The following is a 56,007-nucleotide window of genomic DNA, read 5'->3' as shown; positions in this document are numbered from 1 at the left end:
TTCCTCAGCCGGGTCGTCGAACCCGGCGACGAGACCGGCGGGCGGTGGCTGCGGGAGTACGGCGTGGCTGAGGTGGTCCGGCGGCTGCGGGACGGCGGGCAGCCGTTGCCCGGGGTGAGCGGTGCCCGGTGGGAGGGGCTGCGGGCACGGGCCGGGCGGGCCGACCCCGGGCGGGACCTGGCCCTCGCCCGGGCCGCCGGGGTGCGGTTCCTGTGCCCGGGCGGCCCGGAGTGGCCCGCCCAGCTCGACGACCTGGGGGACGCCCGCCCGCTGGGGCTGTGGGTGCGGGGCCGGGCGAGCCTGCGGATGTGGGCGCTTCGATCGGTCGCGGTCGTCGGCGCCCGGGCCTGCACGGAGTACGGCGCCCACATGGCCGCCACACTCGGCTCCGGGCTCGCCGAACACGGGTGGGTGGTGGCCTCCGGCGGCGCCTACGGCGTCGACGGCGCCGCCCACCGCGGGGCCCTCGCCGCGGGCGGCGCCACCATCGCCGTCCTGGCCTGCGGCGTCGACCGCCCCTACCCGCGCGGACACGTCCAGTTGATCGACCGGATCGCCGAACAGGGGCTCGTCATCGGTGAACTTCCTCCCGGCGATCATCCGACACCGAGCAGATTCATCCTCCGTAACCGGGTGATCGCGGCCCTGACCAGGGGAACCGTCGTCGTGGAGGCCGCCTGCCGCAGCGGCTCCCTGGTCACCGCGCGGGCCGCACAGCGCCTCGGGCGGTTCACGATGGGCGTGCCGGGCCCCGCCACCAGCGCACTGTCCGCCGGCGTGCACGACCTGCTGCGCGGCGAGGCCGTGCTGGTCACCGACGCGGCGGAGGTCGTCGAACTCGTGGGTGACATCGGCCAGCTGGCCCCGGCCCGGCGCGGCCCGGTCCTCCCGCGCGACCTGCTGGAGCCCGCCGCCCGGCAGGTCCTGGCCGCCCTGCCCGGACACCGCGCGGCACCGCCCGGGGAGATCGCGCGCGGCGCGCAGACCACCCAGGACGAGGCGATCGCGAGGCTGTACGAACTCCGAGCACTTGGTTACGTCGAAAGACACGGCGACGGCTGGAAGTTGACACGCCAGGCGATGATCTCGGTCCGAGGCGGTCGCAGTCCGTGCTGACCGAGCGTGTTCGGCCGTCCGGGGGAACCCCCGAAGCCCTTTGGGTTTCCCGGAGTTGATGCTTCCGTCCGATCACACAGAGCGACCCAGGTCGTGCGCCGGCGTGCGCCCCGGAACGGGTCCGCGCAGGGGTGGAGCCTCATTGTTCGCACACCGCGACTCCTCAGTCACGCTACGCTCACGAAGACCCGACGCAGACCGCGCCAACTCCCTACCAGACCGACGACTCACCCAACCGGCCCCACTCCATCCCACCACGACCCACGACATCTCACTTCCAGCACTTCACGGCACTTCACGGCAGAACGGCACAAGGCGACGAATGCCCCAGCACACCTCCGGGTCCGACCGGGCGGCGATCCCCCCAGCCGCCCGCGACGGTGGCAGCGTGCGGCCGCCCGCTCCCTCGACGCTCGACGAGCTGTGGCGGTCGTACAAGGCGACGGGGGACGAGCGGCTGCGGGAGCAGCTGATCCTGCACTACTCACCCCTGGTGAAATACGTGGCGGGACGGGTGAGTGTCGGCCTGCCGCCCAATGTTGAGCAGGCCGACTTCGTGTCCTCCGGGGTGTTCGGGCTGATCGACGCGATCGAGAAGTTCGACATCGAGCGGGAGATCAAGTTCGAGACCTACGCGATCACCCGGATCCGCGGGGCCATGATCGACGAGCTGCGGGCGCTGGACTGGATCCCCCGTTCGGTACGGCAGAAGGCGCGCAACGTCGAGCGGGCCTACGCCACCCTGGAGGCACGGCTGCGGCGCACGCCCTCGGAGGTGGAGGTGGCCGCCGAGCTGGGCATCGAGGTGGAAGAACTGCACGCCGTTTTCAGCCAGTTGTCCCTGGCCAACGTGGTCGCCCTGGAGGAGCTGCTGCACGTCGGCGGCGAGGGCGGCGACCGGCTGAGCCTGATGGACACGCTGGAGGACACCGCCGCGGACAACCCCGTGGAGGTGGCCGAGGACCGGGAGCTGAGACGGTTTCTCGCCCGGGCCATCAACACGCTGCCGGAGCGGGAGAAGACCGTGGTCACGCTGTACTACTACGAAGGGCTCACGCTCGCCGAGATCGGCAATGTGCTCGGCGTCACCGAGAGCCGGGTCAGCCAGATCCACACCAAGTCGGTGCTGCAACTGCGGGCGAAGCTGGCGAGCTTCGGGCGTTGTCCCGGTGAGTGACACTCCCGTCCCGGGTGCTCCGTCCGTAAAGTGGTTGACGTGCCAAGGATTCGAGCGGCCTCCGTGGCCGAGCACCGGTCGATGCAGCGAGCCGCCCTGCTGGACGCGGCCCGGTCTTTGCTGTCCGAGGGCGGGACGGAGGCGCTGACCTTCCCGGCCCTCGCCGAGCGGACGGGGCTGGCGCGGTCGTCCGTCTACGAGTACTTCCGGTCACGGGCGGCCGTGGTCGAGGAGCTGTGCGAGGTCGACTTCCCGGTGTGGGCGGCCGAGGTCTCGGCGGCCATGGAGCGGGCGGGGTCGGCCGAGGGCAAGATCGAGGCCTATGTGCGCCGGCAGCTGGCGCTGGTCGGGGACCGGCGGCACCGGGCCGTCGTGGCGATCTCGGCGAGCGAGCTGGACGTGGGCGCCCGGGAGAAGATCCGGGCCGCGCACGGCGGGCTCGTCGCGATGATCGTCGAGGCGCTGGAGGAGATGGGGCACCGCCGGCCCCGGCTGGCGGCGATGCTGCTGCAGGGAGTCGTGGACGCGGCGGTACGGCGGATCGAGCTGGGCGCGGCGGAGGATCCCGCCGAGATCACCGACGCCGCGGTCGGCATGGCGCTGCGGGGCGTGCGGGGCTGAGACCGGCCGGTGCCGGCCCGGTGGTCAGTTCACCGGGCGCGGGAGCGGTACGCCGAGGACCGGCAGCAGCCTCGACGGGCCGGCGTGCAGCAGCCACGGCGGCAGCAGGGACAGCGGGTCCAGGTAGGTGTCACCGCGGAGCAGGCCCCAGTGAACGCAGCCGGGCCCGCAGTGGCCGCCGGCCGGCTCGACCGTGCCCACCACCTCCCCGGCCACCACTTCGTCCCCCTCGCCGACCGACGCCCGGACCGGTTCGTAGGTGGTTCGCAGATCTGTTCCCCTCAACTCGAGGGACACCACGCCCCTGCCCGCGACCCGTCCGGCGAAGGACACCCGTCCGGCCGCCACCGCCCGCACCGCCGTGCCGGGTGGAGCCGCCAGGTCCACGCCACGGTGGCCGGGGCCGTACACCGTGGCGGGCGGCTGCCAGCCGCGCAGCACCCGGGGGCGGGTGCCCACCGGCCAGACGCGGGCGATGGCGGGGACCGGCGCCCGGGGAGTGGCCGGAGCCGGCGGGTCCGCCCACGCCAGGGATGTCAGGACAGACGTCAGGACAGCCACGGTCGGCGTCACCAGCAGGCCCAGCCACACCGCCGTACATCGATTCGCTCGCATGGCAGAACCGTCCCGCACCACGTCCGATCATGGCCGGGATCTGTGGACCACCCACCGGTTGTGGACAGCGGCGTCACCCGGTGCCTCCTCGGTCCCGTACACTTCTGGTGGCGATCCGGGTCACCGGGTCGACTTCGCACGCCCCGACATGGCGGCCGGCAACGGTCCCTGTCAGCGCCCCTCGGTCCTTCGTGGCACGGCGCGTCGCGGGCGTCAGGCGCGGGAGCCGTCCGGCATCCGCGGCACAACCGAGAAATTCGAGGAGATACGGCCATGGCCGTCGTCACGATGCGGGAGCTGCTGGAAAGCGGCGTCCACTTCGGTCACCAGACCCGTCGCTGGAACCCGAAGATGAAGCGCTTCATCTTCACCGAGCGCAACGGCATCTACATCATCGACCTGCTCCAGTCGCTGTCGTACATCGACCGCGCCTACGAGTTCGTCAAGGAGACCGTCGCCCACGGCGGCACGGTCATGTTCGTCGGCACGAAGAAGCAGGCGCAGGAGGCCATCGCCGAGCAGGCCACCCGCGTCGGCATGCCCTACGTCAACCAGCGCTGGCTGGGCGGCATGCTCACCAACTTCTCGACCGTCTACAAGCGTCTGCAGCGTCTCAAGGAGCTCGAGCAGATCGACTTCGAGGACGTCGCGGCCTCGGGTCTGACCAAGAAGGAGCTTCTCGTGCTCTCGCGCGAGAAGGCCAAGCTGGAGAAGACCCTCGGCGGTATCCGCGAGATGCAGAAGGTGCCCAGCGCCGTCTGGATCGTGGACACCAAGAAGGAGCACATCGCGGTCGGTGAGGCCCGGAAGCTCAACATCCCGGTCGTCGCCATCCTCGACACCAACTGCGACCCCGACGAGGTCGACTACAAGATCCCGGGCAACGACGACGCGATCCGCTCCGTCACCCTGCTCACCCGCGTGATCGCCGACGCGGTCGCCGAGGGTCTCATCTCCCGCTCCCGGGTCGCCACCGAGGGCAAGGGCGAGAAGGCCGCCGCCGAGCCGCTGGCCGAGTGGGAGCGCGACCTGCTCGAGGGTGAGAAGAAGGCCGACGAGGCCCCGGCCGCCGCCGAGGCCCCCGCCGCCACGGAGGCTCCCACCGCCGAGGCCACCGAGGCTCCCGCCGCCGAGGCCACCGAGGCGCCCGCCGCCGAGACGGCCGAGGCCCCGGCCGCCGAGGGCGAGCAGGCCTGATCGTTCGTGTGTACGGCGGGGGCGGCGACATGAAGTCCGCCCCCGCTGTTCACCCGTAGGTCAGCACCGCGTCCGCGGGCCACGGCTTCATGTGGACCGCGGACCGTGCGGAATCTCCGATCTCCGAAGACTTCGAGAAAGACTCACAGACTCATGGCGAACTACACCGCCGCCGACGTCAAGAAGCTCCGTGAGCTGACCGGCGCCGGCATGATGGACTGCAAGAAGGCGCTGGACGAGGCCGAGGGCAACGTCGACAAGGCCGTCGAGGCGCTCCGTATCAAGGGCCAGAAGGGCGTCGCCAAGCGCGAGGGCCGCTCCGCCGAGAACGGCGCCGTGGTCTCCATCATCGCCGACGACAACTCCTCCGGTGTCCTGGTCGAGCTGAAGTGCGAGACGGACTTCGTCGCCAAGGGTGACAAGTTCCAGGCCGCCGCCAACGCGATCGCCGAGCACGTCGCCAAGACCTCCCCGGCCGACCTGGAGGCGCTCCTCGCCTCCGAGATCGAGGCCGGCAAGACCGTCCAGGCGTTCGTGGACGAGGCCAACGCCAACCTCGGCGAGAAGATCGTCCTGGACCGCTTCGCGCAGTTCTCGGACGGTTACGTCACCGCCTACATGCACCGCACGATGCCCGACCTGCCCCCGCAGATCGGTGTCCTCGTCGAGCTCGACAAGCCCAACGCCGAGGTCGCCAAGGGTGTCGCCCAGCACATCGCCGCCTTCGCGCCGAAGTACCTCTCCCAGGAGGACGTCCCGGCCGAGGTCGTCGAGTCCGAGCGCCGCATCGCCGAGGAGACCACCCGCGCCGAGGGCAAGCCCGAGGCCGCGATCGCCAAGATCGTCGAGGGTCGCGTCAACGGCTTCTTCAAGGACGCCACGCTGCTCGGCCAGCCGTACGCGCTGGACAACAAGAAGTCGGTGCAGAAGGTCCTGGACGAGGCCGGTGTCACCCTGAAGCGCTTCACGCGCATCAAGGTCGGCATCTGAGTCCGTACCGCGATCGACGCGCGACCCACGGGGAAATCCCGATAAGGTCGACAGCAGTCGTCCGCGTACACCGCCACCCACAGGCACGTGGCGGACGGCAGCAGATCTGACGAGGAGGCCATTGCCGCGCATGGGAGCGAAAAGCGACCCCAACCGGCAGTGGCCTTCTTCGTATGTGCATCACGTAACAGAGGCGGGATCCCCATGACCACCAAGGCCCAGAAGAGCGACGACGGCAAAGTACGCGGCCGGTTTCTGCTGAAGCTGTCCGGAGAGGCATTCTCCGGCGGTGGCGGTCTGGGCGTGGACCCGGACGTGGTGCACAAGATCGCCCGCGAGATCGCCTCCGTCGTCCGCGACGGCGCCGAGATCGCGGTCGTCATCGGCGGCGGGAACTTCTTCCGCGGCGCCGAACTCCAGCAGCGCGGCATGGACCGCGCCCGCTCGGACTACATGGGCATGCTCGGCACCGTGATGAACTGCCTCGCCCTCCAGGACTTCCTGGAGAAGGAGGGCATCGACAGCCGGGTGCAGACCGCCATCACCATGGGGCAGGTCGCCGAGCCGTACATCCCGCTGCGCGCCGTGCGCCACCTGGAGAAGGGCCGCGTGGTCATCTTCGGCGCCGGTATGGGCATGCCGTACTTCTCCACCGACACCACCGCCGCCCAGCGCGCCCTGGAGATCGACGCCGAGGCGCTGCTCATGGGCAAGAACGGCGTGGACGGGGTCTACGACTCCGACCCCAAGCGCAACCCGGACGCCGTCAAGTTCGACTCCCTCGGCTACGGCGAGGTCATCACCCGCGACCTCAAGGTCGCCGACGCCACGGCCATCACCCTGTGCCGCGACAACAAGCTGCCGATCCTCGTGTTCGAGCTGCTCGCGGAGGGCAATATCGCCCGGGCCGTCAAGGGTGAGAAGATCGGCACGCTCGTGGGGGAGCAGGGCAGCCGGGACTGACCGGGCCGCCCCCGGGCCCCGGCCGGGGGATGGACAATGTCCTGCCGGTCGGGAACCGTGCAGGAAGAAGACGCGACGCAGCCGGCCGCCGCCCCGAAGAGGAACCGCAGCCGGGCCTTACTCAAGACACGCAGGAGCAAGTGGTGATCGAAGAGACCCTCCTCGAGGCCGAGGAGAAGATGGAGAAGGCCGTCGTGGTCGCCAAGGAGGACTTCGCCGCGATCCGCACCGGCCGTGCGCACCCGGCGATGTTCAACAAGATCGTGGCCGACTACTACGGTGCGCCGACGCCGATCAACCAGCTGGCCTCGTTCTCCGTGCCGGAACCGCGCATGGCGGTCGTGACCCCCTTCGACAAGAGCGCGCTGCGCAACATCGAGCAGGCGATCCGCGACTCCGACCTGGGCGTCAACCCCAGCAACGACGGCAACATCATCCGGGTGGTGTTCCCCGAGCTGACCGAGGAGCGCCGCCGCGACTACATCAAGGTCGCCAAGGGCAAGGGCGAGGACGCCAAGGTGTCCATCCGCTCCGTGCGCCGCAAGGCCAAGGACGCCATCGACAAGCTGATCAAGGACGGCGAGGTCGGCGAGGACGAGGGCCGCCGTGCGGAGAAGGAACTCGACGACACCACGGCGAAGTACGTCGCCCAGGTGGACGAGCTTCTCAAGCACAAGGAAGCGGAGCTGCTAGAGGTCTGATGAACGACTCCTCCTGGGGGGCGCCGCCACCGGCCGGCTACTGGGCGCCGTCCGACCAGGGATCTGACCAGGGGTATGTCCATGGGCATACCCCGGCGGGTCCCGCATACGATGCGCCTGAGGCGCAGCACACTCGCCCCATGCCCATCGTGCCCGACGTACCCGCCGCCTACGGCGGAGACCAGGATGACGACCGGGGGGCCGCTCGGCTGAGCGGCCCCTTGTTCGGCGACGACATGCAGCAGGCGCGGCCCTACGGGGCGGCGCCGCAGAACCCGAATCCGGAGCCCATGCCCGACGCCTCCCAGCCGGCGCCCGCCCCGCAGAAGAAGAGCGCGGGCCGGGACCTGAGCGCGGCCATAGGGGTCGGGGTCGGGCTCGGTGTGGTGATCGTCGCGTCCCTGTTCATCGTCAAGGCCGTGTTCGTCGGCGTCGTCGCGGTGGCCGTGGTCGTGGGCCTGTGGGAGCTGACCAGCCGGCTGCAGGAACGCAAGAGCATCAAGGCGCCCCTCGTCCCGCTGGCGGTCGGCGGGGCCGCGATGGTCGTCGCGGGGTATGTCCGGGGTGCCGAGGGCGCGTGGGTCGCCATGGCGCTCACGGCGCTGGCGGTGCTGGTCTGGCGCATGACCGAGCCGCCCGAGGGCTACCTCAGGGATGTCACGGCGGGCGTCTTCGCGGCCTTCTACGTGCCCTTCCTGGCGACGTTCGTCGCGATGATGCTGACGGCCGACGACGGCCCGTGGCGCGTCCTGACCTTCCTGCTGCTCACGGTGGTCAGCGACACCGGCGCGTACGCCGTCGGCTGGCGCTTCGGCAGTCACAAGCTCGCCCCCCGCATCAGCCCCGGCAAGACCCGTGAGGGCCTGCTCGGCGCGGTGCTGTTCGCCATGGTGGCGGGCGCGCTGTGCATGCAGTTCCTGATCGACGGCGGCGCCTGGTGGCAGGGCCTGCTGCTGGGCCTCGCGGTCGCGGTCAGCGCCACGCTGGGCGACCTCGGCGAGTCCATGATCAAGCGTGACCTGGGCATCAAGGACATGGGCACCCTGCTCCCCGGCCACGGCGGCATCATGGACCGCCTGGACTCACTGCTGCCGACGGCTCCGGTGGTGTGGCTGCTGATGGTGGTGTTCGTCGGCTCGGCCTGACCCTCCCGGGCACGGCACACGGCCCCCGTCCCGGGCAGGACGGGGGCCCTCGCACGCGAGGACCGGGCCGCGGAGTGGATCTGCGACACTGGTACGGCTATGCCTAAGCCCGGAGAACTCACTTTCGTCGCCCCCCGCGGAGCCAAGAAGCCGCCGCGGCATCTCGCCGATCTCACGCCCGCGGAGCGCAAGGACGCCGTGGCGGAGGCCGGGGAGAAGCCGTTTCGCGCCAAGCAGCTCTCGCAGCACTACTTCGCGCGGTACGCGCACGACCCGGAGCAGTGGACCGACATCCCCGCCGGGTCGCGGGACAAGCTCCGCGAGGCGCTGTTTCCCGAGCTGATGACCGTCGTACGGCATCTGTCGACCGACCAGGGCACCACCCGCAAGACGCTGTGGCGGCTGTTCGACGGGACGCTCGTGGAGTCGGTGCTGATGCGCTACCCGGACCGGGTGACGATGTGCATCAGCTCGCAGGCGGGGTGCGGGATGAACTGCCCGTTCTGCGCGACCGGGCAGGCGGGGCTCGACCGGAATCTGTCCACCGCCGAGATCGTCCACCAGATCGTGGACGGCATGCGGGCGCTCAGGGACGGGGAGGTGCCCGGCGGGCCCGCCCGGCTCTCCAACATCGTCTTCATGGGGATGGGCGAGCCGCTGGCCAACTACAAGCGGGTCGTCGGTGCCGTCCGCGCGCTGACCGACCCCGCGCCGGACGGGCTCGGGCTCTCGCAGCGCGGGATCACGGTGTCGACGGTCGGCCTCGTGCCGGCCATCCACCGGTTCGCCGACGAGGGCTTCAAGTGCCGGCTCGCCATCTCCCTGCACGCTCCCGACGACGAACTGCGCGACACCCTCGTCCCCGTGAACACGCGGTGGAAGGTGCGCGAGGTGCTCGACGCCGGATTCGAGTACGTCGAGAAGAGCGGGCGCCGGCTGTCCATCGAGTACGCGCTGATCCGGGACATCAACGACCAGGCCTGGCGCGGTGACCGGCTGGGGCGGCTGCTCAGGGGCAAGCCCGTGCACGTGAACCTGATTCCGCTCAACCCGACGCCGGGGTCCAAGTGGACCGCCTCCCGGCCCGAGGACGAGAAGGCCTTCGTCGAGGCGATCGGGGCCCACGGTGTGCCGGTGACGGTCCGGGACACCCGGGGGCAGGAGATCGACGGGGCCTGCGGTCAGCTCGCGGCCACCGAGCGGTAATCTGAGCCGGTACGTACATCTTCATATTCCGACAGGGGAGCGCCACAGCGCTGAGAGTGCGGCAACCGGGCCGCAGACCCTCTGAACCTTGCCCAGGTCATTCTGGGTAGGAAGTTCGGTCATCACTCAAGCTGTTGCGCCCTGCCCGGGAGCCGGCGGATCCCTCCGACGGTCCCGGACAGGGCCGCGTCTCTTCCTGGTCTGCCAGGAGGAATCTCAGTGAGCAACAACAAGTTCGTGGTCGCGGCCGTCGGCCTCGGTCTCGTCGCGCTGTCCGCGTGCGGGTCGGCCGGCGGCAAGGGGGCGGCCGACTCCAAGACCGTCACCCTGGTCAGCCACGACTCGTGGGCCGTCTCCAAGAACGTGCTCAAGGACTTCGAGAAGCGGTCCGGCTACCAGGTCAGGGTCCTGAAGGACGGAGACGCCGGACAGGCCGTCAACAAGGCGATCCTGACCAAGGACGACCCGCAGGGCGACGTCTTCTTCGGCGTCGACAACACCCTGCTCTCCCGCGCCCTCGACAACGGCCTCTTCCAGTCCTACCGGGCCAAGGACGCCGACCAGGTCCTGCCGCAGTACCGCGTCGACCAGGCCAGGCACCGGGTCACCCCCATCGACACCGGCGACATCTGCGTCAACTACGACAAGGCCTACTTCGACAAGCACCGGCTGACCCCGCCGCAGTCCTTCGACGACCTGGTCAAGCCGCAGTACAAGAACCTCCTCGTCACCGAGAACGCCGCCACCTCCTCGCCCGGCCTCGGCTTCCTGCTCGGCAGCGCCGCCCGGTACGGCGACGGGGGCTGGCAGGACTACTGGAAGAAGCTGAAGGCCAACGGCGTCAAGGTCGTCGACGGCTGGGAGCAGGCCTACGACCAGGAGTTCTCCGGCTCGGCCGGCGGCCGCAAGGCCAAGGGCGACCGGCCGCTCGTCGTGTCGTACGCCTCCTCGCCGCCCGCCGAGGTGATCTACGCCGACCCGAAGCCGACGACCGCGCCCACCGGGGTGTCGTACGGCACCTGCTTCCGGCAGACCGAGTACGCCGGGCTGCTCGCCGGCGCGCACAACACCAAGGGCGGCAAGGCGTTCATCGACTTCCTGCTGACCAGGGAGTTCCAGGACGACATGCCGCTGAACATGTACGTCTACCCGGTGCGGAAGGACGCCGAGGTGCCCGCGGAGTTCGTGAAGTACGGCCCGCAGGCCAAGGATCCCGAGACCATGGCCCCCGACCGGATCGCCGCCGGCCGTGACCAGTGGGTCAAGTCGTGGACCTCGCTCGTACTCAAGTGACGGCCCCTCGCGGGCGGACGGCGGGGAGGGCGGCGCGGCTCGCCCTGATGGCCGGACCCTTCGCGTTCTTCGCCGTCTTCTTCGCCTGGCCGGTCGCCGCGATCGTCGCCCGCGGGCTGAGGACCGACGGCGTGTGGCGGCTCGGACGGGTCGCCGACGTGCTCGGGCAGTCCGACATCCGGCACGTGCTGTGGTTCACCACCTGGCAGGCGCTCGCCTCCACCGCCCTCACCCTGCTCCTCGCGCTGCCCGCCGCCTACGTCTTCGCCCGTCTCGACTTCCCGGGCCGGCAGGTGCTGCGGGCCGTCGTCACGGTGCCGTTCGTGCTGCCGACGGTCGTCGTCGGTACGGCCTTCCTCGCCCTCGTCGGGCGCGGCGGACTCCTCGACGAACTGTGGGGGGTGCGGCTGGACACCACCGTGTGGGCGATCCTGCTGGCGCACGTCTTCTTCAACTACGCGGTCGTCGTACGGACGGTGGGCGGGCTGTGGGCGCAGCTGGATCCGCGTCAGGAGGACGCCGCCCGGATGCTCGGCGCCTCGCCCCTCGGGGCCTGGCGCCGGGTGACCCTGCCGGCGCTGGCGCCCGCCGTGGCCGCCGCAGCGCTGATGGTGTTCCTGTTCACCTTCACCTCCTTCGGGGTGGTGCAGATCCTGGGCGGCCCCACCTTCTCCACCCTCGAAGTGGAGATCTACCGGCAGACCTCGGAGATCTTCGACCTGTCCACGGCCGCCGTCCTCACCCTCGTGCAGTTCGTCGCGGTCGGCGCCGTCCTCGTCGTCCACGCCTGGACGGTACGGCGGCGGGAGTCCGCGCTGCGCCTGGTGGACGCCTCGGTGACCGCGCGCCGGCCGCGCGGGGCCGGACAGTGGGCGCTGCTCGCCGGCGTCCTCGCCACCGTCGCCCTCCTCCTCGTCCTGCCGCTCGCCGTGCTGGTGGGCCGCTCCCTCGACGCACCCGGCCTCCGCTACTACCGGGCGCTGACGAACGCCGACGGCGGCACCTTCCTGGTGGCACCCGTCACCGCCGTGTGGACCTCGCTGCAGTACGCGGTGGCCGCCACCGCCATCGCGGTGCTCGTCGGGGGGCTCGCCGCCGCCGCGCTGGCCCGCCGGGACGCGGGACGGCTGGTGCGGGGCTTCGACGCGCTGCTGATGCTGCCGCTGGGCGTGTCCGCGGTGACCGTCGGCTTCGGGTTCCTGATCGCCCTCGACAAGCCGCCGCTCGACCTGCGCCAGTCCTGGATCCTGGTGCCGCTCGCCCAGGCGCTGGTCGGCGCCCCCTTCGTCGTACGGACCATGCTGCCCGTGCTGCGGGCCGTCGACGGACGGCTCCGGGAGGCGGCGGCCGTGCTCGGGGCGTCGCCGTGGCGGGTGTGGCGGGAGGTGGACCTGCCGATGGTGCGGCGGGCGCTGCTGATCGCGGCCGGGTTCGCGTTCGCCGTCTCGCTCGGGGAGTTCGGGGCGACCGTGTTCATCGCGCGGCCCGACAACCCGACGCTGCCGGTGGCGGTGGCCCGTCTGCTGGCCCGGCCAGGCGACCTCAACTACGGCCAGGCGATGGCCCTTTCGACGATTCTGATGGTGGTGTGCGCGGTGGCCCTGCTGGTGCTGGAGCGGCTGCGCACCGACCGGACGGGGGAGTTCTGATGCTGCTGGGCCTGGAGCGGGCGACCGTACGGTTCGGTGGGCGTGCGGTGCTGGACGCCGTGGACCTGGAGGTCGCCGAGCACGAGGTGGTGTGCGTGCTCGGGCCCAGCGGCAGCGGCAAGTCGACGCTGCTGCGCGCGGTGGCGGGTCTGCAACCCCTCGACGGCGGGCGGGTGTTGCTCGACGGGTGCGACCAGGGGGGTGTCCCCGCGCACCGGCGCGGGGTCGGGCTGATGTTCCAGGACCATCAGCTCTTCCCGCAGCGGGACGTGGGCGCCAACGTGGCCTTCGGGCCGCGGGTGCGCGGGGTGCCGAAGGGGCAACGGGACGCCGAGGTCGGGGAGTTGCTGGAGCTGGTCGGGCTGCCGGGGGCCGCCCGGCGGGCCGTCGCCGGGCTGAGCGGCGGTGAACAGCAGCGGGTGGCCCTCGCCCGGGCGCTGGCGCCCCGGCCCCGGCTGCTGATGCTCGACGAGCCGCTCGGTCAGCTCGACCGCTCGCTCCGGGAGCGGCTGGTGGTCGAACTGAGGGAACTGTTCGGTAGGTTGGGCACGACCGTGCTCGCGGTGACGCACGACCAGGGCGAGGCGTTCGCGCTGGCCGACCGGGTGGTGGTGATGCGGGACGGGCGGATCGCGCAGTCCGGGACGCCCCTCGAGGTGTGGCAGCGGCCCGCCGACGAGTTCGTGGCCCGCTTCCTCGGCTTCGACAACGTGGTCCCGGCGACGGTCTCCGCGGAGGCGGCCGACACGGTGTGGGGGAAGCTACCGGTGCCCGAGGACGCGCCCCAGGGCAGCCGCACGCTCCTGGTCCGGCCGGCCGGCGTACGGCTGGTGCCGGCCGAGGAGGGCCTGGCGTGCACGGTGACCGCCCGTACCTTCAAGGGCACCCATGTGACGGTGTGCCTCCAGCCGCGGGAGGGTCCCCCGCTGGAGGCGGCCTGCGCACTGCGCGCGGCTCCGGAGGTCGGTGCCGAGGTCGGCGTGCGGTTCGACGCGGCCGAGATCGCGGTACTGGGCTGACCCGACCGCCCCGGCCCCACGTCTCACGCGCACACCTCGGCCGCCCTCCGCAGCACCGGGGGCCGCTCGTCGCGGACAGGCCGCGGCCCACCCCCGGAGCAGGGGCGGGCCGCGGTGAGCTGGTGGACCGGAAGGTCAGCGGCTGCCGTTCGAGCCTCGGCGGCGCATGCCGAAGAACACCGCGCCGCCGCCGACGACGACGAGGGCGCCCGCGATGCCGGCGATCAGGGGCGTGTTGGAGTTGGCACCGGTCTCGGCGAGGTTCGAGTCACCGGCCGCCGGGGAGGGCGCGTTGCTCGCCGTCCCGGCCGGGGCCGTGCTGCTGCTCTCCGAGGCCGAGGGAGTGGGGCTCGCCGACTGGGCGGGGGTGGAGGCGGACGCCGACGGCGACGGGGTGGCCGACGGGGTCGGGGAGGCGCTGTCCGCGGCCGTGCAGGCGGTGGACGGCGTCGTCAGGTTCTGCTTGATGTCCGCGTCGACGAGATTGCCGGCCTTGACGTGGATGCGGTAGGTCGCGCTGGGCTTCCAGTCCTCGGCGAAGTCGATGGTGACGCCCGTGACGGAGCCCTTGACCTCCGTCGGCTTGCCGACCCGCTGGACGTCGGCGCCGTTGTTCTCCAGGAACACGGTGACGACGGCCGGGGTACCGGAGGCGTCGACGTCGGTGACGGAGATGACTCCCTTGGTGCCGACGCACTTGGCTTCGGCGGAGAACTCGGAGATGTCGCACGCGAGCGCGGTGCTGGACAGACCGAGCGCCAGCGCGGCGGAAGCGGAGGCGACACCCAGGACGCGCACGGAGCGGCGTGCGCTGCGACGGGTTATGGACACGTTTGTCCTTTACAGAGTGCAACTGCGGGGGGCTGAGAGGGAGGTGAGGCGACGACGGTGTGCGGCCCCACCAACCCCAGGAGGCTTCACAGGTCTATAAGCGCTTCGTAAGAAGTGTCAACGCATATGCGGTCCACGGGTGTTGACTTTGCTCGCTTATTAACAGGCGAGACGTTTCAGCAATGTCCCGGTCCGCTCAATCCGGCCCAGCACGGCCATTCCGTCATACGAAGGGAGTTGAGAAGGGGTCAGCCGCTCAGGGGCAGCGCGGCCAGGCCGGCGACCACCAGGGTGAGGGGACCGAACAGGGCCAGCAGGGCGCCCACGCGCAGGGCCGTGGCAGCACGGAGCATCGTGGTGGGGGCGCCCAGCCGGAGCAGGACGGCGTTCGTCTCGGCGCGGCACTGCCGGGTCTCCACGGCCGCCGTGAACAGGGTCGCCACGGCGCAGCCGGTGACCTGGAGCGCGCCGAGGGTGGTGAGCGGGCCGAAGGCCGGGGCGCCGCCGCGGTACAGCGCGGACATGGCGTACCCGCCGGAGGCGACCGCGCAGACCACGCCCAACGGGCGGCCGAGGCGGGTGGCTTCCGCCATCAGCACCCGGCCGGCCAGGAGCCGTAGCACGCCGGGACGGACGGACTGGAGCAGCCGGCCGCACAGGTGGGTGAGTCCGGGCGCGGCGAGGATCAGGCCGAGCGCGGTGACCGCCCAGCCGATCAGTACGGCGGCGGCCCCGACGGGGAGAGGGGTGTGCGTGGGGCGGGCGATGAGGTGGGACGCGGAACGGCTGGCGTAGGCCTCCACGGCCAGGCCCGCGGTGAGTACGGCGACGCCCCAGGGGAGGCCGAGTGCCACGCGGCTCGGCAGGGGGTCGGGGAGGGCCTCGGACCAGCCCGCGTCCGGTGTCCCGGTTCCCGTCTCGTGGGCGGTGTCGCCGTCCGGTGCCGTTGCCGTGCCGTCCCGGCGGGGGACGGTCGGCGACTCGGCGCTGTCACTGCCCGAGGCTCGGGTGCGCAGCAGACGCGCGCCGAACCTGCCGTACGCCCCGAAGGTCTCCCTCGTGGCCGTGCGGCCGTACGCCCCGAAGCGGCCGGGGGCGCGGCCCGGGTCAGGCGGGGTGCGGCGGGGCTGGCGGGGGCGCAGGGTCACGGCGACCGCGAGGGCCGCGGCCGCCGGGACCACCGCGAGCAGCGTCAGCGTGGCCGGCAGGGGGAGCGGCAGGCCGGCCGCCAGGAACGGGGCGGCGGCGCCGTGGAAGGGCGTGCCGGTGATGTCGCCGCGCAGGTGGAGGAAGGCGAGCAGGGCCAGCGCCGAGCCCAGGGCGCAGGACAGGGCCGTGGTCCCCGCCGAGACCGCCATCAGGCGGGCCGGTCCCAGGCCCACGGCGGACAGGCCGGGGCGCGGCCGGGTGCCGGGATCCGTGCGGGCGACCGCGACCGCGAAGTACACCGTGGCGGCCAGCGGGATCGCGCACCAGCCCAGGCGGAGTACGGCGCCGCCGGGGGTCTCGGGGTGGCCGAGCGCGTAGCCGAGGGCGCCGAGCAGGAGGAAGGCGGTGGCGGCCGACGCCGACGCCACCAGCAGGCGGCGCAGTTGGACGGCGGGGCGGCCGGAGCGGGTCAGGCGGAGAGCGAGCACGCGGCCCGGCCTTCCGCCTCCGGGGCCGGCGGCAGGTGCACCGTTCTGACGCACCGCCCGTCCAGCAGGGTCACCGTGCGGTCGGCGAGGGCCGCGGTGGCGGCGTCATGGGCGGACATGACGACGGTGATGCCGTGCGAGCGGGCCGCCGAGGTGAGGGTGCGCAGCACCTGGATGCGGTCCGCGCGGTGCAGCGGGGCGGTCGGCTCGTCCGCGAACAGGACGGTGGGCGCGGGGGCGAGGGCTCGGGCGATCGAGACGCGCTGGCGTTCGGCCTGCTTCAACTGGTGCGGGCGGTCGCGGGACTTGTCGCCGACGTCCAGGCGCTCCAGCCACTCCAGGGCGGTCACCTTGGCCCGACGGCGGCCGGTGCCGCGCAGCATCAGCGGGAGGGCCGCGTTCTCCCAGGCGTTCAGCTCGGGCACGAGCATCGGGGCGGGGTCGATCCAGCCGAAGCGGTCCCGGCGCAGCCGTTCCCGCAGGAGGGGGTCCATCTTGTGGACGGGCGCGCTGTTGAACCAGACCTCGCCGCCCTGCGCCGGAAGCAGACCGGACAGACACCGCAGCAGGGTGGTCTTGCCGCTGCCGCGCGGGCCGTTGACGGCGAGGATCTCGCCCTCGCGCACACTGAGCGAGACACCGGCGAGCGCGGGGGAGCCGTCCTGGTACCTGAAGTGCAGGGCGCGTGCCCACAGCACGTCGTTGTCCGGCGGGGCCTCCATGGGCGTACACCTCGGTTCTGATCCGTTTCCCGTGCCTGTTCATCCCTCGTCCGGGGGAACGAACGCTCGGCCGATCGGTCACTGGCACGCTAGGCAGGTCCCGGCGGGCGGCCGGACAGCACACGGCCCCGGGCCGCCGTTCTCACTCGAACGGACGGCACCGGGGCCCGTGTTGGTCGGCCGGCCGGAGGAAACGGGCCGATCAGAGCTTCGTCCACGCCTCCGTGAGCGTCGCGCGCAGGATCTGCTCGATCTCGTCGAAGGTCCTCTGGTCGGAGATCAGCGGCGGGGCGAGCTGGATCACCGGGTCGCCGCGGTCGTCGGCCCGGCAGTACAGGCCGTTGTCGAACAGGGCCTTGGAGAGGAAGCCGTACAGGACGCGCTCGGTCTCCTCCTCGTCGAAGGACTCCTTGGTGTGCTTGTCCTTGACCAGCTCGATGCCGTAGAAGAAGCCGTTGCCGCGGACGTCGCCGACGATCGGCAGGTCGTGCAGCTTCTGCAGGGTCGACAGGAACGCGCCCTCGTTGTCGAGCACGTGCTGGTTGAGGTTCTCGCGCTCGAACAGGTCGAGGTTGGCGAGGCCCACGGCGGCCGAGACCGGGTGGCCGCCGAAGGTGTAGCCGTGCAGGAAGGTGTTGTCGCCCTTGTAGAACGGCTCGGCGAGCTTGTCGGAGATGATGCAGGCGCCGATCGGGGAGTAACCCGAGGTCATGCCCTTGGCGCAGGTGATCATGTCCGGGACGTAGCCGAACTTGTCGCAGGCGAACATGGTGCCGAGGCGGCCGAAGGCGCAGATGACCTCGTCGGAGACGAGCAGGACGTCGTACTGGTCGCAGATCTCGCGCACCCGCTGGAAGTAGCCGGGCGGGGGCGGGAAGCAGCCGCCCGCGTTCTGCACCGGCTCCAGGAAGACCGCGGCGACCGTGTCCGGGCCCTCGAAGAGGATCTGCTGCTCGATCTGGTCGGCGGCCCAGCGGCCGAAGGCCTCGGGGTCGTCGCCGAAGAGCGGCGCGCGGTAGATGTTGGTGTTGGGGACCTTGTGGGCGCCCGGCACGAGGGGCTCGAAGGGGGCCTTCAGGGCGGGCAGGCCGGTGATGGACAGGGCGCCCTGCGGGGTGCCGTGGTAGGCGACCGCACGGGAGATGACCTTGTACTTGGTGGGCTTGCCCTTGAGCTTGAAGTACTGCTTGGCCAGCTTCCAGGCGGTCTCGACGGCCTCGCCGCCGCCGGTGGTGAAGAAGACCTTGTTCAGGTCGCCCGGGGCGTAGTCGGCCAGGCGCTCGGCCAGTTCCACGGCCTTGGGGTGGGCGTAGGACCACACCGGGAAGAACGCCAGCTCCTGGGCCTGCTTGAACGCGGTCTCGGCGAGTTCCGTGCGGCCGTGCCCGGCCTGGACCACGAACAGACCGGCGAGACCGTCCAGGTAGCGCTTGCCCTTGTCGTCGTAGATGTAGGTGCCCTCGCCCCGGACGATGGTCGGGACGGGGGAGTTCTCGTACGAGGACATGCGGGTGAAGTGCATCCACAGGTGGTCGTACGCGGTACGGCTGAGGTCCTTCTGGCTCACGGTTATCGGGTTCCCCACATGTAGGTCTGCTTCTTGAGCTTGAGGTAGACGAAGCTCTCGGTGGAGCGCACACCCGGCAGGGCCCGGATGCGTTTGTTGATGACGTCCAGCAGGTGGTCGTCGTCCTCGCAGACGATCTCGGCGAGGATGTCGAACGAGCCCGCGGTCATCACCACGTACTCGACCTCCGACATGGCGGTCAGCGCCTCCGCGATCGACTCGACATCGCCCTCGACGTTGATCCCGACCATCGCCTGCCTGCGGAAGCCCACGGTGAGCGGGTCCGTGACGGCGACGATCTGCATCACGCCCTGGTCCAGCAGCTTCTGGACGCGCTGGCGCACGGCCGCCTCGGACAGCCCGACGGCCTTGCCGATCGCGGCGTACGGACGGCGGCCGTCCTCCTGGAGCTGCTGGATGATGGCGAGGGAGACGGCATCCAGCTGCGGGGTGCCGTTCCTGATCTCGCGGGACTCGCGGGCGGAGTCCCTCTGGTCTGCGCTTCGACTGGCCACGGCCTCACTGTGCACGACGTCTCGACAGTTCCGCAAGCCTTCACCGATGAAATTCGTTGTCTACGGCGCCGAAGCCTGCGGATTTCGCAGAAGTAGCGGGATCGGGGGTGTTGAAAACGTGGGCACTCCGATTAGTGTGGGTGTCTCAGTCAATGGACACCCGAACTTGGAGGGCCGGCAGTGAGCACCGAGCTGCGTCGTCTGCGCAACCACATCGACGGTGAGTTCCGGGACGCCGCCGACGGACGGACCACCGAGGTGGTCAACCCCGCGACGGGCGAGGCGTACGCGACCGCGCCGCTGTCGGGACCGGCGGACGTGGACGCCGCCATGGCGGCCGCCGCCCGCGCCTTCCCCGGGTGGCGCGACACGACCCCGGCCGAGCGGCAGAAGGCCCTTCTGAAGATCGCGGACGCCTTCGAGGAGCGCGCCGAGGAGCTGATCGCGGCCGAAGTGGAGAACACGGGCAAGCCGGTCGGGCTGACCCGCTCCGAGGAGATCCCGCCGATGGTCGACCAGATCCGCTTCTTCGCGGGTGCGGCGCGGATGCTGGAGGGCCGCGCGGCCGCCGAGTACATGGACGGGATGACCTCGATCGTCCGCCGTGAGCCGGTCGGTGTCTGCGCGCAGGTCGCGCCGTGGAACTACCCGATGATGATGGCCGTGTGGAAGTTCGCCCCGGCGATCGCGGCGGGCAACACGGTCGTGCTGAAGCCCTCCGACACGACCCCAGCGTCCACGGTCCTGATGGCCGACATCATCGGCTCGATCCTGCCGAAGGGCGTCTTCAACGTCGTCTGCGGCGACCGCGACACCGGCCGCCTGATGGTCGAGCACCCGACCCCGGCGATGGCCTCCATCACCGGCTCGGTCCGGGCCGGCATGTCGGTGGCCGAGTCCGCGTCCAAGGACCTCAAGCGCGTCCACCTGGAGCTGGGCGGCAAGGCGCCGGTCGTGGTCTTCGAGGACACCGACATCGCCAAGGCCGTCGAGGACATCTCGGTGGCCGGATTCTTCAACGCGGGCCAGGACTGTACGGCGGCCACGCGCGTGCTGGTGCAGGAGGGCATCCACGACGAGTTCGTGGCGGCACTCGCGAAGGCGGCCGCCGAGACGAAGACCGGCCTGCCGGACGACGAGGACGTCCTGTTCGGCCCGCTGAACAACCCGAACCAGCTCAAGCAGGTCGCCGGATTCATCGAGCGGCTGCCCGCCCACGCCAAGGTCGAGACCGGTGGCCAGCAGGTCGGGGACAAGGGCTACTTCTACGCCCCGACCGTCGTCTCCGGCCTGAAGCAGGACGACGAGATCATCCAGAACGAGGTCTTCGGTCCGGTCATCACCGTCCAGTCCTTCGCCGACGAGGACCAGGCCGTCGAGTGGGCCAACGGCGTCGAGTACGCCCTGGCCTCCTCGGTGTGGACCAAGGACCACTCGCGCGCCATGCGCATGTCCAAGAAGCTCGACTTCGGCTGCGTGTGGATCAACACCCACATCCCGCTGGTCGCCGAGATGCCGCACGGCGGCTTCAAGAAGTCCGGCTACGGCAAGGACCTGTCGGGGTACGGCTTCGACGACTACACGCGGATCAAGCACGTGATGACGTCCCTGGACGGCTGACGCGCACACGGGGCCCGGGGCCCGGACGGACGACCGGCAGGGCGCCGGTTCCGTCCGGGCCCGCTCGGCACGGTGTTGATTGTGCGTTCACCGGGCGGCACGGCATCCTGCCGGGATGCCCCGGACCTCGCCCGAGCCACCCTCGCCCGTGCCACCCTCGCTCAAGTCGCCCTCGCCCTCCCGTCGTTCCCTGCTGCGCGCGCTCGGGCCGGCCGTCGCGCTCGGCGCCGTCGGCGTCCTCGGCGGATGCGGGGTGCCCGCCGCGTACGTCCGGCCGAGGGACCGCTCGGTCGCCGACCTGTCCGCCCGCGACCGCGCGCTGACCTGGGCGAACTGGCCGCTGTACATCGACACCGACGACCACGACCCGAACCGGCGGCCCACGCTGGAGGCCTTCGGGAAGCGCACGGGCCTGTCGGTCGACTACGTCGAGGAGATCAACGACAACGACGAGTTCTTCGGCAAGATCAGCCCGGCTCTGATGAACCATCAGCCGACCGGCCGGGACCTGATCGTCATCAGCGACTGGATGTGCGCGCGGTTCGTACGGCTGGGCTGGGTGCAGGAGATGGACCGCGCCCGGCAGCCGAACGTGTCGGAGCACCTGGACCCGCTGCTCCGCTCGCCCGCCTTCGACCCGGGCCGCAGGTACACGGTGCCCTGGCAGTCGGGCATCACCGGCATCGCCTACAACCGCCGCGCGCTGGGCCGCGAGCTCCGGCACGTCGGGGAGCTGTGGGCGAGCGACCTCAAGGGCCGGGTGACCCTGCTCTCCGGCCTGGACGAGGCGTTCGCGCTGCTCATGCAGGGCAACGGCGTGGACATCACCCGGTGGACGGCCGGGGACTTCCACACCGTCTGCGACCAGGTGGAGAAGGAGGTCCACCGGGGCCAGATACGCCGCTTCACCGGCAACGACTACACCAAGGACCTGGTCAGCGGGGACGTGCTGGCCTGTCAGGCGTACTCGGGCGACGTCATCCAGCTCCAGGCCGACAACCCCGACATCCGCTTCCTCGTCCCCGAGGAGGGTGCCGAGCTGTGGTCGGACTCCCTGATGATCCCCGACCGGGCGCGGCACAAGGCCAACGCGGAACGGCTGATCGACTACTACTACGACCCGCATGTCGCCGCCCAGCTGGCCGCCTGGGTCAACTACGTCTGCCCGGTCCCGGCGGCGAGGGAGGTACTGGCCGCGTCCCCGGACAAGGACACGGCCGCCCTCGCGGACAACCCGCTGATCTTCCCCGACGCGGCACTGCGCGGGCGGCTCGCCATCGCGCGGGACATCACGTCGGCGGAGCGGGTGGAGTTCGCCAAGCGGTGGAACCGGATCGTGGGGCTGTAGGACCGGTCCGCTGCTGCACATGGCCGACGCCGGTGTCGTCAACGCCACCGGTCATGCCGCCCCGGACGCCCGGCGACGCGTCGTCGCCCTAGTCGTCCGGTCCTTCGAGGCTGACTGACCTCTCAGCGTGCCGCCGAGGGCTGCGCCGAGGGCTGTGCCGAGGGCCGGGTGAGGTTCTCGGGCCGCAGGATCGTCTCCAGTTGATCGGTGGTGAGCAGGCCCGCTTCGGCGGCGAGGTCCTTGACCGGACGGCCGGTGGCCAGGGCCTGGCGGGCGAGGGTGGTGCTGGCCGCGTAACCGATGTACGGGGCGAGCGCGGTCACCAGGCCGATGGAGCGGTGGACCGTGTCGCGCAGGTGTGCGCGGTTGGCGGTGATGCCCGGGACGCAGCGGGTGGCGAGGGTGTCGCAGGCGGCGCGCAGATGGGTCAGGGAGCGCAGCAGGCTGTAGGCGATGACGGGTTCGAAGGCGTTGAGCTGGAGCTGTCCGGCCTCCGCGGCCATGGTGACGGTCAGGTCGTTGCCGATCACCTCGAAGGCGACCTGGTTGACGAGCTCGGGGATCACCGGATTGACCTTGCCGGGCATGATCGACGAACCCGCCTGCACCGGCGGCAGATTGATCTCGCCGAGTCCCGCGGTGGGGCCGGAGGAGGTGAGGCGCAGGTCGTTGCAGGTCTTGGAGAGCTTCACGGCCACGCGCTTGAGGACGCCGGAGAGCTGGACGAACGCCCCGCAGTCCTGAGTGGCCTCGATGAGGTCGCCCGCGGGCCGGACGGGTTCACCGCTGATCTCGGCGAGGTGGGCGCAGGCCGGCTCCGCGTAGCGGGGATGGCCGTTGATGCCGGTGCCGATGGCGGTGCCGCCGAGGTTGGACTCCAGCAGGAGGGCGGCGGCCTCGGCGAGGCGCCGGCGGTCCTCCTCGATCATGACGGCGTAGGTGGTGAACTCCTGGCCCAGTGTCATGGGGACGGCGTCCTGGAGCTGGGTACGGCCCATCTTCAGCACGTCGCCGAACTCCGCCGCCTTCTCGGTGAAGGCCGCGGCCAGCGCCTCGAGTGAGTCGCCGAGCCGGCGCAGCGAGGCGACCAGGGCCAGGCGTACGGCGGTCGGGTAGACGTCGTTGGTGCTCTGGCCGAGGTTGACGTGGTCGAGCGGGTGGATCACCTCGTAGCGACCGCGCGGGTGGCCGAGGATCTCCAGGGCGCGGTTGGCGATGACCTCGTTGGCGTTCATGTTGGTGGAGGTGCCGGCCCCGCCCTGCACGGGGTCGACGACGAACTGCTCGTGCAGCCGTCCGGCCCCGATCTCCTGGCACGCCTCGATGATCGCCCCGGCGATGCCGGGCGGCAGCAGTCCGAGGTCGCGGTTGGTCCGCGCGGCCGCCTGTTTGACCGCGGCCAGTGCGGTGATCAGGTCCGGGAACTGGGCGATGGTCGAGCCGGTGATCGCGAAGTTCTCCACGGCCCGCACGGTGTGCACTCCGTAGTAGGCGTCCGCCGGGACCTCCTTGTCGCCCACCAGGTCGTGCTCCGTGCGTGTGCTCTGCGCCATCCGATGCTCCTCGCCTCGCGGACCCCTTGACAGGCCACCGCTTCCGGGCCCAGTGTTACCCGCCAACACGCAGAACGCAATATATTGCATGTTCGAGGAGCCTCCCATGAGCACCGCTCACCCCCTCCCCACCAGCGCGAACACCCCACCGACCCGGCCCTCGGGCTTCTTGCGGCGATGTCTGCGGATACCGATCGGCGTCCAGTCGGTCATCGCCGTGGGTCTCGGAGCCCTCGTCGGGTCCCTCGCCCCGTCCGCGGGCGAGCAGATGAAGATCCTCGGGGACGTGTTCCTGAACCTCGTGCAGGTCGTCGTCCTGCCCCTGGTCTTCCCGCTCATCGTGCTGGGCATCGCCCGCATGGAGTCGGTCAAGAAGGTCGGCCGGATCGCCGGCAAGGCCATCCTCTACTTCGAGCTGGTCACCACGGTCGTCCTGTTGATCGCGGTCGGACTGGCCAAGTTCACGGGCATCGGCAAGGGCGCCCCCGTCCACTCGGCCGACGCCAAGGACCTGGCCGGCCTGAGCAAGGGCATCGACTTCCACGAGCTGGCCCTGAACGCCGTACCGAAGAACATCTTCGCCGCGTTCGGCGAGGGCGACCTGCTCGGGGCGATCGTCTTCGCCCTTCTCGTCGGCGTCGCCATGGCCGCGATCGGCGAGAAGTCCGACCCCTTCGCCGCCGTCCTGGAGTCCGTCGCGGCGGTGATGTTCAAGGTCGTCGGCTACGTCATCCGCGTCGCGCCGCTCGGCGTGCTGGGCTTCATCTCCTACGACGTCGCCCACTACGGCTTCGGCAATCTGCGCAGCCTGGTGGGTTTCATCACCGTCGTCTACGCGGGCCTGGCCATCGTGCTCGGTGTGCTCTTCCCGCTCATCGCGGCGCTCTACCGCATCCGCTACGTCGAACTGCTGAAGGCGATCGGCGGGCTGGCCGGGATCGCCTTCGTCACCCGCAGCTCCGAGTCCGTGCTGGCGCCGCTCATGGCCAAGCTGGAGGACTTCGGTGTCAGCCGGTCGACGACCTCCTTCGTCGTCCCCCTCGGCTACTCCTTCAACACCGACGGCTCCGTCCTCTACCAGGCCGCCGCCCTGGTCTTCCTGGCCAACGCCTACGGCGCGGACACGTCCCTGCCGGCCCTGCTGCTCATGGTGGGCGTGCTGGTGATCCTCTCCAAGGGCATGGCCGGTGTCGCCTCCGCCTCGATCGTCGTCCTCATCGCCGCCGGCAACTCCCTCGGCCTGCCCGCCGAGGGCATCGCCCTGCTGCTCGGCGTGGACTTCATCGTCGACATGGCCCGCACCGGTGTGAACGTGATCGGCAACTCGCTCGCCGCCGCCGTCGTCGACAGCTCCGAGAAGCGGCGCGAAGCGAAGTACGGCACCGGCGAGACGTCCCCGGCCGGCGCCGCCGCCCTCCGGAAGGAGCCCGTACGGTGACCACCCCCACCCCCGAGATCATCGGCATCCTCGGCGGTATGGGCCCCGCGGCCACCGCCGACTTCTACGCCAAGCTGGTCGCGCTCACCCCCGGCACCAGCGACCAGGACCACCTCCGTACGGTCATCTGGTCCGACCCCACCGTCCCGGACCGCACCGAGGCCCTGCTGGGCGACGGCCCGGACCCCACGCCCTGGCTCCTCGACGGCAGCCGCGTCCTGCGGGAGGCCGGCGCCACGGTCATCGCCATCCCCTGCAACACCGCCCACGCCTTCGTCCCGCGCATCGTCGACCACGTCGGCCTGCCCATCGTCCACATGATCGGCGAGGTCGCCGGGCACCTCGCCACGCTGCGCCCGCGCATCCGTACCGCCGGACTGCTCGCCACCAGCGGCACCGTCCGTGCCGGCCTCTACCAGGAGTGGCTGGACCGGGCCGGGATCCGCCTCGTGCTCCCCGACGCCGCGAGCCAGGACGACGAGGTCATGACCGCCATCCACGCGGTGAAGGCGGGTACCCGCGACGACACGACGACCGCGCTCCTGTCCCGCGCCGCACGGCGCCTGGCCGAACGGGGTGCCCAGGCGGTGATCGCCGGCTGCACCGAGATTCCCCTCGGTCTGCCGGCCGACTCCCTGGACGTCCCCCTCGTCGACCCGGCGCTGGTCCTGGCCCGGGCGCTCGTCCGCCGGGCCAGGGGCGGGCAGACAGCCGCGTAGGCAGTGCGAAGGCAAGAGCGAAGACAGGCGCGAAGACAGGCGCGAAGACAGGCGCGAAGGGCGATGTACTGTACGCGATATGTCACTCGACAGCCCTGTCTCCCGCCGCCTCCTCAGTGACGAGGTCTTCGACCGCCTGCGTGACTCGATCGTGCGCGGCGAACTCGTCCCCGGCGAGAAGGTCAAGGACGGTGAACTCGCCGAGCGCCTCGGTCTCAGCCGCACCCCGGTGCGCGAGGCGCTCGCCCGCCTGACCGAAATCGGCCTGGTCGAGTCAAAACCGGGTGTCTACACCCGGATCACCACCCTCAACCGCCGGGACGTCGAGAAGACCCTCGCCGTCCTGCGCTCCCTCGACCAACTCGCCGTCGAGACGGCCGTGCCGGTCCTGACCGAGCAGGACCTGGGCCGCATGCGCGAGGCCAACCGCGACTTCGAACGGGCCGTCGCCGCCAACGACACCACGGCCGCGCTCGCCGCCGACGACCGCTTCCACGCCGTCCCGCTCACCGCGGCGGACAACCCCGTGCTCAGCCGGATCGTCGAGCAGCTCCACCCGCAGATCCACCGCATCCTCTACCGCAAGTTCTCCACGCTCCTCGGCGGCCGCAACACCATCGAACACCACGACCAGCTCGTCGACGTCTGCGCCGGCGGTGACGCCCGTGCCGCGGCCGAACTCTCCGGGCACCACTGGTCGGAACTCGGGGGACACATCAGCCGGCTCTTCGACACCAACCAGTTCGCCGAGACGGCCACCGGTTAGCCCGCCCGCCCCCCGCGCCGCCCGTCACTTCAGTCCGCTCAGCATGACGCCCCGGATGTAGTGCTTCTGCAGCAGCAGGAAGAGGACCAGGACCGGGAGGATGCTCAGGACGAGGCCGGCCATGACGACGGGCATCGTACGGGTCGGGTCGACGTAGTCCTGCAGGAGCTGGATGCCCACGGGCAGGGTCATCACGTGCGGGTCGGCGGTCGAGACGAGCAGCGCCCAGATGTACTCGTTCCAGGCGTCGACGAAGGTCAGCAGCCCGAGCGTCACCAGGACCGGCTTGGTCTGCGGCACCACGATCCGCCACCACACGGCGAACTCGCCGGCCCCGTCGATCCGCGCGGCCTCCAGGACCTCGTCCGGGATGGAGATCATGAACTGGCGGGTCAGGAAGATCCCGAAGCCGTTGACGAGGAACGGCATCGCGAGCGCCACGATGCTGACGGTCAGCCCCGCGCCACCCCGCCCGAACAGGTCGTTGCCGCCCGCCAGCGGCCAGTGCACCAGGATCAGGAAGTGCGGGACGAAGAAGAGGAACGGCGGGAACATCATCGTCGACAGCACCAGGCGGAAGACGAAGTCGCGCCCGGGGAAGCGGAGTTTGGCGAGCGCGTAGCCGGCGAGCGACGAGGTGAGCAGCACCGATCCGGTGATCAGGGCGGTAGCGGTCACGCTGTTGCGGAAGAGGACCGGCAGATCGAGTTGGCGGACCGCCGACCGGTAGTTGGACAGGTCGAACGCCCTGGGCAGGAACCGGTACGGCAGCGTGCCGGCCTCACCGGGCCCCTTGAAGGACGTCATCACCATGTCGAGGAACGGCACCACGGTGAGCACAGCGCCGGTCACCACGACCAGGTACGACAGCCAAGGGAAACGGCGGCGGTTCACGCGTCCTCCCCGCCGCGCCGGAAGAACCACAGCTGTCCCAGGGTGACCAGGAGGACCACCAGGAACAGCACGAAGGCGGCGGCGCTCGCGGTGCCCCAGTCGCCGTACGAGAAGGCCTGCCGGTACATCTCCAGCGCGGCCACATCGGTCGCGTCACCCGGGCCGCCCCTGGTCATCACGATGATCAGCGCGAACGACTGCAATCCGGTGAGGAACTGGGTGACGCACACGAACAGCAGGGACGGTCGCAGCAGCGGCAGGGTGATCTTCCAGAAGACGGTGGCGGCCCCGGCGCCGTCGAGCGCGGCGGCCTCGTAGTACGACTGCGGGATCGACTTCAGTCCGGCGGTCAGGACGAGGATCGCCGTGCCGACCGAGGCCCAGGCCTGGACGACCACGACCGAGGGCAGCGCGGTGTCCGGGTCCTGGAGGAACGCCACCGAGCCGAGCCCGAGGGCGTTGAGGACGCCGTTGACCAGGCCGCCGGGCTCGTACATGTACTTCCACACGTTGCCGACGGCGACGACGGTCGTGACGATCGGCAGGAAGTACAGGGTGCGCCACAGCCCCTGGAACCGCAGGTGGTCGATGCAGGTGGCGACGAGCACGGAGCCGGCCAGCGCGAGGGCCACGGTGCCGAGGGCGAACAGCAGTGTGTTGGTCAGGATCGGCGTCAGGAACGTCGATCCGTCCGTGAGGAGGCCGGTGAAGTTGTCCAGGCCGGCCGGCTCGATGCCGCCGAGGTCGAACCCGGCCCAGCGGGACATCGACAGCAGCAGCGCGAAACCGAGCGGCAGCAGCAGGAAGACGGCGAAGAACAGCAGGGTCGGCGCCAGGAAGAGGTAGGCGACGAGCACCTGGCGGCGCCGGGCCCGGCCACGGCCGTCGACGGCGGGCGCGGTGGGTCTCGGGCTGTGCGCCGCCCGCTCGGCCGCCTGGGTCGCCACGGCGTTCACCATGAGCGCGACACCTCCTGATCGACCTGGCGGCGGGTGCTGCGCAGGGCCTCCTCGACCGATTGCTGACCGGTCCACAACGCCTCGATGTTCTTGCGCAGCAGCGACTTGGCCTGCTGCGCGCCCGGGGCGTTCGGCTCCGGCACCGCGTAGGCCAGCGCGTCCAGGAAGGGGCGCAGGTTCGGATCGGCGCCCGCGCCGAGGAGCGTGCGCATGTCGTCGGCGCGGCCGGTCATGGAGCCGACCGACACCTGCAGCCGGCTCATCCTGGTCGCGGCCATGCCGTTTCCGGCGCCCTTCCCTGCTTCCTTCCCGGTGCTCGTGCCGCTCACCTTCGCGGAGTTGAGCCAGCGCAGGAACTCCCAGGCCTCGCGCGGGTGCGGGCAGGCGGTGTTGACCCCGAGCAGGAAACCGGTGGAGAGGGTGGCGCGCTCGTCGCCCGCCCCGGGCACGGGCAGCGGCGCGACGCCGACATCGCGGTAGCCCCTGCCCATCAGGGCCTTCAGGTTCCCGGTCCACCAGCCGGCGCCGACCACCATCGCCACCTGCCCGGACGGGAACGCCTGGTAGACGTTGACGCCGGGGGCGCTCGCGCCCTGGGCGACCAGGCGGTGCTCCAGACCGAACACGGCCCGGCCGGCCGGTGAGTCGATGGCGGTGCTCCTGCCGTCCGGGGAGAGGAACCTTCCGCCGGCGGCGTTGAGCAGGGCGAGCGTCTGGCCGACGGTGGTGGCGTCGTCGTACGCCGACAGCCCGAACCCCTGGACCAGGGTGTTGCCGTACCGGTCCCGTCGGGCGGTGCGGTATGCCGTCTCCTCCAGCTCCCGCCAGGTGCGCGGAGGGCGCTCGACGCCGGCCTCGCGCAGCAGCCGCCTGTTGTAGTAGAGGGCATACGTCTGCACCTCGGTGGGGTAGCCGTAGACCCTGCCCGCCACCGAGGCGGAGGAGACGGCGGCCTCGCGGTAACCGCGTCCGATCTCCCCGGCGTGCTCGGGCGGAGCGGGCCGCAGGACGCCGGCCCGGACGAGCTGGCCGGTCCACAGACAGTACGGGTGGAGGAGGTCGGCGCCCTGGCCCGCGGCCTGCCGGACCATCAGCGTGGTCAGCAGGTCCGTGAACTCGACGGCCGTGGTGCGCACCCTGACCCGGTCGTGCGTGGCGTTCCACTCGTCGACCGGGCGCTGCAGGGCCGCCTTGAGCGCCCCGCTGGTGTAGTGGGAGAGCAGGGTGAGGACGATGGGATCGCCGGGCCGCCCGGTGCCCCGGTGCGGCGCCGCGCATCCGGAGCCGAGCAGCGCCGAGGACAGCGCGAGCGCGAAGTGACGGCGGCTCAGGCCGGCGGTGCGGCCCGGGCGCGACGGCGTCATCCGGCGGCCTCCCGGCGCATCACGCGGAACACCCGGGTCGTGGTGAAGCCGCTCGCGCGGTACAGGTGCCCCGCCGGGGACTGCTCGCCGGTCCACAGGAACCAGGCGGAGTGCGCCCGGCGCGCCCGCATCCGCTCCAGGACCAGGTGGAGCAGGACCTTGCCGACTCCGCTGCCGCGTGTCTCCTCCAGCACGCCGAACGGCCCGAAGCGTTCGTCCACCGCGTCGAACGTGCCGTGCATCGCCCAGCCGACCAGACGGCCCGAAGGGTCCCGGGCGACGACGATCCGGTCGAGCGGTGTGCCCGCGGCCAGACACTGCCGGATCGCGCACGCCCAGTCCGGGCCGAAGTGGTTCCCGGCGAGCGCGAACAGGTCCACCAGGTCGTCGTCGCACGGGGTGGCGAACCGGTAGCCGTGCTCGGTCAGTTCGTCCAGGCGGCGCGCGACATCCTCCGGGAAGCGGTATCCGACCAGGCGGCGGTCCATCGCCGCCGCCTCGTACAGCGTGCGAAAGCCCACGGACTCCAGGAGCGAGGCCGCTTCCGGGTACGCCTCGGCGTCCAGGCCGGGCAGGACGTAGTTCGGGGTGTACGAGGAGAAGTCCACCCGGGTACGGCCGTGGCCGTGCAGCCAGTCGAGGGCCTCGGTCAGCAGCCGGCGGCCAAGGCCCTGTCCACGGGCGGCCGGGTCGACGAAGAAGAACGGGATCCAGCCCTGCTCCGGCTCCAGGTCGGTGCCGGTCATCGGGGTCAGACGGCGCACCGCGTAGGCGGCGCCGACGACCCGGCCGCCTTCGGTGCGGTCGCCGTCGACGGCGACCCGGAGGCCCTGTGGGTCGAAGTTGGCGTCGAGCAGCACCAGGGAGCGGAAGCGGTCCGGGGTGATCGGGTCGGCCGGGGCGCTGCGGCGCCACGCCTCCACCAACGGCGGGCCGTCGCCCGCGCGAAAGCCACGCGTGCGGGCCCGGGGCGGCGCCGTACGAGTCGTACGCGTCGTGCGATCGGTCATCGGCGGGGCCGTCCTTTGCGGGCGCGGTGGTTCTCAGGGATAGAGCAGTACGTCGTCGCCGGCCCACTGGCCGGGCGGTGCCGGCGGGTCGCACAGCGGCTGCGGGTCCTCGTCCGCGTCGACGGCGCGCCGCAGCCGGTCGGACCCCCACAGCAGATCGACGAGGTGGCGGTGTCCGGTCTCCTGCGCCCCGCCGTCCGTGACGTGCCAGGCGAAGTCGTCGGGGTACAGCCGCCGCAGCGTGGTGAGCATCGCGACGGCGGTACGCACGGGGGCGAACACCTCGCGGTCCGTGATGTGCAGCTGGACGCCGCGCAGGGGCCGTCCGGCGTGTTTGTGGAACGCCGGGACGTACCGCAGATCACGGAAGCGGACCCCGGGCAGGGCGAGTTCGGTGAGCGAGGGTGCGAACCGGTCGTCGAGGTAGGGGGCCCCGACGATCTCGAAGGGCCGCGTGGTCCCGCGGCCCTCCGAGAGGTTCGTGCCCTCGAACAGGCAGGTGCCGGGGTAGACGGTGGCGGTGGCGGGCGTCGGGATGTTGGGGGAGGGCGCCACCCAGGGCAGGCCGGTGGCCTCCGCGTCCATGGAGCGCTTCCAGTCGAGGGCCTCGATCACCGTCAAGTCGGCGGGGGCGCCCGCCAGTCGGGGCACGGCGGAGGCGTTGAGATGCCGGGCGAGTTCCCCGCAGGTGAGGCCGTGCCGTACGGGGATGGCGGCGCGCCCGACGAAGCTGGCCCACGCCGGATCGAGCAGTGGGCCCTCGCTGACCAGCCCACCGAGGGGATTGGGCCGGTCGGCGACCACGAACCGTACGCCCGTGCGGGCCGCCGAGGCCATCAGGTCGAACATGGTCCACACGTAGGTGTAGAACCGGGCCCCGATGTCCTGCAGGTCGTACACCAGGGCGTCGACTCCGCTGTCGAGCAGCAGTTCGTCGAGGCGCTCGCCGTCGCACCGGTAGGTGTCGTGGACGGGCAGACCGGTGGCGGGGTCCGTCCCGGCGGTCTCGCTCTCTCCTGCCTGGCCCGTTCCGTGCAGCCCGTGTTCGGGGCCGAACAGGGCGACCAGTCGCACGCCGGCCGCCAGCAGCGCGGGCGCGGCCGGCCGCAGGTCGGGCAGGACGCCGGTGTGGTTGGTCACCAGTCCGAGCCGGCCCGGTCCGGCGAGCCCGGGCGACGCGTGCAGCCGTGCGATCCCGGTCGTCACCGCGACGCGCTCGTCCGTGCTCATCCACTGCCCCGTCTGCCGGTTACATCCGGTTCTGGAATTCGGCAATGGTTTATCACAATTCGTACCGATGAGGGACGTGGTGGACGTGATGTCCGAGCGCCTGCCGTCCCGGGGGGTCGTCCCCTCCCACCCCCACCCGCATCCCTTTGCCAACCCTTTACAACCTGTGCCGATCCTGTCTCGTCTCTTCGCTCGGTCCATCACGCAGCCCGCCCGGCGACCCGCCGGGCCGGCCGACGAAAGAGAGCGATTCATGCGCCGAACAGTCCTCAGCGCCACGGCAGCCGCGTGTGTCGCCGTGCTGGCGAGCACGGTGCCCGCGTTCGCCCACGGGTCGAGCGCCTCCCCGACCCCCCGCCCGTCCGCCACCTCCCTGCCGTCGACGCGGCCGAGCGCGTCGGCCACTCCCGTGCCGACCGGGGCGCCGGGCCGGGGAGCCACTCCCGTGCCGACCGGGGCGCCGGGCCGTGGGGCCACCCCGGTGCCGACCGTCGCGCCGAGCGAGGGGCGCGGCCAGGTCGGCGTCGTACCGAGCGGAGCACCGGACACCGGCGTGACCACCGGCTCCGGCGGGTCCGGTTCGGACGGCATGCTGGTCGGCGGCGGTGCCGCCGGCGCCCTCGCCGTGGGCGGCGCGGCGGTCTTCCTCGTGCGCCGCCGACGGGCGACCGGGGCATGACCCAGCTCTCCAGGCGCGCGTTCGTCACCGCGGCGCTGGCCTCGCTCCTGGTGAGCTGCGCCGGCCACGGCACCGACGGGACGCCGGCCGCCCACCCCACCGGCACGCACCCGCCGGCCCGGTCCGCCGTGGCCCCGGCGAACGCGCCGCACCCGCTGGCCCGTTCGGTCCCGACACGGCTGCGGATCCCCGGGATCGGTGTCGACACCCCGGTCATGGGGCTCGGACTGGCCCGGGACGGCAGTGTGCAGGTGCCCCCGATCACCGCGCACGACCAGGCGGGCTGGTACCGGAACTCGCCGACGCCGGGCCAGACCGGCCCGTCGGTGATCCTCGGCCATGTCACGGTCGGCGCCTACGGGGACGGCGTCTTCCGTCACCTCGACCGGCTGCGCCGGGGCGACGGGATCACGGTGCGCCTGGAGAACGGCACGTCGGCCGGGTTCACCGTCACCTCCGTGCGGACGGTCGCCAAGGCCCACTTCCCGACGCAGCAGGTCTACGGCGACGTCGGCCGGCCGGAACTGCGGCTGATCACGTGCGGCGGACCCCGTACCGGCGACGGCTACCTCGACAACGTGATCGTCTTCGCCGCGCTGAGCACCGCGAGCCGCTGACCGGCCGCCGCCCGCCCCGATCCCGGGCCGATGGAACGTACGCCGTCGGTCCGGGCTCTTCCCCACGGGCGCCCCGAGCGCACTGAGAGCGCGACGGGTGCCCCCACCCCCCTGGAGAGCGTTGAAACGGTCCCGTGAGAAGGCGGCAGCAGAGCTGTTCGCCGCTCTCTACCCGCGCCTGGCCGGCTGGTGCCGCCGTCTGGTCGACGACGACGAGACCGCCCACGAGATCGCCTCGGAGGCCTTCACCCGCCTCTGGGCGCGCTGGACGTCCGTGTCGGAGCCCCGGGGCTTCCTCTACGTCACGGCCGCCAACATCGTCCGGGACCACTGGCGCAAGCTGGAGCGCGAACGCAAGGCGGTGCACCGCGCCACCGTCGAGGCATCCGTCCGCCCGCCCGCCGAGCAGAGCGACCCCTCGGTCCGCCTGCTCGTCCAGGCGCTTCCCGAACGGCTGCGCACACCGATCCTCCTGCACTACTACGCTGACATGCCGATCCGGGAGGTGGCCGTGCTGACCGGGCGCAAAGAGGGGACCGTCAAGGCCGACCTGCACGCGGCCCGCGAACTGCTCCGCGCCCACCTGAGGAGAAGTCTTGATCACATTCAATGAGGACGGTCCGGACTTCGAACCCGACGACCCGCTGGCCGTCATCATGCGGCCGCCCTCCGAGCGCCTGGCCCCGCCCCCCGGACGGTACGAGGAGATCCGCCGTGGCGCGGCCCGCCGCCGCGTCCTGCGCGCCGCCGTCGGAGCCGGCGCCACCTGCGCGGTCGCCGCCCTCCTCGCCGTACCGCTGCTGCGCACCACCCACCAGGCCCCCGCCTCCCCGACCGTCCCGCTCGCGCCGCCCCCGGTCAGCAGCCCCAAGGCCCTGCCGACGCCGTCGGATTCGGCTTCCGCGGGCGTCACCCCTCGTCCCAGCGCCCGCCCCCGAGGGGGTGCTACGGCCGTCCCCGGCCGCCACCCGGCCACCAGCGCCTCGCCCTCCGCCACCGGAGTGCCCATCCCGACGCAACCGCAGACCCCGGTCCCCACCGCACCGTCGCGTACGGCACAGCCGTCGACGGACCCCTCGGCCCGGTCCGCGTCCGCCTCCGTGCCCGGCACTCGCCCCCGGGCGTAGCGGAGGACGGCTGCCCCCGGGCGCGGCGCCTGCGCAAGAGGTCCTTGCCACCCGCCGCGAAAAAACTGTTATCCCCGGTTCCTTCACCCCGTCTCCGCACTGTGATCCGCGACATTGCCAACAGCACGGCCCCGCCTGAGAGGGTGCGGGCATGAGGACGGACGTGCACGGGCGACAGTGGCGCGACACCATCGCGGCCGCGCAGTCGGGTGACCGGCGGGCCCTGGACGAACTCGTCGAGGGCTGGCTGCCGTTGGTCTACAACGTCGTCGGCCGCGCGCTGGGCGGTCACGCCGACGTCGACGACGTCGTCCAGGAGACCATGCTGCGGGCCGTCGACAACCTCGGCACGCTCCGCGACCCCGACAGCTTCCGGTCCTGGCTGATGGCCATCGCCATGCGCCAGATACGCGACCGGGCCCGCCGCAGGTCTCCGCAGCGGCTCGCCGAGGAGATCCCCGAGGACGCCGCCGACTTCGCCGAACTCACCGTGCTCAGGCTCCAGTTGGAGGGGCAGCGGCGCGAGGTCGCGGAGGCGGTGCGCTGGCTGGACGCGGAGGACCGGCAACTGCTGTCCCTCTGGTGGCTTGAGGTGGCCGGGGAGCTGACCCGGCGTGAGCTGGCGGAGGCCGTCGGCATCAACCGGCAGCACGCCGCCGTACGCGTCCAGCGGATGAAGGAGCGGCTGGAGACCTCGCGCGGCATCGTGCGCGCCCTGGACGGGGCCTGCCCCGAACTGCGCGAGACGACCGCCCGCTGGGACGGCCGGCCCGACTCGGTCTGGCGCAAGCGGCTGGCCCGGCACATCCGGGGCTGCGGCTACTGCGGCGACGGGCGCACGACGGTCGTACCGGCCGAACGCCTGCTGGTCGGCATCGCCCTGGTACCGGTCCCGGCGGGCTTCACGCTGTCGCTGGCCCTGGGCGGCAAGACCGCGGCGGCAGCCACCACCGCAGGCTCCGCCGGCTGGTCCACCAAGGTGCTGGGCGTCCTCACCAAACCCGCCGTGGCCGTCACGGCGGGCGCCACGATCGTCGCGGGCGGCGCCTACGTCGTCGTACGGACCCCCGGCACCCCGCCCCCGCACACCGCCACCGCGCCCACCGCCGCGAGCACCCGCGGCATCCGGCCGCCCTCGGCCTCGCCGTCCCCCTCCCCGTCCCCGTCGTCCTCCGCGTCCTCCTCCCTCTCTTCCTCGCCCTCCCCGTCGGCGACACGGGAGCGGAGCGCGCCGTACGGCAGTGTCGTGGACGCCGTCGACCGGGCGCCGGACCCGCGCACGCCGCCCGCGGCGCTGCCGCACCGGCCCGGCACCGGCGTCACCAGCAGCGGCGGCGCGCACGCCTCCCTGAACCACCGGGGAGACAACGTGCGGCTCAGCGGCCGGGGGTACGTCCTGGTCCGCTGGCAGCTCTTCCCGCAGTACCGGCCCGGCCCTCTGGTCCCGCCCTCCTGGACCGGCCTGAAGGGCAAGCTCTTCCACGTGGCCTCGGGCGGCGGCCGCCGCATGGACGACCCGGTCAGCGCCACCGACAGCTCCGCCAGCGGCATGGGCAGCAAGAGCACCGGCTACGACGTCCTGCCGCCCGGCACCCAGCACATGTGGCAGAACGAGTACTTCTACGTCGACGGGAGCGTCACCCTCACCGTCAACGAACACGGCGCCGACTACAACCTCAACGTCTTCCCGACCACCTGGGACGCGGTGGAGAAGGACGTCGCGACCGGTCCCGCCCAGGGCGCCGAGCGCTACGGCCTGGTCCGCGACACCGGCGAGGACGACACCCCGGTCCCGCAGTACGTCACCCGGTCGACGCCGGCCGACCCGGCGGCGGTGGCCCAGCGCTCCCGCGTGTAGCCGGGCGCGGGGCGCCGTCGCGCAGGGCGGTGAGCGCGTCGAGCCGGTTGGTGGTGATCGAGTCGACGCCCAGGCCGATCAGCCGGCGCAGGGAGCGGCGGGTGTCCGGGGTCCACACCGACAGGAGGTGGCCGTCGTGGTGGACTCGGGCCGCGAGGTCCCGGTCGACCAGGGAGAAGCGGTAGTTCAGCCAGCGGGGGCGCACCGCGTCCAGCAGGGCGGGCCGGGGCGGGGCGAGGGTCGTCCAGGTGAGGGCGATCTCGGCGGCCGGGTCGACCGCGCGGACGGCGAGCATGGCCTCGGCGCCGGCGCAGTAGTACACCCGCTCGCGCGCCCCGCACCCGGTGACGACGTCGACGATCCGCCGCACCGTGCTCCGCTCCACCCGCCCCGGCAGGTCCAGCATCACCCGGCCGTCGCCGGTCGCGGCCAGGGCCTCGGCCAGCGTCGGAACGCCGCCCGAGGTCAGTTCCCGCACCTCCCGCGCCGACAGCGCGCGCAGCGGCCGGTCGTGTCCCCACAGCCGCTTCAGTGTCTCGTCGTGCAGCAGCACGGGGACGCCGTCACGGGTGAGCCGTACGTCGGTCTCCACCGCGTCCGCGCCCCGGTCGAGCGCGGAACGCAGGGAGTCGAGGGTGTTCTCGCGGAAACGGTAGGGGTCACCGCGGTGGGCGACGGCGGTCAGCGTCTGCATGGCCCCCATTGTGGACGGCCGCCGCCGGCCGCCGTCAGGGGGCGAGCCAGGCCGCGGTGTAGGTGTCGATCTCGGCGGCGATCCGGGCCTTGCCGGCCGGGTCCAGGAAGGAGGCCTCGACGGCGTTCCTGGCGAGGCCGGCGAGCCCGCGCTCGTCGAGACCGAGGAGGCGGGCCGCCACGGCGTACTCGTTGTTCAGGTCGGTGCCGAACATCGGCGGGTCGTCGGAGTTGACGGTGACCAGGACCCCGGCGCCGACGAACTCCTTGATCGGGTGCTCGTCCAGGACGGCCACCGCCCGGGTGGCGATGTTGCTGGTCGGGCACACCTCCAGCGGGATACGGCGCTCGGCGAGGTGGGCGAGCAGCTTCGGGTCCCGGGCGGAACTGGTGCCGTGCCCGATGCGCTCGGCACCGAGGTGTTCGAGGGCGTCCCACACCGTTTCGGGACCGGTCGTCTCCCCGGCGTGCGGCACGGACCGCAGCCCGGCGGCGATGGCCCGGTCGAAGTACGGCTTGAACTGCGGCCTCGGCACGCCGATCTCGGGTCCGCCGAGACCGAACGACACCAGCCCCTCCGGCCGCAGCCGGTCGTCCGTCGCGAGCCGCACGGTCTCCTCGGCCGCCTCCAGGCCCGCCTCGCCGGGAATGTCGAAGCACCAGCGCAGGACGGTCCCGAACTCGGCCTCGGCCGCCTTGCGGGCGTCCTCGATCGCGTCCATGAAGGCGATCTCGTCGATGCCGCGCCGGGTGGAGGAGAAGGGGGTGATGGTCAGCTCGGCGTACCGCACCTGCTGGCGGGCCAGTTCCCGGGCCACCTCGTACGTCAGCAGCCGGACGTCCTCCGGGGTGCGGACGAGGTCCACGACGGACAGGTACACGTCGATGAAGTGGGCGAAGTCCGTGAACGTGAAGTAGTCGGCCAGGGCCTCGTGGTCGGTGGGGACCTTGGAGTCGGGATGGCGGGCGGCCAGTTCGGAGACGATCCGGGGGGACGCGGAGCCCACGTGGTGGACGTGCAGTTCCGCCTTGGGCAGCCCGGCGATGAAGGTGCGCAGATCGCGGTCGGCGGTACCGGTGGCGGGCACGGTGCTCTGGTCGGTCAAGGTTCCTCCCCGGAACGGCGCCCAGGGACCGGGGTCCGGACGCGGTGATCGGCTGATCGATGACTCGGGGTCATCGTAGGACGGGTGCGGGAGGGCGTCGGTGCGGGCCCCGTGGACGGGCCGACGGGCCGGGCGGCGGGGCCGCGCCGGCGACGCTCTACCATGGCGTGTCGATCGACTGAGGGGGACGGGACGTGACGGATCAGACGGGGCCGGGCGGGGCGCAGGAGGGTTTCGACCCGTGGGCCGCGCCGGGGAGCGGGCCGTCGCTGGAGAAGGGCCCGCAGCCGGCCGCGCCCGGGCAGCCCCCCGCCGGTCAGCCTCCGGTGCGGCCGCCGTCCGTGCACGACCAGGCCACCATGGTGTCCATGCCGGCCGGCGGGGCGCCCGTGCCACCCGCCGGCGGTTTCGGCGCACCCGGCTGGGGTCCGTCCGGCGGCGGCCAGGGCTGGACCGGGTCCGCCGTACCGCCCCCGCCCATCGCCCCCTCGGGTCCCGGCATGCAGGCCCCGCCGCCCGGCGGGTACGGCTACCCGGCCTATCCGCAGGGCTACGGCTGGCCCGGTATGCCGATGCAGCCGAACAACGGCATGGGCACCGCGGCGATGGTGCTGGGCATCCTGTCCTGCTGCCTGTTCTGCATCTACGGCGTCGTCTCCCTGGTCCTCGGCACCCTCGCCGTGATCTTCGGCATCAAGGGCAAGAAGCGGGCCGACCGCGGTGAGGCCACCAACCGCGGTCAGGCCCAGGCGGGTCTCGTCACGGGCATCATCGGGATCCTCCTCGGCATAGCCACGATCGTCTCGCTGATCATCGGCATCACGATGGCCGTCGAGCACGAGAAGCAGAGGCGGGAGTCCGACCCGTCCTACAACTCCGCCCCCAGCGTGTCGGCACCGGTCCTGGTCCGGGGCTGACTCAGCCCCGGCGCAGCCGCCGCCGCGCCGCCATCAGCGCGAACCCCAGCAGATTCGGCCCCCGCCACCGGCCGGGGTCCGACGCCGCCTCGTCGTCCGCCGCGAGCCCGATGCCCCACACCCGGTCCACCGGGCTCGCCTCCACCAGCACCCGGTCGCCCGTGCCCAGCAGGAAATCCCGCGGCCCGGGGTGCGCGGCGAACTTGTGGAAGCAGCCCTCGACGACGATCCCGAACCGCTCCCGTTCCCATGTCGCCTCGTCGAAGCCGCGCACCAGCCGCCCCGCCTGCTTGGCCTGCGAGGGATGACCGGCCGCCACGATCCGCCGCTCCGCCTCGGCGTCCCCGAACAGCCGGGCCTTGCGCGCCATCATCCAGTGCTCCGCGGTCGCGTACTCCACGCCCTCCACCGCGAACGGTGACGGCCACCACTGGCTCAGACAGCTCGCGCCGACCCGGCCGTCCGCACGCGGCCGGTGCCCCCAGAAGTGCAGGTACCTCACCCGCGCCCCGGACCGGACGGCCCTGACCAGGTCCTCGCGGCTGCCGATGTCCCCCGTGATCTCTCCCATGCACGCGAGTCTGGCAGGCACCACTGACACTCCGTCCGTCCTTTTCCAGCCCGACTCGACACCTGGTCGACAGATTCCGTTGCGTAACCAAAAGGCAACAACGGAATCACTTGTTGGAGTCCCTTCCCTCTGTCAGGATCGGCACTCAAATCGAGCTGGAGCTACGCCACCCACCCCGGGACAGGGCGACGGCGGAGGAGAGCGACATGCACAACCCGGGCACCGCCACCCCGGAACGATTCCCCGCGCGGGACCGCCTCGCGGACGGCGCGCAGTACATCGACGGACGCCTGACCAAGGGCACGTCCGGCCGCACCCACGCCGTGGTCGATCCGGCCACCGGCGCCGACGTGTACGTGTACGAGCTGGCCGGGGCCGACGACGTGGACGCGGCCGTGGCCGCCGCCCGCGCCGCCTTCCCGGGCTGGGCCGGCGCCACCCCCGGCGAGCGCTCCGACGCGCTGCACCGCCTGGCCGCCGTGCTCGCCGACCGCGCCGAGGATTTCGCCCGCGCCGAGTCCCTCCAGTGCGGAAAGCCGCTCAAGCTGACCCGGGAGTTCGACGTCCCGGGGACCATCGACAACACCGCCTTCTTCGCCGGCGCGGCCCGGCATCTGCAGGGCCAGTCGGCGGGGGAGTACTCGGGCGACCACACCTCCTACGTCCGGCGCGAGCCCATCGGTGTCGTCGGCTCCATCGCCCCCTGGAACTACCCCCTCCAGATGGCCGCCTGGAAGATCCTCCCGGCGATCGCCGCGGGCAACACCATCGTGCTCAAGCCCGCCGAGCTGACCCCGCTGACCTCGCTGCTCTTCGCCCGGGCCGCCACCGACGCCGGTCTGCCGGACGGAGTGGTCAACGTCGTCACCGGCACCGGCAAGGAGGCCGGCGAGCGGCTCGTCGGCCATCCCGACGTGGCCATGACCTCCTTCACCGGCTCCACCGCCGTGGGCCGGCGCGTCGCCGAGATCGCCACCGCCACCGTCAAGCGCCTCCATCTGGAGCTGGGCGGCAAGGCCCCCTTCGTGGTCTTCGACGACGCGGACCTGGAGGCCGCCGTCCACGGCGCGGTCGCGGGCGCCCTCATCAACACCGGCCAGGACTGCACGGCCGCCACGCGCGCGTACGTGCAGCGCCCGCTCTACGAGGCGTTCGTCGAGCGGACCGCCGCCCTGATGGAGACCGTCCGGCTCGGGGACCCCTTCGCTCCCGGCACCGACCTCGGTCCGCTCATCTCGCACGTCCAGCGGGACCGCGTCGCCGCCTTCGTCGACCGCGCGCGTGCCTACGCGCGCGTGGTGACCGGCGGCGAGGCCCCGCGGGGAGATCTCCGGGACGGCGCCTACTACCGGCCCACCCTCGTCGCGGACGCCGCCCAGGACAGCGAGATCGTGCAGTCGGAGATCTTCGGACCCGTCCTGGTCGTTCTCCCTTTCGACACGGACGACGAGGGCATCCGGCTGGCCAACGACACCCCGTACGGCCTCGCCGCCTCGGCGTGGAGCCGCGACGTCTACCGCGCGAACCGCGCCACCCGTGAGATCAAGGCGGGCTGCGTCTGGGTCAACGACCACATCCCGATCATCAGCGAGATGCCGCACGGCGGCTTCAGGGCCTCCGGCTTCGGCAAGGACATGTCGGCGTACTCATTCGAGGAGTACACGCAGGTCAAGCACGTAATGTTCGACAACACGGCGGTGGCGCGGAAGGACTGGCACCGCACGATCTTCGGGGACCGATAGACGACCTGGGCCGCGACCGCGCCCACCCTCCCGAAAGGGCATCACGCGCATGGAGCAGTACCAGCCCGACCGCCCGGCCCCGGCCGGAGCGTCCGCCCTGTGGCGCGGCACGCGAACCGGCCGCGCGGCCACGACCCGCCGGTCGCTGCTGCGCGCCTCGGCCGGCGGCGCGCTGGCCGTCGGTGGTCTCGGGGCGTTGAGCGCCTGCGGGATCCCCGCGGCGGGCAAGACCCAGGGCGGCGCCTCGGCCGAGGACCACTCGGCCAAGGAGAAGGCCGTCGACTTCTCCAACTGGCCCGAGTACATCGACGCGGACTCCAGCGGCAAGCACCACCCGACGCTGGACACCTTCGCGCGGCGGACCGGCGTCCAGGTCAGGTACACCGAGGACATCAACGACAACGACGAGTTCTTCGGCAAGATCCAGCCGCAGCTCGCCGCCGGCCAGGACACCGGCCGTGACCTCATCGTCCTCACCGACTGGCTGGCCGCCCGCATGATCAGGCTGGGGTACGTCCAGAAACTGGACCCGTCCAACCTGCCGCACGCCTTCGCCAACCTGTCGGACCAGTTCCGCGCCCCCGACTGGGACCCGGGCCGCGCCTACTCCTACCCCTGGCAGGGCATCTCCACGGTCATCGCGTACAACAAGAAGGCGCTCGACGGCGTCGAGGTGAAGTCGGTCTCCGACCTGCTGGACAACCCGAAACTCAAGGGCCGGGTCGGCTTCCTCACCGAGATGCGCGACAGCGTGGGAATGACCATGCTCGACATGGGCAAGGACCCGGCGAAGTTCACCGGCGACGACTTCGACGCGGTGATCGCCCGTCTGCAGAAGGCCGTCGACAAGGGCCAGATCCGCCGCTTCACCGGCAACGACTACACGTCCGACCTCACCAAGGGCGACTTCGCCGCCTGTATCGCGTGGGGCGGCGACATCGTCCAGCTCCAGGCGGACAGCCCGGACGTCGGCTACGTCATCCCGGACAGCGGCTACATGACGTCGACCGACAACATGCTGATCCCCAACAAGGCGCGTCACAAGACGAACGCCGAGCGGCTCATCGACTACTTCTACGAGCCCGAGCCCGCCGCCGAACTCGCCGCGTACATCAACTACGTCAGCCCGGTCGCCGGAGTGCAGCCCTACCTCGCCAGGATCGACAAGTCGGCGGCGAGCAACCCGCTGATCATTCCGGACAAGGCCATGCAGGCGAAGTCCCATGCCTTCCGCGCCCTGACGCAGAAGGAAGAGACCGCCTACCAGCAGAAGTTCTCCAAGCTCACAGGGGCGTGACGACGACGATGACGACGACAGACACCAGCGGCGACGTCCGCCTCACCGGCATCGGCAAGACCTACGGCTCCTTCACCGCCGTACACCCGCTGGACCTCACCGTCCCGCAGGGCTCGTTCTTCGCCCTGCTCGGCGCCTCCGGCTGCGGCAAGACCACCACCCTGCGCATGATCGCCGGCCTGGAGGAACCCTCCTCCGGGACCGTGCACCTCGGCGACCAGGACGTCACGCGTCTGCCGCCGTACAAGCGGCCGGTCAACACGGTCTTCCAGTCCTACGCCCTCTTCCCGCACCTCGACATCTTCGAGAACGTGGCCTTCGGCCTGCGCCGGCGCGGCATCAAGAGCGTGAAGAAGCAGGTCGAGGACATGCTGGAGCTGGTCCAGCTCGGCGAGCAGGCCCGCAAGAAGCCGCACCAGCTCTCCGGCGGCCAGCAGCAGCGCGTCGCCGTGGCCCGCGCGCTGATCAACCACCCCAAGGTGCTCCTGCTGGACGAGCCCCTCGGCGCCCTCGACCTCAAGCTGCGCCGCCAGATGCAGCTGGAGCTCAAGCGCATCCAGACCGAGGTCGGCATCACCTTCGTCCACGTCACGCACGACCAGGAGGAGGCCATGACCATGGCCGACACGGTCGCCGTGATGAACGCGGGCCGCGTCGAGCAGCTCGGCTCGCCCGCCGACCTGTACGAGAACCCGGACACCACCTTCGTCGCCAACTTCCTCGGCACCTCCAACCTGATCGAGGCCGAGGTCGACGCCAGGAGCGGCACCGACATCGTGGTGCGGGCGGGCGGCGGCAAGCTGGTGCTGCCCGAGGCACGCTGTTCCGCCCCGGCCCAGGCCGGCGGCAAGGTGCTGGTCGGCGTCCGCCCCGAGAAGATCTCGCTCACCCACGCCGACGACGCGGGGGAGATCCCCGAGGGCCGCAACCGCCTCACCGGCACGATCGCCGACGCGAGTTTCATCGGCGTCTCCACGCAGTACGTCATCGACAGCCCGGTCTGCGACGAACTGGCGGTGTACGTGCAGAACGTGGAGCGCGACGGCCGGCTCGTGCCCGGCGCGGACGTGGTCCTGCACTGGAACCCGGCGCACACCTTCGGGCTGGACGCGGCTCAGTCCCTGCTTGCCGGGACTGTGGGCTCTGCCGGTGTGGAGACCGTCGAGGAAGAGGCCGCGTAGACATGTCGACCCTCACCGAGGCGCCGCCGCCCCTCGCCCCCGCCGGACCGGCGGAGAAGCCCCCGCGCAAGCGGGGCCGGTTCACCCCGTACTGGCTGCTGCTGCCGGGCATCCTGTGGCTGGTCGTCTTCTTCGCGCTGCCGATGGTCTACCAGGCCTCCACCTCCGTCCAGCAGGGCTCCCTGGAGGAGGGCTACAAGGTCACCTGGCACTTCGCGACCTACTGGGACGCGTTCGGCGAGTACTGGCCGCAGTTCCTGCGCTCGGTGCTCTACGCCGCCGCCGCGACCGTGCTGTGCCTGCTGCTCGGCTATCCGCTGGCCTACCTGATCGCCTTCCGCGCGGGCCGCTGGCGGAACCTGATCATGATCCTGGTGATCGCGCCGTTCTTCACCAGCTTCCTGATCCGCACGCTGGCCTGGAAGACGATCCTCGCCGACAACGGCCCGGTCGTGCACACGCTGAACTCGCTGCACGTCCTGAGCCTCACCGACTTCCTCGGCTGGACGGCCGGCGACCGGGTGCTGGCGACCCCCCTGGCGGTGGTGTGCGGACTGACGTACAACTTCCTGCCGTTCATGATCCTGCCGCTGTACACCTCGCTGGAGCGGATCGACGGGCGGCTGCACGAGGCGGCCGGCGACCTGTACGCGAGGCCGTGGACCACCTTCCGCAAGGTGACCTTCCCGCTGTCGATGCCGGGCGTGGTCTCCGGCACGCTGCTGACCTTCATCCCGGCGGCCGGCGACTACGTCAACTCCGAACTCCTCGGCTCCACCGACACCCGCATGATCGGCAATGTCATCCAGACGCAGTTCCTGCGCATTCTGGACTACCCGACGGCAGCCGCCCTCTCCTTCATCCTCATGGCCGCGATCCTTCTCATGGTCACGATCTACATCCGCCGCTCCGGGACGGAGGATCTGGTCTAAATGCGCTTCGTCACCTGGCTCAAGCGTCATCTCGTGGTCATCGCCGGACTGCTGACCCTCGGATATCTGCTGCTGCCGAACGTCGTCGTCACGGTGTTCTCCTTCAACAAACCGAAGGGCCGTTTCAACTACGAGTGGCAGCAGTTCTCCACGGACGCCTGGAAGGATCCGTGCGGGGTCGCCGACATGTGCGGCTCGCTGTCCATCAGCCTCCAGATCGCGGTGTGGGCGACGGTCGGCGCCACCGTCCTCGGCACGATGATCGCCTTCGCGCTCGTCCGTTACCGCTTCCGGGCGCGGGGCGCCGTCAACTCGCTGATCTTCCTGCCGATGGCCATGCCCGAGGTCGTCATGGCGGCCTCGCTGCTCACCCTGTTCCTCAACATGGGTGCTCAGCTCGGATTCTGGACGATCCTGATCGCGCACATCATGTTCTGTCTCAGCTTCGTCGTCACCGCGGTCAAGGCGCGCGTGATGTCGATGGACCCGCGACTGGAGGAGGCCGCCCGGGACCTCTACGCCGGCCCGGCGCAGACGTTCCTGCGGGTCACCCTCCCCATCGCGGCCCCCGGAATCGCCGCGGGCGCGCTGCTTTCCTTCGCGCTCTCCTTCGACGATTTCATCATCACCAATTTCAACGCGGGCTCGACCGTCACCTTCCCCATGTTCGTGTGGGGCTCGGCGCAGCGCGGAACGCCCGTTCAGATCAATGTCATCGGTACGGCCATGTTCCTGGTCGCCGTACTGTTCGTGCTGGCCTCGATGGTCATCAACAACCGCCGCACCAGGCAAAAGGCATAACCGCACACCCGGAAGAACCCTGTGGGGAGTTGAGATCATGGCCCCGAGCGCCATGACCCGTTGGACCAAGTCCCTTTCCGAAGCACAGCCGGTCCCGTACTGGCTCGAAGACCCCGGCAAGCCCCACCCCGAGCCCGCTCTCACCGGCGCCGAGACCTGCGATCTGCTGGTCGTCGGCGGCGGCTACAGCGGACTGTGGACCGCGCTGAACGCCAAGGAGCGCGACCCGAAGCGCGAGGTGGTGCTGCTGGAGGGCCGTGAGGTGGGCTGGGCCGCCTCGGGCCGCAACGGCGGCTTCTGCGCCGCCTCCCTCACCCACGGCCTGTCCAACGGCCTCACCCGCTGGCCGGACGAGATCCGGACGCTGCGGCGGCTGGGCGAGCGCAACCTCGACGAGATCGAGGCGGCCCTCGCCCGGCACGGCATCGACTGCGACTTCGAGCGCACCGGCGAGATCGACGTCGCCACCGAGACCTACCAGGCCTGGGAGCTGCGCGACTGGCACCAGGAGCTGGCCGACAAGGGCCTGGCCGACGGCATCGAGTTCCTGGACGCCGACGCCGTGCGCGAACAGGTGAACTCGCCCACCTTCGAGGCGGGCCTCTACGACCGCCGGGGCGTGGCCATGCTCCACCCGGCCAAGCTGGCCTGGGGCCTCAAACGCGCCTGCGTCCGCCTGGGTGTGCGCGTGTACGAGCACACCCCGGCCCTCACCCTGAAGCCGTACGGCGCGGGCATGGCCGTCCGCACCCCGTACGGCTCGGTCCGCGCCCGCAGGGTCGCCCTCGGCACGAACATCTTCCCCAGCCTCCTCAGACGCGTCCGCTCGTACACCGTCCCGGTCTACGACTACGCCCTCATGACCGAACCCCTGACCGCCGACCAGCTGGCGTCGATCGGCTGGAAGAACCGCCAGGGCCTCGGGGACTCCGCGAACCAGTTCCACTACTTCCGGCTGTCCGCCGACAACCGGATCCTGTGGGGCGGCTACGACGCGATCTACCCCTACGGCGGCCGGGTCCGCGCCGAGTACGACGACCGTCCGGAGACCTATGCCAAACTCGCCGGGCACTTCTTCACCTGCTTCCCGCAGCTGGAGGGCGTCCGCTTCACCCACACCTGGGGCGGCGCGATCGACACCTGCTCCCGGTTCTCGGCGTTCTTCGGCACCGCCCACCACGGCAGGGTGGCCTACGCGGCGGGCTACACGGGCCTCGGCGTCGGCGCCACCCGGTTCGGCGCGGACGTGATGCTGGACCTGCTGTCCGGCGAGGAGACGGAACGCACCCGGCTGGAGATGGTCCGCAAGAAGCCGCTGCCGTTCCCGCCGGAGCCGCTCGCCTGGACGGGCATCGCCCTGACCAAGTGGTCCCTGGCCCGCGCGGACGCCCACGGCGGCCGCCGCAACCTGTGGCTGAGGACGATGGACCGGCTGGGCCTGGGCTTCGACAGTTGATCCGGCTGGGCCTGGGCTTCGACAGTTGATGTGATCCAGATCACATGTCCAGGGGATCGCGACCCGCGTAACGCCCGGCGAGGACCTCCCTCTCTTCCGCTGACGCGAGAGAGGGAGGTCCTCATGGCAGGGGCGAAGACGGCGGTCGAGTGGCTGGCATCCGTCGCACCGGATCCCGGGGCCTGTCGCCGGACATGGGAGCGCGACCCGCTCGGGGTGGCCCTGCTGCCCGCAGGCAAGGCGTGGGACGTCCTGATCCTGCCGGGCGACCTCGGCTGTCCCACGCTCGACGTGCTCACCCGGGTCCTCGACCAGCCCGGTCCGGTGCTGGCCGACTTCGGTGACGACCGGGTGGGCTTCTTCGTGCCACCCGGCACGGCGGCCCGCTGGCTCGGCACCGGCATCCGCACCGCGGGGCCCGGCACCTGGATCGTCGTGCCGTACCCGGGCCGGGCGAGCCGCGGGGTGCGCTGGCTGGTCGCGCCGGACGGCTCGGGCACGCTCACCGATCCGGGGCTGCTGGAGCTGGCGATGCACGAGGCGGTGGTGGGGCCGCCGGCCGGTGGCGGCTCAGGATGAGCGCCAGCGCGGAGAGCGGCACCGTGCACAGGCACCAGCTGGCCACCACGTCCAGCGGCCAGTGGTAGCCCCGGCGGACCAGGCCGAAGGACACGCCGAGCACCAGCGCGAGGCAGCCGGCGACGAGCGCGCGCCGGGCCCGTGCGGAGCGGAGCCGGGGGAGCAGGAGCACGGTGGCGGTGCCGTACGCGATGGCGGCCGTGGTCGTGTGGCCGGAGGGGAAGTAGCCGGTCCCGGGAGGGACGGCGGGAGTGCCCGGGCGGGCGGTCCAGTCCTTCAGCGGGACGACGACCGCCGGGACCAGGGCCATGAGCGCGGCCCCGGCTGCCGACGGGAGCCACCACCGGGCCGTACCGGCGGCGCGGGCCCGCCAGGCGGTCCAGCCGAGCGCGAGCACCAGCACGGGGACGGCCACCTGGACGTTGCCGAGGTCGGAGAGGAGTTCCGAGGGGCGGTCCGGATGGACGAGCGCGCCGCTCAGGCGCTCGTCCAGGCGCAGCAGCGGGCCGGCGGCCAGGACCTGCCAGGTGATCAGCGCGAAGAGGAGGGCCGGAAGGCCCAGCAGGAGGAAGAGAAGAAAGGAGGTCGGCCGCCCCGGAACAGGGGGGGTGGTTCCGGGGCGGCCGTCCGGACCGGAACGTCGCGCGCCCCGGGGGGTTTGGGGCGGGCGACTGTCCGATCGGTGAGGAGATCCGGAGCCGGAGGCCCCGTTTGTGTGCGCGAGGGCACGACCAGGTCGAAGCTGGGGAGGCCTCGGCCTGAAGTCGCCCACAGTCCCCTGTGGGCGGGGTGTATCTCTCATCTGGGTAGAACCTACGGCAGCGGATGACGAGAGGACAGCCGGAACCGCCACCCGTCATCCACCCCGCACACCTTCTTCACACGGCCTGCCGCTCGCCCCGGCGGCCTGCGCGAACGCCCGCTCAGATGCGCGAGAGCACCTGCTCAGATGCGCGAGAACGCCTGCTCGATGATGTCCAGGCCCTCGTTCAGCAGGTCCTCCCCGATGACCAGCGGAGGCAGGAAGCGCAGCACGTTGCCGTAGGTGCCACAGGTCAGGACCAGCAGGCCCTCCTGGTGGCAGGCCTTGGCCAGCGCGGCGGTCGCCTCCGGGTTCGGCTCCTTCGTCGTACGGTCCTTGACCAGCTCGATGGCGATCATCGCGCCACGGCCCCGGACGTCACCGATGACGTCGAACTTCTCGGCCATGGCGGCCAGCCGGCCCTTCATGACCGCCTCGATGTCCTTCGCCCGGGCGTTGAGGTCCAGCTCCTTCATGGTCTCGATGGCACCGAGCGCGCCGGCGCAGGCCACCGGGTTGCCGCCGTAGGTGCCGCCGAGGCCGCCCGCGTGCGCGGCGTCCATGATCTCGGCGCGGCCGGTGACGGCGGCCAGCGGCAGACCGCCCGCGATGCCCTTCGCCGTGGTGATCAGGTCCGGGACGATGCCCTCGTCCTCGCAGGCGAACCACTGCCCGGTGCGGCAGAAGCCGGACTGGATCTCGTCCGCGACGAACACGATGCCGTTGTCCCGGGCGAACTTGCTGATCGCGGGCAGGAAGCCCTTCGCCGGCTCGATGAATCCGCCCTCACCGAGCACCGGCTCGATGATGATCGCGGCCACGTTGTCCGGGCCCACCTGCTTGGTGATCTGGTCGATGGCCTGCGCGGCGGCCTCGGGGCCCGCGTTGTCCGGGCCGGTCGGCCAGCGGTAGCCGTAGGCGACCGGCACGCGGTAGACCTCGGGCGCGAACGGGCCGAAGCCGTGCTTGTACGGCATGTTCTTCGCGGTGAGCGCCATCGTGAGGTTCGTACGGCCGTGGTAGCCGTGGTCGAACACGACCACGGCCTGCCGCCTCGTGTACGCCCGCGCGATCTTGACGGCGTTCTCGACGGCCTCGGCACCGGAGTTGAACAGGGCGGACTTCTTGGCGTGGTCGCCCGGGGTCAGCTCGGCGAGGGCCTCGGCGACCTCCACATAGCCCTCGTACGGGGTGACCATGAAACAGGTGTGGGTGAAGTCGGCGAGCTGCGCGGCGGCCCGGCGTACGACGGCCTCGGCGGAGGCGCCGACCGAGGTCACGGCGATGCCGGAGCCGAAGTCGATCAGACGGTTGCCGTCGACGTCCTCGATGATCCCGCCGCCCGCGCGCGCGGTGAACACGGGCAGCACGGAGCCCACGCCCTGCGCGACCGCGGCGGTACGGCGGGCCTGCAGCTCCTGCGACTTCGGGCCGGGGATGGCGGTGACGACGCGGCGCTCCTGGGGAAGTGCGCTCATGACGGGCTCCTGGGGTTCTGCGGGTTTCACGGACGGTGCTTCGCGGACTCTCGTCTTCTTTTCTCGCAGGCTAGGACGGGGGACGGAGGGTGGGCATGCTCCATGTGGGCGTTGTCCGGACGGCCGGTTGTCCGCCGTGGACATAGCGCCCTCGGGACGGGTTACCGGCAGACGGCCGCGTAAGCGGTGAACTCCCCCTGCCAGCGCGTTAGATTGGCTCGCTGATGGTGGACGGAACGGCTGGTCAGGGAGCAGGAGCGATGGAGAGCGACGGGACGCGGGACGCGCGGGGCACGCATGCGAACCCGGTGCCCCGCCCGGCGGCGCCGCACGGCATGCCCGCGGCGCCCCACGAAGCCCCCCCGATGCCGCCCCGGCCCGCCGGGCCGCCGGGGGTGCCGCCGCTGCCGGACGGCTCCGCGTTCCTGAGCTGGCTGCGCGCGCCCCGCCCGGAGGCGGCGCCCGGCGTATGGCGCTTCGGCTACCGGCCCCGGCCGGAGCGGGAGCCCGAGCAGATCCCGGCCCGGCAGCTGCTGAGCGGGGCGCTCATCGCGTTCCTGGTGGGCTGGCTGGTCTGGTCGCTGCTGTGGAACGGCTACCTCGGCGGCTGGTGGGTGGTGCCCCTCGAACTGTTCACCCCGGACTCCTGGCGGCACAGCGGTGACCGCGTCGGCAACGCCTTCCTCTGGTACGGCTACTACATCCTGATCGCCGCCGCGATCATGCTCGTCGTCGGCCGCCTGGGCCGCTGGGGCGAGGTCTGGCGCCGCTACGGCCCGCCCGCCTGGCTCGCCGCCGCCCCCGACGCCGAACGCCCGCCCGCCCCCGAGCAGGATCTCGCCGAGTGGCCCCAGCTGCGGCAGGCCGGCGCCCACGACGCCGCCGACCGGCTCGCCGCCGAGGCGAAGGCCGGGCTGATGCGGGACGTGGACCACGCCCGGATCTCCCGCGCCTGGCAGGGTGTGCGCAACGGCCGGCACAGCATGGCCGCCTTCACCGGTGCCGTGCTCAGCGAGGGCGCCGCCGCCTGTCTGCACCCCTCCGGGGAGCGCGACCTGCCCGCCCGGCACGCCCGGCACGACCTGCTCACCGGGCAGGTACGGCTCGGCACCACCGCCGACGACCCCCGCAACCCCTACCACTACCGGGGCGCCGGGCTCGCCCTCGGCCCCGAACTGCTCGGCACCTCGCTGCTCGCCGTCGGCCCGGCCGGCTCCGGGAAGACCGGCACCCTGGTCCGGCCGCTCGCCGAGTCGCTGTGCCTGCACGCGCTGGCCGGCCGGGCCGCCGTCGTGGTGGTCGGCGCGGCCGGCGCGGGGCTCGGCCCCGCCGAGTCGTACGACGTCGTCGTCCGCATCGGCCACCCCGAGTCGGTCTACGACCTCGACCTGTACGGCGGCACCACCGACCCGGACGAGGCCGCCGCCATACTGGCCGAAGCCCTCGTCGGCGACCTCACCGACCCGCACCCCGGCAGCGACAGCCGCCGCTCCACCACCGTCCTCGCCCAGCTCCTGGGGCCCTTCCGGGCGGTCCACGACCGCTTCCCCTCCGTCCCCGAGCTGCGCCAGCTCCTCGACGGCACCCCCGGCCCGCTGGCCGCCCTGCGCCAGGCACTCGCCGACACCGGCCACGAGCCGCTGATCCGGGAACTCGACGCGCGGCAACGCCAGATGGGGCAGCCGGGCGACATCGGGGCGGTGCTGGCCGACCGGATCGCCCTGCTCGACCGGCCCGCCTTCGCCGGGTTCTTCGACACCTCCGGGCAGTCCCGGCCGTTCTCGCTCAAGGCCCTCGACCATCCGGTGCGGGTCCGTGTCGACCTGCCCGAGCGCGGGCACGCGGACGCCTCGCGGATCCTGGCCCGGCTGGTCCTCGCGCAGTTCACGGCGGGTGTGACGGTACGGGAGGACCGGTCGCTGTTCGCCTGCCTGGTGCTGGACGACGCCAGCGGGGTCGTGACGCCGGAAGCGGTGCGGGCGCTCCAGCGGCTGCGGTCGGCGGGCGCCGGGGCGGTGCTGACGCTGCGCACCCTGGACGACGTACCCCGGCCGCTGCGCGGACCGCTGCTGGGCGCCACCGGATGCCGGATGGCGCTGTCCGGACTCACCCCGTGGGACGGACAGGACTTCGCGGAGGTCTGGGGCAAGGAGTGGATCGAGGCGCGGGACGTCACCGACCGGCAGATCATCGCCGAGACCCCGGCCGGCAAGGCGCTGCACGCCGTGCGCCGGGTGATCACCGGCAAGGCGCCGACCGCCCGGGCCGTCACCGTCCGCCAGGTCGAACGGGAACGCTGGTCCGCCTCCGAACTGGCGCACGGGGTACCGCCCGGGCACGCGGTGCTGTCGCTGACGAGCGTGAAGGGTGAGCACGCCCCGCCGCTGCTGGTGGACCTGCGGGGCTGAGGGCGGTCGTACGGTCACCGCGGGACCGCCGCGAGCCCCCCACGGGACCGTACGGTGAGGCAGAATCGGCACAGGCCGTTCATACGCGACGGCCAAATGATCACAGAGATCACACCCACCTGAAGGCCTCATGCCACCCACGCTCGCCTCGCTCGTCCACCACTCCGCGCTCAAGCTCACCGTGCGCGCGGGCGAGGACCGTCTCGACGTGCCCGTCCGCTGGGCGCACGTGAGCGAGCTGGCCGACCCCGTGCCCTACATGGAGGGCGGGGAACTGCTCCTGATCACCGCGCTCAAGCTGGACGCGGAGGACCCCGAGGCGATGCGCCGCTACGTGAGGCGGCTGTCCGGCGCCGGCGTCGTCGGACTCGGCTTCGCCGTCGGCGTCAACTACGAGGAGATCCCCAAGGCGCTCGTCGAGGCGGCGGAACGCGAGGGGCTGCCGCTGCTGGAGGTACCGCGCCGCACCCCGTTCCTCGCCATCAGCAAGGCCGTGTCGGCCGCGATCGCGGCCGACCAGTACCGGGCGGTGACCGCGGGCTTCGCCGCCCAGCGCGAGCTGACCAAACAGGCGCTGAGCGCCGGCCCGGAGGGGCTGCTCGCCGCGCTCGCCGCGCAGGTCGACGGCTGGGCGGCGCTCTACGACGCCTCGGGCGCTGTCGTCGCCACCGCACCCGAGTGGGCCGGCCGCAGGGCGGCACGGCTCGTCCCGGACGTGGAGCGGCTGCGGGAGCGACCCGCGCCCGCCTCCTCGGTGGTCGGCGGACCGGACAACGAGGACCGGGTCGAACTGCACACCCTGGGCACCGGGCGACGGCCGAGGGCGGCGCTCGCCGTGGGCACCGCCGCGCCCCTCGGCACCGCCGAGCGGTACGCCGTGCACTCCGCCATCGCCCTGCTCACCCTCACCACCGAACGCTCCCGCTCCCTGCAGGCGGCCGAGCAGCGGATCGGCGCCGCCGTGCTGCGCATGCTGCTCGCCGGACAGCCGGACCACGCGCGGGCCGTCGCCGGGGACCTGTACGGCGGACTGCTCGACGCCCCCTTCCGGATGATCCTCGCCGAGTCGGCGCCCGGGTCGGCCGCCACCCGCATGCACGCCGACGCGCACGCGCGGGTGCCCGCGGGCAAGCCCGCCCCCGCCGCCGGGCCGGGCGCCGCCGGGCCGGGCGCCGCCGGCGCGGGCGGCGATCCGCTGGGGGGCCTGACGGAGACCGTGGAGTCGGCCGCCGCCCGCGCCGGCGAGGCCGTCCTCGTGGTCCCGGAGGGGGAGCGGCTGGTGGTCCTGGCCGCCGACGGGGGAGCGGCGGCTGCCGCCTGTGCCGAGTACGCGGCGGCGCTGGAGGCGGCCCGGGCCGTACCCGAGGAGACCGCCGTGCCGGAGGACGAGCTGGTCGTCGGGCTGTCGGCGCCGGCCGGGCCGATCGCCGCGGCCGCCGCGTACAAGCAGGCCGAACAGGCGCTGTCGGTGGCCCGGCGCAGGGGCCGGGTCTGCGTGGAGCACGAGCAGCTGGCATCGGGGTCGGTGCTGCCGCTGCTCGCGGACGACGCGGTGAAGGCCTTCGCGGACAGTCTGCTGCGGGCGCTGTACGAGCACGACGCCACCGGGCGGGGGGACCTCGTGGCCTCCCTGCGGGCCTGGCTGTCCCGGCACGGCCAGTGGGACGCGGCGGCGGCGGACCTGGGGGTGCACCGGCACACGCTGCGGTACCGGATGCGCAGGGTCGAGGAGATCCTGGGGCGGTCGCTGGACGACCCCGACGTGCGGATGGAGCTGTGGCTGGCGCTGAAGGCGACCTCGGCGGAGTGAGCCCGGCCGGGGGGCCGGCCCTTCGGCTCCCACCCTGCCGAAGCGGCGCACTCCCCGCCCCCACCACTACGCTCCGGACAAGCGACCCCCGGCCGTCGCGCGCCTACCGTGGACCCGAACGCAGGAAAGCAACGCACACCCCCTACGCGGAAGGGCCGGGACTCCCTATGACTTCCACCCACGCCTTCTGGCTCGCCGGCCGCCAGGTCACCGGCGAGGACACCTTCGACGTCACCTCCCCGTGGGACGGCAGCCTGGTCGGCGAGGTGAGCGTGCCGACGGACGCCCAGGTCGAGGAGGCCGTGGCCGCCGCGTACGCCGTACGGGACGAGTTCGCCGCCACCCCCGCCCATGTCCGCGCCGCCGCCCTCGACCACGTCAGCAGGCGACTGGCCGAGCGCACCGAGGAGATCGCCCGGCTGATCTCCGCCGAGAACGGCAAGCCGCTCAAGTGGGCCCGGGGCGAGGTCGGCCGTGCCGTCTCCGTGTTCCGGTTCGCCGCCGAGGAGGCCCGGCGGTTCAACGGCGGCGAGGCCCAGCGGCTCGACACCGACGCCGGCGGCCAGGGCCGGCTCGCGCTGACCCGCCGTTTCCCGAAGGGCGTCGTCCTCGGCATCGCGCCGTTCAACTTCCCGCTGAACCTGTGCGCCCACAAGGTCGCCCCGGCCATCGCCGCCGGTGCGCCCATCATCCTCAAGCCGGCGCCCGCCACCCCGCTGTCCGGCCTGGTGCTCGGCGAGCTGCTCGCCGAGACCGAACTGCCCGCCGGGTCCTGGAGCATCCTTCCGGTCGCCAACGACCGCATGCCCGCCCTCGTCCAGGACGAGCGGCTGCCGGTGATCTCCTTCACCGGGTCCGAGAAGGTCGGCTACGCGATCATGGACTCGGTGCCGCGCAAGCACTGCACCCTGGAACTCGGCGGCAACGGCGCGGCACTGGTGCTGGCCGACTTCGCCTCCGACGCGGACGTCGACTGGGCCGCCACCCGCATCGCCACCTTCTCCAACTATCAGGGCGGCCAGTCCTGCATCTCGGTGCAGCGCGTGATCGCCGACACCTCCGTCTACGACCGTCTGCTGCCGCGCATCGTCGCCGCCGTCGAGGCCCAGGTCACCGGTGACCCGAGCGACGACAAGACCGACGTCGGGCCGCTGGTCAGCGAGGACGCCGCCCGGCGCGTGGAAGCGTGGGTGAAGGAGGCGGTCGAGGCCGGCGCCACCCTGCTCACCGGCGGCGACCGCGACGGCGCCTCCTACGCGCCGACCGTCCTCACCGACGTGCCGGCCGATGTGACCCTCTCCTGCGAGGAGGTCTTCGGTCCGGTCCTCACCGTGCAGCGGGTGGACGGCGAGGCCGCGGCCTTCGCCGCCGCCAACGACTCCAAGTACGGCCTCCAGGCGGGCGTGTTCACCCACGACCTGCAGGTTGCCTTCCGCGCCCACCGGGCGCTGGAGGTCGGCGGTGTCGTCATCGGCGACGTGCCGTCCTACCGGGCCGACCAGATGCCGTACGGCGGTGCCAAGCAGTCCGGCGTGGGCCGCGAGGGCGTGAAGTTCGCGATGGACGACTACACGTACGAGCGGGTGCTGGTCCTGACCGGCCTCGCCCTCTGAGCGGTCCGCTCTCTCCGCTCTCCTCGAGCCCGAAGGGGCCCGGCACCGGTGCCTTCCGGTGCCGGGCCCCTTCTTGGTGCCGCCTTCCCCGGACCCTCAACCGGAGAAGCCGACGTGCGCGAGCCGCAGCGGGCCGCGCAGTCTGAGGTGCACGTCGTGCACGCCCTCGGCGACGATCCCGGCGCCGAGCGTGCTGTAGGCGTAGGGACCGGAGCCGGAGGCGAGCGTCAGGACCGCCAGCGCCGGACCGCCGTCCAGGGACAGCTCGACCTCGCCCCCGCCCGCCAGTCGCGCGCTCACCTCCGTCACTCCGGCGCCGAAGTCGCAGCCCCGGTAGACCAGTTCACCGCTTTCTCCGTGCACCGGGGTCACCGCGTCGCCCGCCTCCTTCGTACGGTCGACGATGGCGATCCCGGACTGCTCGTCGAAGTCGGCCGCCGCCAGGCCGTGCCGCAGCACGGCGCGTGGCGTCGGG

The 56,007-nt window shown here is 71.9% G+C and carries 51 protein-coding genes and 1 riboswitch (2 of these 52 running past the window's edge); of the genes, 33 read left to right on the top strand and 18 right to left on the bottom strand.

Annotation, left to right across the window (positions count from 1 at the left end):
• The 3 genes from dprA to ACFYMM_RS22440 all read left to right on the top strand — a co-directional run.
• A protein-coding gene (dprA, locus tag ACFYMM_RS22450; protein WP_388389246.1) for a DNA-processing protein DprA crosses the window boundary here: on the top strand, positions 1-1,116 show its 3' portion. 105 nt of this gene lie to the left of the window's left edge; only the last 1,116 of its 1,221 coding nucleotides appear in the window; its start codon lies beyond the left edge, outside the window; its stop codon occupies positions 1,114-1,116.
• 322 nt (positions 1,117-1,438) lie between these two features.
• On the top strand, positions 1,439-2,293 hold the full coding sequence (gene whiG / locus ACFYMM_RS22445; RefSeq protein WP_388389244.1) for an RNA polymerase sigma factor WhiG: 855 nt from the start codon (positions 1,439-1,441) through the stop codon (positions 2,291-2,293).
• A 63-nt stretch (positions 2,294-2,356) separates the two neighbouring features.
• Positions 2,357-2,914 carry a TetR/AcrR family transcriptional regulator gene (locus ACFYMM_RS22440; RefSeq protein ID WP_388389564.1) on the top strand — a complete coding sequence of 186 codons (558 nt, stop codon included), beginning with the start codon at positions 2,357-2,359 and terminating at the stop codon, positions 2,912-2,914.
• 24 nt (positions 2,915-2,938) lie between these two features.
• On the opposite strand, the gene ACFYMM_RS22435 is transcribed toward ACFYMM_RS22440, so the two are convergent.
• Positions 2,939-3,529: a murein hydrolase activator EnvC family protein gene (locus ACFYMM_RS22435; RefSeq protein ID WP_388389242.1), complete on the bottom strand. Its 591-nt coding sequence runs from the start codon at positions 3,527-3,529 to the stop codon at positions 2,939-2,941.
• A gap of 273 nt (positions 3,530-3,802) precedes the next feature.
• Here ACFYMM_RS22435 and rpsB point away from each other — a divergent pair, with 273 nt between their 5' ends.
• From rpsB to ACFYMM_RS22390, 9 genes are all read left to right on the top strand, one after another.
• Positions 3,803-4,726, top strand: a complete 924-nt coding sequence (gene rpsB / locus ACFYMM_RS22430) for a 30S ribosomal protein S2 (RefSeq protein ID WP_388389240.1) — start codon at positions 3,803-3,805, stop codon at positions 4,724-4,726.
• A gap of 153 nt (positions 4,727-4,879) precedes the next feature.
• Complete coding sequence (tsf, locus tag ACFYMM_RS22425) at positions 4,880-5,716, top strand: translation elongation factor Ts (protein WP_388389239.1); 837 nt, start codon at positions 4,880-4,882, stop codon at positions 5,714-5,716.
• Between the two features lie 204 nt (positions 5,717-5,920).
• On the top strand, positions 5,921-6,679 hold the full coding sequence (gene pyrH / locus ACFYMM_RS22420) for a UMP kinase (protein ID WP_388389237.1): 759 nt from the start codon (positions 5,921-5,923) through the stop codon (positions 6,677-6,679).
• 143 nt (positions 6,680-6,822) lie between these two features.
• Positions 6,823-7,380, top strand: a complete 558-nt coding sequence (frr, locus tag ACFYMM_RS22415) for a ribosome recycling factor (RefSeq protein WP_145867003.1) — start codon at positions 6,823-6,825, stop codon at positions 7,378-7,380.
• Positions 7,380-8,525: a phosphatidate cytidylyltransferase gene (locus ACFYMM_RS22410; RefSeq protein WP_388389235.1), complete on the top strand. Its 1,146-nt coding sequence runs from the start codon at positions 7,380-7,382 to the stop codon at positions 8,523-8,525. Before frr ends, ACFYMM_RS22410 begins: the two co-directional genes overlap by 1 nt.
• A gap of 99 nt (positions 8,526-8,624) precedes the next feature.
• Entirely contained in the window at positions 8,625-9,731 is a 1,107-nt protein-coding gene (rlmN, locus tag ACFYMM_RS22405; RefSeq protein ID WP_388389233.1) for a 23S rRNA (adenine(2503)-C(2))-methyltransferase RlmN, read from the top strand.
• Between the two features lie 23 nt (positions 9,732-9,754).
• Positions 9,755-9,862: riboswitch (TPP riboswitch) on the top strand.
• 88 nt (positions 9,863-9,950) lie between these two features.
• Positions 9,951-11,024 carry a thiamine ABC transporter substrate binding subunit gene (locus ACFYMM_RS22400; protein WP_388389231.1) on the top strand — a complete coding sequence of 358 codons (1,074 nt, stop codon included), beginning with the start codon at positions 9,951-9,953 and terminating at the stop codon, positions 11,022-11,024.
• 47 nt (positions 11,025-11,071) lie between these two features.
• Positions 11,072-12,673, top strand: a complete 1,602-nt coding sequence (locus ACFYMM_RS22395) for an ABC transporter permease (protein WP_388389229.1) — start codon at positions 11,072-11,074, stop codon at positions 12,671-12,673.
• A complete protein-coding gene (locus ACFYMM_RS22390) occupies positions 12,673-13,692 on the top strand; it encodes an ABC transporter ATP-binding protein (protein ID WP_388389226.1) in 1,020 nt (339 codons plus the stop codon). The genes ACFYMM_RS22395 and ACFYMM_RS22390 overlap by 1 nt, the downstream gene beginning before the upstream one ends.
• Before the next feature lie 135 nt (positions 13,693-13,827).
• On the opposite strand, the gene ACFYMM_RS22385 is transcribed toward ACFYMM_RS22390, so the two are convergent.
• The 5 genes from ACFYMM_RS22385 to ACFYMM_RS22365 form a co-directional block, all read right to left on the bottom strand.
• Positions 13,828-14,523, bottom strand: coding sequence for an LAETG motif-containing sortase-dependent surface protein (locus ACFYMM_RS22385; RefSeq protein ID WP_388389223.1), 696 nt, complete (start codon positions 14,521-14,523; stop codon positions 13,828-13,830).
• Positions 14,524-14,771: 248 nt separating this feature from the next.
• Positions 14,772-16,160 (bottom strand): hypothetical protein, encoded by a 1,389-nt coding sequence (locus ACFYMM_RS22380; protein ID WP_388389221.1) that lies wholly within the window; start codon positions 16,158-16,160, stop codon positions 14,772-14,774.
• The gene (locus ACFYMM_RS22375; protein WP_388389218.1) at positions 16,142-16,882 is read right to left on the bottom strand and encodes an ABC transporter ATP-binding protein; all 741 of its coding nucleotides are present in this window, start codon (positions 16,880-16,882) and stop codon (positions 16,142-16,144) included. Before ACFYMM_RS22375 ends, ACFYMM_RS22380 begins: the two co-directional genes overlap by 19 nt.
• A gap of 202 nt (positions 16,883-17,084) precedes the next feature.
• Positions 17,085-18,467, bottom strand: a complete 1,383-nt coding sequence (locus ACFYMM_RS22370; RefSeq protein WP_388389215.1) for an aspartate aminotransferase family protein — start codon at positions 18,465-18,467, stop codon at positions 17,085-17,087.
• Entirely contained in the window at positions 18,452-18,979 is a 528-nt protein-coding gene (locus tag ACFYMM_RS22365; protein WP_388389213.1) for an Lrp/AsnC family transcriptional regulator, read from the bottom strand. Before ACFYMM_RS22365 ends, ACFYMM_RS22370 begins: the two co-directional genes overlap by 16 nt.
• 165 nt (positions 18,980-19,144) lie before the next feature.
• Here ACFYMM_RS22365 and ACFYMM_RS22360 point away from each other — a divergent pair, with 165 nt between their 5' ends.
• Together ACFYMM_RS22360 and ACFYMM_RS22355 are read left to right on the top strand one after the other, a co-directional pair.
• The gene (locus ACFYMM_RS22360; RefSeq protein ID WP_388389211.1) at positions 19,145-20,584 is read left to right on the top strand and encodes a gamma-aminobutyraldehyde dehydrogenase; all 1,440 of its coding nucleotides are present in this window, start codon (positions 19,145-19,147) and stop codon (positions 20,582-20,584) included.
• 115 nt (positions 20,585-20,699) lie between these two features.
• Positions 20,700-21,932, top strand: a complete 1,233-nt coding sequence (locus ACFYMM_RS22355) for a spermidine/putrescine ABC transporter substrate-binding protein (RefSeq protein WP_388389209.1) — start codon at positions 20,700-20,702, stop codon at positions 21,930-21,932.
• A 122-nt stretch (positions 21,933-22,054) separates the two neighbouring features.
• On the opposite strand, the gene ACFYMM_RS22350 is transcribed toward ACFYMM_RS22355, so the two are convergent.
• Positions 22,055-23,485: an aspartate ammonia-lyase gene (locus ACFYMM_RS22350; RefSeq protein WP_388389207.1), complete on the bottom strand. Its 1,431-nt coding sequence runs from the start codon at positions 23,483-23,485 to the stop codon at positions 22,055-22,057.
• Between the two features lie 106 nt (positions 23,486-23,591).
• On the opposite strand from ACFYMM_RS22350, the gene ACFYMM_RS22345 reads away from it, so the two are divergent.
• From ACFYMM_RS22345 to ACFYMM_RS22335, 3 genes are all read left to right on the top strand, one after another.
• Positions 23,592-24,923: a dicarboxylate/amino acid:cation symporter gene (locus ACFYMM_RS22345; RefSeq protein WP_388389204.1), complete on the top strand. Its 1,332-nt coding sequence runs from the start codon at positions 23,592-23,594 to the stop codon at positions 24,921-24,923.
• The gene (locus tag ACFYMM_RS22340) at positions 24,920-25,642 is read left to right on the top strand and encodes an aspartate/glutamate racemase family protein (protein ID WP_388389202.1); all 723 of its coding nucleotides are present in this window, start codon (positions 24,920-24,922) and stop codon (positions 25,640-25,642) included. The genes ACFYMM_RS22345 and ACFYMM_RS22340 overlap by 4 nt, the downstream gene beginning before the upstream one ends.
• Positions 25,643-25,721: 79 nt before the next feature.
• The gene (locus tag ACFYMM_RS22335; protein ID WP_388389200.1) at positions 25,722-26,408 is read left to right on the top strand and encodes a GntR family transcriptional regulator; all 687 of its coding nucleotides are present in this window, start codon (positions 25,722-25,724) and stop codon (positions 26,406-26,408) included.
• A 24-nt stretch (positions 26,409-26,432) separates the two neighbouring features.
• On the opposite strand, the gene ACFYMM_RS22330 is transcribed toward ACFYMM_RS22335, so the two are convergent.
• Genes ACFYMM_RS22330 through ACFYMM_RS22310 form a run of 5 tightly spaced genes read right to left on the bottom strand, consistent with a single transcriptional unit; the run spans position 26,433 to position 31,865 of the window.
• Positions 26,433-27,302, bottom strand: a complete 870-nt coding sequence (locus ACFYMM_RS22330) for a carbohydrate ABC transporter permease (protein WP_388389198.1) — start codon at positions 27,300-27,302, stop codon at positions 26,433-26,435.
• Positions 27,299-28,261: a carbohydrate ABC transporter permease gene (locus ACFYMM_RS22325; RefSeq protein ID WP_388389196.1), complete on the bottom strand. Its 963-nt coding sequence runs from the start codon at positions 28,259-28,261 to the stop codon at positions 27,299-27,301. Before ACFYMM_RS22325 ends, ACFYMM_RS22330 begins: the two co-directional genes overlap by 4 nt.
• Positions 28,255-29,625 (bottom strand): ABC transporter substrate-binding protein, encoded by a 1,371-nt coding sequence (locus tag ACFYMM_RS22320; RefSeq protein WP_388389194.1) that lies wholly within the window; start codon positions 29,623-29,625, stop codon positions 28,255-28,257. The genes ACFYMM_RS22325 and ACFYMM_RS22320 overlap by 7 nt, the downstream gene beginning before the upstream one ends.
• Entirely contained in the window at positions 29,622-30,635 is a 1,014-nt protein-coding gene (locus ACFYMM_RS22315; protein ID WP_388389191.1) for a GNAT family N-acetyltransferase, read from the bottom strand. The genes ACFYMM_RS22320 and ACFYMM_RS22315 overlap by 4 nt, the downstream gene beginning before the upstream one ends.
• Before the next feature lie 33 nt (positions 30,636-30,668).
• Positions 30,669-31,865 (bottom strand): exo-beta-N-acetylmuramidase NamZ domain-containing protein, encoded by a 1,197-nt coding sequence (locus ACFYMM_RS22310; protein ID WP_388389189.1) that lies wholly within the window; start codon positions 31,863-31,865, stop codon positions 30,669-30,671.
• 253 nt (positions 31,866-32,118) lie between these two features.
• Here ACFYMM_RS22310 and ACFYMM_RS22305 point away from each other — a divergent pair, with 253 nt between their 5' ends.
• From ACFYMM_RS22305 to ACFYMM_RS22285, 5 genes are all read left to right on the top strand, one after another.
• Complete coding sequence (locus tag ACFYMM_RS22305) at positions 32,119-32,544, top strand: sortase-dependent protein (protein ID WP_388389187.1); 426 nt, start codon at positions 32,119-32,121, stop codon at positions 32,542-32,544.
• Positions 32,541-33,161 (top strand): class F sortase, encoded by a 621-nt coding sequence (locus ACFYMM_RS22300; RefSeq protein ID WP_388389185.1) that lies wholly within the window; start codon positions 32,541-32,543, stop codon positions 33,159-33,161. Before ACFYMM_RS22305 ends, ACFYMM_RS22300 begins: the two co-directional genes overlap by 4 nt.
• Positions 33,162-33,282: 121 nt before the next feature.
• Positions 33,283-33,774: an RNA polymerase sigma factor gene (locus tag ACFYMM_RS22295; protein WP_388389182.1), complete on the top strand. Its 492-nt coding sequence runs from the start codon at positions 33,283-33,285 to the stop codon at positions 33,772-33,774.
• The gene (locus tag ACFYMM_RS22290; RefSeq protein WP_388389179.1) at positions 33,758-34,288 is read left to right on the top strand and encodes a hypothetical protein; all 531 of its coding nucleotides are present in this window, start codon (positions 33,758-33,760) and stop codon (positions 34,286-34,288) included. Before ACFYMM_RS22295 ends, ACFYMM_RS22290 begins: the two co-directional genes overlap by 17 nt.
• A gap of 151 nt (positions 34,289-34,439) precedes the next feature.
• Entirely contained in the window at positions 34,440-36,146 is a 1,707-nt protein-coding gene (locus ACFYMM_RS22285; RefSeq protein WP_388389176.1) for an RNA polymerase sigma factor, read from the top strand.
• Here the strand turns inward: ACFYMM_RS22285 and ACFYMM_RS22280 are convergent.
• Complete coding sequence (locus ACFYMM_RS22280; protein ID WP_388389174.1) at positions 36,091-36,840, bottom strand: glycerophosphodiester phosphodiesterase; 750 nt, start codon at positions 36,838-36,840, stop codon at positions 36,091-36,093. The two genes, ACFYMM_RS22285 and ACFYMM_RS22280, sit on opposite strands and share 56 nt — an antisense overlap.
• 34 nt (positions 36,841-36,874) lie before the next feature.
• The gene (locus tag ACFYMM_RS22275; protein WP_388389562.1) at positions 36,875-38,002 is read right to left on the bottom strand and encodes an adenosine deaminase; all 1,128 of its coding nucleotides are present in this window, start codon (positions 38,000-38,002) and stop codon (positions 36,875-36,877) included.
• A 137-nt stretch (positions 38,003-38,139) separates the two neighbouring features.
• Here ACFYMM_RS22275 and ACFYMM_RS22270 point away from each other — a divergent pair, with 137 nt between their 5' ends.
• Entirely contained in the window at positions 38,140-38,862 is a 723-nt protein-coding gene (locus ACFYMM_RS22270) for a DUF4190 domain-containing protein (RefSeq protein ID WP_388389172.1), read from the top strand.
• Between the two features lies 1 nt (position 38,863).
• Here the strand turns inward: ACFYMM_RS22270 and ACFYMM_RS22265 are convergent, their stop codons facing one another.
• The gene (locus tag ACFYMM_RS22265) at positions 38,864-39,433 is read right to left on the bottom strand and encodes an NADAR family protein (protein WP_388389170.1); all 570 of its coding nucleotides are present in this window, start codon (positions 39,431-39,433) and stop codon (positions 38,864-38,866) included.
• Between the two features lie 206 nt (positions 39,434-39,639).
• Between ACFYMM_RS22265 and ACFYMM_RS22260 the strand changes: the two genes are divergently transcribed.
• The 7 genes from ACFYMM_RS22260 to ACFYMM_RS22230 all read left to right on the top strand — a co-directional run bounded on the left by ACFYMM_RS22260 (position 39,640) and on the right by ACFYMM_RS22230 (position 47,421).
• Positions 39,640-41,175 (top strand): gamma-aminobutyraldehyde dehydrogenase, encoded by a 1,536-nt coding sequence (locus ACFYMM_RS22260; protein ID WP_388389167.1) that lies wholly within the window; start codon positions 39,640-39,642, stop codon positions 41,173-41,175.
• Between the two features lie 49 nt (positions 41,176-41,224).
• On the top strand, positions 41,225-42,472 hold the full coding sequence (locus ACFYMM_RS22255) for a spermidine/putrescine ABC transporter substrate-binding protein (protein ID WP_388389165.1): 1,248 nt from the start codon (positions 41,225-41,227) through the stop codon (positions 42,470-42,472).
• Between the two features lie 8 nt (positions 42,473-42,480).
• On the top strand, positions 42,481-43,653 hold the full coding sequence (locus tag ACFYMM_RS22250) for an ABC transporter ATP-binding protein (protein WP_388389163.1): 1,173 nt from the start codon (positions 42,481-42,483) through the stop codon (positions 43,651-43,653).
• Between the two features lie 2 nt (positions 43,654-43,655).
• Positions 43,656-44,585 (top strand): ABC transporter permease, encoded by a 930-nt coding sequence (locus ACFYMM_RS22245; RefSeq protein WP_388389161.1) that lies wholly within the window; start codon positions 43,656-43,658, stop codon positions 44,583-44,585.
• Positions 44,586-45,386 (top strand): ABC transporter permease, encoded by an 801-nt coding sequence (locus ACFYMM_RS22240; RefSeq protein WP_388389159.1) that lies wholly within the window; start codon positions 44,586-44,588, stop codon positions 45,384-45,386.
• 37 nt (positions 45,387-45,423) lie between these two features.
• Entirely contained in the window at positions 45,424-46,842 is a 1,419-nt protein-coding gene (locus ACFYMM_RS22235) for an NAD(P)/FAD-dependent oxidoreductase (RefSeq protein ID WP_388389157.1), read from the top strand.
• A 123-nt stretch (positions 46,843-46,965) separates the two neighbouring features.
• The gene (locus ACFYMM_RS22230) at positions 46,966-47,421 is read left to right on the top strand and encodes a hypothetical protein (RefSeq protein WP_388389155.1); all 456 of its coding nucleotides are present in this window, start codon (positions 46,966-46,968) and stop codon (positions 47,419-47,421) included.
• Here ACFYMM_RS22230 and ACFYMM_RS22225 read toward each other — a convergent pair.
• Both ACFYMM_RS22225 and gabT read right to left on the bottom strand, forming a co-directional pair.
• Complete coding sequence (locus tag ACFYMM_RS22225; RefSeq protein ID WP_388389152.1) at positions 47,345-48,193, bottom strand: phosphatase PAP2 family protein; 849 nt, start codon at positions 48,191-48,193, stop codon at positions 47,345-47,347. The genes ACFYMM_RS22230 and ACFYMM_RS22225 overlap by 77 nt on opposite strands.
• A 173-nt stretch (positions 48,194-48,366) precedes the next feature.
• Positions 48,367-49,701, bottom strand: a complete 1,335-nt coding sequence (gabT, locus tag ACFYMM_RS22220; RefSeq protein ID WP_388389150.1) for a 4-aminobutyrate--2-oxoglutarate transaminase — start codon at positions 49,699-49,701, stop codon at positions 48,367-48,369.
• Positions 49,702-49,961: 260 nt separating this feature from the next.
• Here gabT and ACFYMM_RS22215 point away from each other — a divergent pair, with 260 nt between their 5' ends.
• The 3 genes from ACFYMM_RS22215 to ACFYMM_RS22205 all read left to right on the top strand — a co-directional run bounded on the left by ACFYMM_RS22215 (position 49,962) and on the right by ACFYMM_RS22205 (position 55,532).
• Positions 49,962-52,109: an ATP-binding protein gene (locus ACFYMM_RS22215; protein WP_388389148.1), complete on the top strand. Its 2,148-nt coding sequence runs from the start codon at positions 49,962-49,964 to the stop codon at positions 52,107-52,109.
• A gap of 130 nt (positions 52,110-52,239) precedes the next feature.
• Positions 52,240-53,919, top strand: a complete 1,680-nt coding sequence (locus tag ACFYMM_RS22210; protein ID WP_388389145.1) for a PucR family transcriptional regulator — start codon at positions 52,240-52,242, stop codon at positions 53,917-53,919.
• Positions 53,920-54,086: 167 nt separating this feature from the next.
• Positions 54,087-55,532 carry an aldehyde dehydrogenase family protein gene (locus ACFYMM_RS22205; protein ID WP_388389143.1) on the top strand — a complete coding sequence of 482 codons (1,446 nt, stop codon included), beginning with the start codon at positions 54,087-54,089 and terminating at the stop codon, positions 55,530-55,532.
• Positions 55,533-55,628: 96 nt separating this feature from the next.
• On the opposite strand, the gene ACFYMM_RS22200 is transcribed toward ACFYMM_RS22205, so the two are convergent.
• Positions 55,629-56,007, bottom strand: partial view of a glycoside hydrolase family 3 C-terminal domain-containing protein gene (locus ACFYMM_RS22200; protein ID WP_388389140.1) — the 3' end only. 2,456 nt of this gene lie beyond the right edge of the window; the window shows 379 of its 2,835 coding nt (coding positions 2,457-2,835); its start codon lies off the right edge, out of view — the gene reads right to left on this strand; its stop codon occupies positions 55,629-55,631.

The sequence above is a fragment of the Streptomyces sp. NPDC006739 genome (genome assembly GCF_042869815.1).
Lineage (GTDB): Bacteria > Actinomycetota > Actinomycetes > Streptomycetales > Streptomycetaceae > Streptomyces.
The sequence above is the reverse complement of the archived record's forward strand: the minus strand, read 5'-3'. Positions and strand labels throughout refer to the sequence as shown.

Bases quoted from the DNA above. Each gene is read 5' to 3' on its own strand.
- whiG (WP_388389244.1), top strand. From the start codon at position 1,439: ATGCCCCAGCACACCTCCGGGTCCGACCGGGCGGCGATCCCCCCAGCC.
- ACFYMM_RS22435 (WP_388389242.1), bottom strand. From the start codon at position 3,529: ATGCGAGCGAATCGATGTACGGCGGTGTGGCTGGGCCTGCTGGTGACG.
- rpsB (WP_388389240.1), top strand. From the start codon at position 3,803: ATGGCCGTCGTCACGATGCGGGAGCTGCTGGAAAGCGGCGTCCACTTC.
- tsf (WP_388389239.1), top strand. From the start codon at position 4,880: ATGGCGAACTACACCGCCGCCGACGTCAAGAAGCTCCGTGAGCTGACC.
- pyrH (WP_388389237.1), top strand. From the start codon at position 5,921: ATGACCACCAAGGCCCAGAAGAGCGACGACGGCAAAGTACGCGGCCGG.
- ACFYMM_RS22410 (WP_388389235.1), top strand. From the start codon at position 7,380: ATGAACGACTCCTCCTGGGGGGCGCCGCCACCGGCCGGCTACTGGGCG.
- rlmN (WP_388389233.1), top strand. From the start codon at position 8,625: ATGCCTAAGCCCGGAGAACTCACTTTCGTCGCCCCCCGCGGAGCCAAG.
- ACFYMM_RS22395 (WP_388389229.1), top strand. From the start codon at position 11,072: ATGGCCGGACCCTTCGCGTTCTTCGCCGTCTTCTTCGCCTGGCCGGTC.
- ACFYMM_RS22390 (WP_388389226.1), top strand. From the start codon at position 12,673: ATGCTGCTGGGCCTGGAGCGGGCGACCGTACGGTTCGGTGGGCGTGCG.
- ACFYMM_RS22375 (WP_388389218.1), bottom strand. From the start codon at position 16,882: ATGGAGGCCCCGCCGGACAACGACGTGCTGTGGGCACGCGCCCTGCAC.
- ACFYMM_RS22355 (WP_388389209.1), top strand. From the start codon at position 20,700: ATGCCCCGGACCTCGCCCGAGCCACCCTCGCCCGTGCCACCCTCGCTC.
- ACFYMM_RS22350 (WP_388389207.1), bottom strand. From the start codon at position 23,485: ATGGCGCAGAGCACACGCACGGAGCACGACCTGGTGGGCGACAAGGAG.
- ACFYMM_RS22345 (WP_388389204.1), top strand. From the start codon at position 23,592: ATGAGCACCGCTCACCCCCTCCCCACCAGCGCGAACACCCCACCGACC.
- ACFYMM_RS22335 (WP_388389200.1), top strand. From the start codon at position 25,722: ATGTCACTCGACAGCCCTGTCTCCCGCCGCCTCCTCAGTGACGAGGTC.
- ACFYMM_RS22325 (WP_388389196.1), bottom strand. From the start codon at position 28,261: ATGGTGAACGCCGTGGCGACCCAGGCGGCCGAGCGGGCGGCGCACAGC.
- ACFYMM_RS22320 (WP_388389194.1), bottom strand. From the start codon at position 29,625: ATGACGCCGTCGCGCCCGGGCCGCACCGCCGGCCTGAGCCGCCGTCAC.
- ACFYMM_RS22315 (WP_388389191.1), bottom strand. From the start codon at position 30,635: ATGACCGATCGCACGACGCGTACGACTCGTACGGCGCCGCCCCGGGCC.
- ACFYMM_RS22310 (WP_388389189.1), bottom strand. From the start codon at position 31,865: ATGAGCACGGACGAGCGCGTCGCGGTGACGACCGGGATCGCACGGCTG.
- ACFYMM_RS22305 (WP_388389187.1), top strand. From the start codon at position 32,119: ATGCGCCGAACAGTCCTCAGCGCCACGGCAGCCGCGTGTGTCGCCGTG.
- ACFYMM_RS22300 (WP_388389185.1), top strand. From the start codon at position 32,541: ATGACCCAGCTCTCCAGGCGCGCGTTCGTCACCGCGGCGCTGGCCTCG.
- ACFYMM_RS22285 (WP_388389176.1), top strand. From the start codon at position 34,440: ATGAGGACGGACGTGCACGGGCGACAGTGGCGCGACACCATCGCGGCC.
- ACFYMM_RS22280 (WP_388389174.1), bottom strand. From the start codon at position 36,840: ATGCAGACGCTGACCGCCGTCGCCCACCGCGGTGACCCCTACCGTTTC.
- ACFYMM_RS22265 (WP_388389170.1), bottom strand. From the start codon at position 39,433: ATGGGAGAGATCACGGGGGACATCGGCAGCCGCGAGGACCTGGTCAGG.
- ACFYMM_RS22260 (WP_388389167.1), top strand. From the start codon at position 39,640: ATGCACAACCCGGGCACCGCCACCCCGGAACGATTCCCCGCGCGGGAC.
- ACFYMM_RS22255 (WP_388389165.1), top strand. From the start codon at position 41,225: ATGGAGCAGTACCAGCCCGACCGCCCGGCCCCGGCCGGAGCGTCCGCC.
- ACFYMM_RS22250 (WP_388389163.1), top strand. From the start codon at position 42,481: ATGACGACGACAGACACCAGCGGCGACGTCCGCCTCACCGGCATCGGC.
- ACFYMM_RS22245 (WP_388389161.1), top strand. From the start codon at position 43,656: ATGTCGACCCTCACCGAGGCGCCGCCGCCCCTCGCCCCCGCCGGACCG.
- ACFYMM_RS22240 (WP_388389159.1), top strand. From the start codon at position 44,586: ATGCGCTTCGTCACCTGGCTCAAGCGTCATCTCGTGGTCATCGCCGGA.
- ACFYMM_RS22235 (WP_388389157.1), top strand. From the start codon at position 45,424: ATGGCCCCGAGCGCCATGACCCGTTGGACCAAGTCCCTTTCCGAAGCA.
- ACFYMM_RS22230 (WP_388389155.1), top strand. From the start codon at position 46,966: ATGGCAGGGGCGAAGACGGCGGTCGAGTGGCTGGCATCCGTCGCACCG.
- gabT (WP_388389150.1), bottom strand. From the start codon at position 49,701: ATGAGCGCACTTCCCCAGGAGCGCCGCGTCGTCACCGCCATCCCCGGC.
- ACFYMM_RS22215 (WP_388389148.1), top strand. From the start codon at position 49,962: ATGGAGAGCGACGGGACGCGGGACGCGCGGGGCACGCATGCGAACCCG.
- ACFYMM_RS22210 (WP_388389145.1), top strand. From the start codon at position 52,240: ATGCCACCCACGCTCGCCTCGCTCGTCCACCACTCCGCGCTCAAGCTC.
- ACFYMM_RS22205 (WP_388389143.1), top strand. From the start codon at position 54,087: ATGACTTCCACCCACGCCTTCTGGCTCGCCGGCCGCCAGGTCACCGGC.